This window comes from Nocardia sp. NPDC004860, assembly GCF_040609015.1.
In the GTDB taxonomy this organism is placed as follows: Bacteria; Actinomycetota; Actinomycetes; order Mycobacteriales; family Mycobacteriaceae; genus Nocardia.
The window spans coordinates 57672-102722 of record NZ_JBEXJI010000034.1 but is presented as its reverse complement, the minus strand read 5'-3'; the positions used below and the strand labels follow the sequence as shown (position 1 = coordinate 102722).

Annotated in this window: 52 protein-coding genes (1 of these 52 cut by a window edge); 21 read left to right on the top strand and 31 right to left on the bottom strand. The window is 66.7% G+C overall.

The window, feature by feature from the left end; translation table 11 throughout:
• Nucleotides 1-198, top strand: a 198-nt coding sequence (locus tag ABZV44_RS38835; RefSeq protein ID WP_354848085.1) for an ANTAR domain-containing protein, incomplete at its 5' end; no start/stop codon positions are given.
• 108 nt (nucleotides 199-306) lie between these two features.
• On the opposite strand, the gene ABZV44_RS38830 is transcribed toward ABZV44_RS38835, so the two are convergent.
• From ABZV44_RS38830 to ABZV44_RS38820, 3 genes are all read right to left on the bottom strand, one after another.
• Nucleotides 307-513 (bottom strand): hypothetical protein, encoded by a 207-nt coding sequence (locus ABZV44_RS38830; RefSeq protein WP_354848082.1) that lies wholly within the window; start codon nucleotides 511-513, stop codon nucleotides 307-309.
• Nucleotides 514-807: 294 nt separating this feature from the next.
• A complete protein-coding gene (locus tag ABZV44_RS38825) occupies nucleotides 808-1215 on the bottom strand; it encodes an ANTAR domain-containing protein (protein WP_354848079.1) in 408 nt (135 codons plus the stop codon).
• Nucleotides 1187-1390, bottom strand: coding sequence for a PAS domain-containing protein (locus tag ABZV44_RS38820; protein WP_354848077.1), 204 nt, complete (start codon nucleotides 1388-1390; stop codon nucleotides 1187-1189). Before ABZV44_RS38820 ends, ABZV44_RS38825 begins: the two co-directional genes overlap by 29 nt.
• A gap of 1123 nt (nucleotides 1391-2513) precedes the next feature.
• On the opposite strand from ABZV44_RS38820, the gene ABZV44_RS38815 reads away from it, so the two are divergent.
• Entirely contained in the window at nucleotides 2514-2645 is a 132-nt protein-coding gene (locus ABZV44_RS38815) for a hypothetical protein (RefSeq protein WP_354848074.1), read from the top strand.
• A gap of 140 nt (nucleotides 2646-2785) precedes the next feature.
• Nucleotides 2786-3250 (top strand): hypothetical protein, encoded by a 465-nt coding sequence (locus ABZV44_RS38810; RefSeq protein ID WP_354848071.1) that lies wholly within the window; start codon nucleotides 2786-2788, stop codon nucleotides 3248-3250.
• Nucleotides 3251-3722: 472 nt separating this feature from the next.
• Here ABZV44_RS38810 and ABZV44_RS38805 read toward each other — a convergent pair whose 3' ends face one another.
• Nucleotides 3723-4382 (bottom strand): SDR family NAD(P)-dependent oxidoreductase, encoded by a 660-nt coding sequence (locus ABZV44_RS38805; RefSeq protein ID WP_354848068.1) that lies wholly within the window; start codon nucleotides 4380-4382, stop codon nucleotides 3723-3725.
• A 91-nt stretch (nucleotides 4383-4473) separates the two neighbouring features.
• On the opposite strand from ABZV44_RS38805, the gene ABZV44_RS38800 reads away from it, so the two are divergent.
• Together ABZV44_RS38800 and ABZV44_RS38795 are read left to right on the top strand one after the other, a co-directional pair.
• Complete coding sequence (locus ABZV44_RS38800) at nucleotides 4474-4854, top strand: MerR family transcriptional regulator (protein ID WP_354848065.1); 381 nt, start codon at nucleotides 4474-4476, stop codon at nucleotides 4852-4854.
• Nucleotides 4855-4980: 126 nt separating this feature from the next.
• Nucleotides 4981-5199: a hypothetical protein gene (locus ABZV44_RS38795; RefSeq protein WP_354848062.1), complete on the top strand. Its 219-nt coding sequence runs from the start codon at nucleotides 4981-4983 to the stop codon at nucleotides 5197-5199.
• Between the two features lie 67 nt (nucleotides 5200-5266).
• Here ABZV44_RS38795 and ABZV44_RS38790 read toward each other — a convergent pair whose 3' ends face one another.
• The gene (locus ABZV44_RS38790; RefSeq protein WP_354848059.1) at nucleotides 5267-6160 is read right to left on the bottom strand and encodes an NADP-dependent oxidoreductase; all 894 of its coding nucleotides are present in this window, start codon (nucleotides 6158-6160) and stop codon (nucleotides 5267-5269) included.
• A gap of 130 nt (nucleotides 6161-6290) precedes the next feature.
• On the opposite strand from ABZV44_RS38790, the gene ABZV44_RS38785 reads away from it, so the two are divergent.
• Nucleotides 6291-6869, top strand: a complete 579-nt coding sequence (locus tag ABZV44_RS38785) for a helix-turn-helix domain-containing protein (RefSeq protein WP_354848056.1) — start codon at nucleotides 6291-6293, stop codon at nucleotides 6867-6869.
• Nucleotides 6870-7232: 363 nt separating this feature from the next.
• Here ABZV44_RS38785 and ABZV44_RS38780 read toward each other — a convergent pair whose 3' ends face one another.
• On the bottom strand, nucleotides 7233-7895 hold the full coding sequence (locus ABZV44_RS38780; protein ID WP_354848053.1) for an endonuclease: 663 nt from the start codon (nucleotides 7893-7895) through the stop codon (nucleotides 7233-7235).
• 927 nt (nucleotides 7896-8822) lie between these two features.
• On the opposite strand from ABZV44_RS38780, the gene ABZV44_RS38775 reads away from it, so the two are divergent.
• Nucleotides 8823-9284, top strand: a complete 462-nt coding sequence (locus ABZV44_RS38775; protein WP_354848051.1) for a hypothetical protein — start codon at nucleotides 8823-8825, stop codon at nucleotides 9282-9284.
• A gap of 113 nt (nucleotides 9285-9397) precedes the next feature.
• On the opposite strand, the gene ABZV44_RS38770 is transcribed toward ABZV44_RS38775, so the two are convergent.
• Complete coding sequence (locus ABZV44_RS38770; protein WP_354848048.1) at nucleotides 9398-11164, bottom strand: GNAT family N-acetyltransferase; 1767 nt, start codon at nucleotides 11162-11164, stop codon at nucleotides 9398-9400.
• Between the two features lie 59 nt (nucleotides 11165-11223).
• Here ABZV44_RS38770 and ABZV44_RS38765 point away from each other — a divergent pair, with 59 nt between their 5' ends.
• Nucleotides 11224-12003, top strand: a complete 780-nt coding sequence (locus ABZV44_RS38765) for an alpha/beta hydrolase (protein ID WP_354848046.1) — start codon at nucleotides 11224-11226, stop codon at nucleotides 12001-12003.
• A 398-nt stretch (nucleotides 12004-12401) separates the two neighbouring features.
• Nucleotides 12402-12881 (top strand): SRPBCC family protein, encoded by a 480-nt coding sequence (locus ABZV44_RS38760; protein ID WP_354848043.1) that lies wholly within the window; start codon nucleotides 12402-12404, stop codon nucleotides 12879-12881.
• A gap of 13 nt (nucleotides 12882-12894) precedes the next feature.
• Here the strand turns inward: ABZV44_RS38760 and ABZV44_RS38755 are convergent, their stop codons facing one another.
• From ABZV44_RS38755 to ABZV44_RS38735, 5 genes are all read right to left on the bottom strand, one after another.
• Entirely contained in the window at nucleotides 12895-13893 is a 999-nt protein-coding gene (locus ABZV44_RS38755) for a hypothetical protein (protein WP_354848040.1), read from the bottom strand.
• A 418-nt stretch (nucleotides 13894-14311) separates the two neighbouring features.
• Nucleotides 14312-14728: a hypothetical protein gene (locus ABZV44_RS38750; RefSeq protein ID WP_354848039.1), complete on the bottom strand. Its 417-nt coding sequence runs from the start codon at nucleotides 14726-14728 to the stop codon at nucleotides 14312-14314.
• A 278-nt stretch (nucleotides 14729-15006) separates the two neighbouring features.
• Nucleotides 15007-15189, bottom strand: coding sequence for a hypothetical protein (locus ABZV44_RS38745; RefSeq protein WP_354848036.1), 183 nt, complete (start codon nucleotides 15187-15189; stop codon nucleotides 15007-15009).
• A 337-nt stretch (nucleotides 15190-15526) separates the two neighbouring features.
• Nucleotides 15527-15823, bottom strand: coding sequence for a hypothetical protein (locus tag ABZV44_RS38740; protein ID WP_354848033.1), 297 nt, complete (start codon nucleotides 15821-15823; stop codon nucleotides 15527-15529).
• Nucleotides 15820-16071 carry a hypothetical protein gene (locus ABZV44_RS38735; protein WP_354848031.1) on the bottom strand — a complete coding sequence of 84 codons (252 nt, stop codon included), beginning with the start codon at nucleotides 16069-16071 and terminating at the stop codon, nucleotides 15820-15822. The genes ABZV44_RS38740 and ABZV44_RS38735 overlap by 4 nt, the downstream gene beginning before the upstream one ends.
• An 801-nt stretch (nucleotides 16072-16872) precedes the next feature.
• Between ABZV44_RS38735 and ABZV44_RS38730 the strand changes: the two genes are divergently transcribed.
• Genes ABZV44_RS38730 through ABZV44_RS38720 form a run of 3 tightly spaced genes read left to right on the top strand, consistent with a single transcriptional unit; the run spans nucleotide 16873 to nucleotide 19219 of the window.
• Nucleotides 16873-17628: a GntR family transcriptional regulator gene (locus tag ABZV44_RS38730; protein ID WP_354848028.1), complete on the top strand. Its 756-nt coding sequence runs from the start codon at nucleotides 16873-16875 to the stop codon at nucleotides 17626-17628.
• A gap of 8 nt (nucleotides 17629-17636) precedes the next feature.
• Entirely contained in the window at nucleotides 17637-19046 is a 1410-nt protein-coding gene (locus ABZV44_RS38725; RefSeq protein ID WP_354848026.1) for an amidase, read from the top strand.
• A gap of 20 nt (nucleotides 19047-19066) precedes the next feature.
• A complete protein-coding gene (locus ABZV44_RS38720) occupies nucleotides 19067-19219 on the top strand; it encodes a hypothetical protein (RefSeq protein WP_354848023.1) in 153 nt (50 codons plus the stop codon).
• 50 nt (nucleotides 19220-19269) lie between these two features.
• On the opposite strand, the gene ABZV44_RS38715 is transcribed toward ABZV44_RS38720, so the two are convergent.
• Nucleotides 19270-19899, bottom strand: a complete 630-nt coding sequence (locus ABZV44_RS38715; protein WP_354848020.1) for a TetR/AcrR family transcriptional regulator — start codon at nucleotides 19897-19899, stop codon at nucleotides 19270-19272.
• A gap of 61 nt (nucleotides 19900-19960) precedes the next feature.
• Here ABZV44_RS38715 and ABZV44_RS38710 point away from each other — a divergent pair, with 61 nt between their 5' ends.
• Nucleotides 19961-20473 (top strand): SRPBCC family protein, encoded by a 513-nt coding sequence (locus ABZV44_RS38710; protein WP_354848017.1) that lies wholly within the window; start codon nucleotides 19961-19963, stop codon nucleotides 20471-20473.
• 326 nt (nucleotides 20474-20799) lie between these two features.
• On the opposite strand, the gene ABZV44_RS38705 is transcribed toward ABZV44_RS38710, so the two are convergent.
• The 13 genes from ABZV44_RS38705 to ABZV44_RS38645 form a co-directional block, all read right to left on the bottom strand.
• Nucleotides 20800-20976 (bottom strand): hypothetical protein, encoded by a 177-nt coding sequence (locus ABZV44_RS38705; RefSeq protein ID WP_354848014.1) that lies wholly within the window; start codon nucleotides 20974-20976, stop codon nucleotides 20800-20802.
• Nucleotides 20977-21349: 373 nt separating this feature from the next.
• Entirely contained in the window at nucleotides 21350-21952 is a 603-nt protein-coding gene (locus ABZV44_RS38700) for a TetR/AcrR family transcriptional regulator (RefSeq protein WP_354848011.1), read from the bottom strand.
• A 104-nt stretch (nucleotides 21953-22056) separates the two neighbouring features.
• A complete protein-coding gene (locus tag ABZV44_RS38695) occupies nucleotides 22057-23607 on the bottom strand; it encodes an AMP-binding protein (RefSeq protein WP_354848008.1) in 1551 nt (516 codons plus the stop codon).
• Nucleotides 23608-23667: 60 nt separating this feature from the next.
• Nucleotides 23668-24660, bottom strand: a complete 993-nt coding sequence (locus tag ABZV44_RS38690; RefSeq protein WP_354848006.1) for a nitronate monooxygenase — start codon at nucleotides 24658-24660, stop codon at nucleotides 23668-23670.
• Entirely contained in the window at nucleotides 24657-25814 is a 1158-nt protein-coding gene (locus ABZV44_RS38685; protein WP_354848004.1) for an FAD-dependent oxidoreductase, read from the bottom strand. Before ABZV44_RS38685 ends, ABZV44_RS38690 begins: the two co-directional genes overlap by 4 nt.
• Nucleotides 25811-26629, bottom strand: a complete 819-nt coding sequence (locus ABZV44_RS38680; RefSeq protein ID WP_354848001.1) for an SDR family NAD(P)-dependent oxidoreductase — start codon at nucleotides 26627-26629, stop codon at nucleotides 25811-25813. Before ABZV44_RS38680 ends, ABZV44_RS38685 begins: the two co-directional genes overlap by 4 nt.
• A 13-nt stretch (nucleotides 26630-26642) precedes the next feature.
• The gene (locus tag ABZV44_RS38675; RefSeq protein ID WP_354847998.1) at nucleotides 26643-27182 is read right to left on the bottom strand and encodes a 3-phenylpropionate/cinnamic acid dioxygenase subunit beta; all 540 of its coding nucleotides are present in this window, start codon (nucleotides 27180-27182) and stop codon (nucleotides 26643-26645) included.
• Nucleotides 27179-28492: an SRPBCC family protein gene (locus tag ABZV44_RS38670; RefSeq protein ID WP_354847995.1), complete on the bottom strand. Its 1314-nt coding sequence runs from the start codon at nucleotides 28490-28492 to the stop codon at nucleotides 27179-27181. Before ABZV44_RS38670 ends, ABZV44_RS38675 begins: the two co-directional genes overlap by 4 nt.
• Nucleotides 28489-28830 (bottom strand): non-heme iron oxygenase ferredoxin subunit, encoded by a 342-nt coding sequence (locus tag ABZV44_RS38665; RefSeq protein WP_354847992.1) that lies wholly within the window; start codon nucleotides 28828-28830, stop codon nucleotides 28489-28491. Before ABZV44_RS38665 ends, ABZV44_RS38670 begins: the two co-directional genes overlap by 4 nt.
• Complete coding sequence (locus tag ABZV44_RS38660) at nucleotides 28827-29675, bottom strand: hypothetical protein (RefSeq protein ID WP_354847989.1); 849 nt, start codon at nucleotides 29673-29675, stop codon at nucleotides 28827-28829. Before ABZV44_RS38660 ends, ABZV44_RS38665 begins: the two co-directional genes overlap by 4 nt.
• Entirely contained in the window at nucleotides 29668-29958 is a 291-nt protein-coding gene (locus tag ABZV44_RS38655) for a hypothetical protein (RefSeq protein ID WP_354847987.1), read from the bottom strand. Before ABZV44_RS38655 ends, ABZV44_RS38660 begins: the two co-directional genes overlap by 8 nt.
• The gene (locus ABZV44_RS38650; protein WP_354847985.1) at nucleotides 29958-30794 is read right to left on the bottom strand and encodes an alpha/beta hydrolase; all 837 of its coding nucleotides are present in this window, start codon (nucleotides 30792-30794) and stop codon (nucleotides 29958-29960) included. Before ABZV44_RS38650 ends, ABZV44_RS38655 begins: the two co-directional genes overlap by 1 nt.
• An 89-nt stretch (nucleotides 30795-30883) precedes the next feature.
• Nucleotides 30884-31651, bottom strand: coding sequence for an IclR family transcriptional regulator (locus tag ABZV44_RS38645; RefSeq protein WP_354847983.1), 768 nt, complete (start codon nucleotides 31649-31651; stop codon nucleotides 30884-30886).
• A 115-nt stretch (nucleotides 31652-31766) separates the two neighbouring features.
• Between ABZV44_RS38645 and ABZV44_RS38640 the strand changes: the two genes are divergently transcribed.
• The 3 genes from ABZV44_RS38640 to dmpG are packed head-to-tail and all read left to right on the top strand — an operon-like array spanning nucleotide 31767 to nucleotide 34554.
• Nucleotides 31767-32558 carry a fumarylacetoacetate hydrolase family protein gene (locus ABZV44_RS38640; protein ID WP_354847980.1) on the top strand — a complete coding sequence of 264 codons (792 nt, stop codon included), beginning with the start codon at nucleotides 31767-31769 and terminating at the stop codon, nucleotides 32556-32558.
• 23 nt (nucleotides 32559-32581) lie between these two features.
• Complete coding sequence (locus tag ABZV44_RS38635) at nucleotides 32582-33535, top strand: acetaldehyde dehydrogenase (acetylating) (RefSeq protein ID WP_354848088.1); 954 nt, start codon at nucleotides 32582-32584, stop codon at nucleotides 33533-33535.
• Nucleotides 33532-34554: a 4-hydroxy-2-oxovalerate aldolase gene (gene dmpG / locus ABZV44_RS38630; RefSeq protein ID WP_354847978.1), complete on the top strand. Its 1023-nt coding sequence runs from the start codon at nucleotides 33532-33534 to the stop codon at nucleotides 34552-34554. The genes ABZV44_RS38635 and dmpG overlap by 4 nt, the downstream gene beginning before the upstream one ends.
• A 426-nt stretch (nucleotides 34555-34980) precedes the next feature.
• Here the strand turns inward: dmpG and ABZV44_RS38625 are convergent, their stop codons facing one another.
• On the bottom strand, nucleotides 34981-35496 hold the full coding sequence (locus ABZV44_RS38625) for a hypothetical protein (RefSeq protein ID WP_354847976.1): 516 nt from the start codon (nucleotides 35494-35496) through the stop codon (nucleotides 34981-34983).
• 459 nt (nucleotides 35497-35955) lie between these two features.
• A complete protein-coding gene (locus ABZV44_RS38620; RefSeq protein WP_354847973.1) occupies nucleotides 35956-36471 on the bottom strand; it encodes a TetR/AcrR family transcriptional regulator in 516 nt (171 codons plus the stop codon).
• A gap of 138 nt (nucleotides 36472-36609) precedes the next feature.
• Between ABZV44_RS38620 and ABZV44_RS38615 the strand changes: the two genes are divergently transcribed.
• Together ABZV44_RS38615 and ABZV44_RS38610 are read left to right on the top strand one after the other, a co-directional pair.
• The gene (locus ABZV44_RS38615; protein ID WP_354847971.1) at nucleotides 36610-37572 is read left to right on the top strand and encodes a TauD/TfdA family dioxygenase; all 963 of its coding nucleotides are present in this window, start codon (nucleotides 36610-36612) and stop codon (nucleotides 37570-37572) included.
• Entirely contained in the window at nucleotides 37569-38246 is a 678-nt protein-coding gene (locus ABZV44_RS38610; protein WP_354847968.1) for a DUF3159 domain-containing protein, read from the top strand. The genes ABZV44_RS38615 and ABZV44_RS38610 overlap by 4 nt, the downstream gene beginning before the upstream one ends.
• Before the next feature lie 92 nt (nucleotides 38247-38338).
• Here ABZV44_RS38610 and ABZV44_RS38605 read toward each other — a convergent pair whose 3' ends face one another.
• A complete protein-coding gene (locus tag ABZV44_RS38605) occupies nucleotides 38339-39628 on the bottom strand; it encodes an MBL fold metallo-hydrolase (RefSeq protein ID WP_354847966.1) in 1290 nt (429 codons plus the stop codon).
• A 272-nt stretch (nucleotides 39629-39900) separates the two neighbouring features.
• Between ABZV44_RS38605 and ABZV44_RS38600 the strand changes: the two genes are divergently transcribed.
• Together ABZV44_RS38600 and ABZV44_RS38595 are read left to right on the top strand one after the other, a co-directional pair.
• Entirely contained in the window at nucleotides 39901-40980 is a 1080-nt protein-coding gene (locus ABZV44_RS38600; protein ID WP_354847963.1) for a flavin-dependent monooxygenase, read from the top strand.
• Nucleotides 40977-41810, top strand: a complete 834-nt coding sequence (locus ABZV44_RS38595) for an IclR family transcriptional regulator (RefSeq protein WP_354847960.1) — start codon at nucleotides 40977-40979, stop codon at nucleotides 41808-41810. Before ABZV44_RS38600 ends, ABZV44_RS38595 begins: the two co-directional genes overlap by 4 nt.
• 7 nt (nucleotides 41811-41817) lie before the next feature.
• Here the strand turns inward: ABZV44_RS38595 and ABZV44_RS38590 are convergent, their stop codons facing one another.
• Together ABZV44_RS38590 and ABZV44_RS38585 are read right to left on the bottom strand one after the other, a co-directional pair.
• Nucleotides 41818-42600 carry a hypothetical protein gene (locus ABZV44_RS38590; protein ID WP_354847957.1) on the bottom strand — a complete coding sequence of 261 codons (783 nt, stop codon included), beginning with the start codon at nucleotides 42598-42600 and terminating at the stop codon, nucleotides 41818-41820.
• Nucleotides 42597-43337: a hypothetical protein gene (locus ABZV44_RS38585; protein WP_354847955.1), complete on the bottom strand. Its 741-nt coding sequence runs from the start codon at nucleotides 43335-43337 to the stop codon at nucleotides 42597-42599. The genes ABZV44_RS38590 and ABZV44_RS38585 overlap by 4 nt, the downstream gene beginning before the upstream one ends.
• 253 nt (nucleotides 43338-43590) lie before the next feature.
• Between ABZV44_RS38585 and ABZV44_RS38580 the strand changes: the two genes are divergently transcribed.
• Nucleotides 43591-45051: the 5' portion of an MFS transporter gene (locus ABZV44_RS38580; RefSeq protein WP_354847952.1), read on the top strand. The gene runs 219 nt beyond the window's last position; only the first 1461 of its 1680 coding nucleotides appear in the window; the start codon lies at nucleotides 43591-43593; the stop codon falls past the right edge of the window.

Genomic DNA, 45051 nt, shown 5'->3' with positions numbered 1-45051 from the left:
CTGATGCGCATGTACCGCATCAGCGACGAACAAGCATTCAAACTACTCGTGTGGCGCTCCCAGGAAACCAACACCAAACTCCGCGCCCTGGCCGAGCAACTGCTGCGTGAGCTGTCCGCCGTGCCACCGGCCGAGCCCGCCACGGTGTCGGCCTTCGACCACATCCTGCTCACCCTCCACGAACGCATCCCCCACTGACCACATCGCATGGATGTCAGTTGGCCCTCGTGGCGAAACGTGTCAGTAGCGTCTCTCCCCTCGAATGCCCCGGCATGTTCGGATGGCAATTCACGTCGGGGAGGTGCGTCAGGGGATATGCATCAACTGTCGAGCAGAACCGAACAGACGGTTGGCGAGCTTGATGACAGGAAGTCCCAGCGGGATCAGGAGGATCGTCGCGCACAACACCGCACCGAGAATCCACACCACGGTCGCGAGCAACCCGACTACCGTGCCGAGCACGGCCGTCACGATCCCCAACACCACATTGAGCAGGCCCTGTATCGCTCGCATGATGACCTTTCTGTCGTCCAGTCTGCTCCCTTTCCACGCACTCCGCTCCCCCTCTGCCGCTCCCTTCCCTTCCCAGACCCGGGCCACCGCGGCATCCCCCGATCAGGTCTTGCCCGATGCAGTACCTCTGAAGCAGGTCCAGGAGAACCACCTCTGACCCGGTTCGAGCCCTTTCCACCCGAAACCCCCACTCGCACACGGACGCCGGCGTTGCGATGCGCCTGCACTCATGTCCGGATTGCGGTGTCCGCGTGCAAGTGTCGACGCCTCGTTCGGAAAACGAAGAACGATTGGTCACTGCTCGACGTCACTGCCTTCGGCAGCGATCGGCAGCGTGGGGTCGGCGGGGATGCGTTCGTGCAGGGTCAGTAGCAGGTGATCGAACCTGGCCAGGGCCTCCGCCGGGGGCGGCACGCTCGATAGTTCGGCCAGCAGTTGCTCGGCCAGCGCCCGGAGTTCGACCCCGGTCTCCTGCGAGCGCCACCGCAGCAACTGGAAGGCCTGCTCGCTGTTGACCTGATACATGTGCATGAGCACGCCTTTGGCCTGCTCGATCGTGGCGCGCGCGTCCATCAGGCCCGGCAGTTGCGTGTCGAGGGCATACTGCCCGGCATCGGCGAGCGTGCCCGAGAGATCGATGTAGAACCCCGCAGTGCCGACCGGGCGCCCGTCCTCATCGAGGATGCGGTCGGCGACCACCATCACCTGATGCTCCTGGCCGTGGGTAATCGATGAACCGATGCCGGCTCGAGAACGGCTCGCCATGCGCGATGGAACGAGAGATGATCTCGGCGACCTGCTCACGGTCGCCGGGATGCTTGTGCGCCAGCAGCAGATCGGTCGTCGGCTCGACCTCGCCGGGGGCGTAGCCGTGCATCTTGTACACCTCCGGTGACCACTCCCAGCGCCGCGTGGCGAACCAGAACCGGAAACTACCGGTCCACGGGCCCGGCGAGACAGGTGGCCCAGCTGCCCGCCCTCGCGATACGCGGGATGACTCGGCGCGCGAATCCATGACCTGATTGTCCGCTTCGCCCGAGGACATCGACAGCGATGTCGGCCTGAGGTGCGTCAACACCACCGAGGGCGGACGGCAAGGCGTAGTGCTCTGCGTGTTGCAGCGCACTGCGCCTGGAACAGGCATCCTTTTGTCATTCTGGGGTTTGGCCCGATCGCACGGGCATCACCGGGGCGGGCGGTTGTCGGCGATCGCGTCGTCCCCCGCCATGGCGACGGAGGTGCCCCACCGCTACAGCCACAGCTCTGTGCCGGGAAATGCCGGTCGGCGCGATGCGACAAGCACTGTGCGAAGAGTTGCGTCCATCGCAGCCGCGTCTCTGATGCTTCCTTCGGTAAATCCGGTGCGTGCGGGTAGAACGCGCACACGGATCGGCAGCCACCCGAGCGTTGGAGACCACCGTCCACATTCCTCGAAAGAGCTGTTCAACCAGGAAATACCGGGGCTATTACCCACCGTGACACGAATCGAAACTCGGTTCAAGAAGACGACGACAGCCGATCGGTCGTTGAGCCATATAAATTTCATGCCCACTACCAGCTGATATGCGCAATGCACATCACAGGATGTTGTATCACAGTTTAATAAATTACTATTCGGGCAACTCTAGTGTCATGATCATCAACTCACGTAATCGGACCTCGAATACGACGAGCGCGGATCTCACCGGCACTGCTCTGGCGGCGGTCGCGTGCATAATCTTTTTCGTGGGCTTGACCGCATTGACACGGTCGGTGCCCACCGCCGCGGCTGGCGGCGCCGTCCTGGGCGCGGGCTGGGTGATGACCCTCAAGATGCTGGCCGTCCCACACGACTACCGATGAGCTCAGGGCCACCCGCGATCGCCTGCAGGCCTCGGTCCCAGTCGGCGGCAGCCGGTGGCGCGGCCGCGGGCGGCTCCGAGGCCCTTGACGTACCAGCGTTCGGAAAGCGATGGCCAACCGCCGCGGCGCAAGGTCAGTTGTGCTCGGGAACTGCGACGGTGACACTCGACGTGTTCGAGCTCAACTCCAGCGCCCGAGCCTTCTACGCCCGCTTGGGTTTCCGTGAAATCACCCGCCACCTCGACCCCGACACGGGCTTCACCCTCATCACCCTCGAGCTCACCGCCTGACCCACATCGGACAGGCATCACCGAGGCTGGAGGTTGTCGGCGATCACGCCGGGGCATGAGGAACAGATCTACGAACAGTCTCGGCCACGTGCGATGTCGTACCGCGTCGAGCCCTCCTGGGCTGGTTAGAGTCTTTCGCTATGAATCGGGATCGGCGTGAGCGGGTGGTCATGGACGGTGCCGCGGTGGCCTGGGTCCGGGAGGCCGCGCACCGCGATCCCGACAGTCCGACCGCGCGCAGCGGGTTCGCCGATCGTGCCCTGGCCGCGCCGGCGGTCCCGGCCTGGATCCACTGGCTCTACGACCGCAGCCCCGAGACCGCGCGCTTGGCCTACCACCTGCACTACCCCCTCGACGACGGCTATGACGACCGCGACTACCGCGAGGCGCGGATCATCGCTCGCGCCTACCGGGCAGAGAGCGCGGCACGAGCGGTGCAACGATCCCGCCGCTACCACGGCCCCGGCCCATCATTCGCCTACACACCCGAACTGCCCGACGACGACGACTTCTACGCGGCCTGGGACATCAAACAGGAATGGACCGGGCACTGGTACTCTCGCGACCCACGAGAAGCCTGGCCCGAGGTCCACGGCCTCCGATAGTCCCCCCGGCCCCGACGACCATCGTTTCCGGATGTCGGCGGGCCGGTGCGCTACTGGCGGATGTCGAGTGACCAGGTCTTTTCATAAATCCGCGTACCCCCGCAAACCACCCGCCACGCCCATGCGCGGGGCGAATCTGGACAAGGGTCCCGCCCCAGCGTCGCGGTAGTGCACGTGGGGCGTGACCCTCGTATCGGCTCAGCCGTCGGGGGTCGTGTGCTGCGCCGACATCTCAGCGCATACCAACAGATCGGCCTTCTCAACCGCTCGGTGCCCGATCGTGGCCCCCTGATGATGAGGTCGTTATCGGCTCCCCAGCCAGTCCGCCCATGTCGCTGGCGTGTTCGGAAAACGATGAGGCACTAGAGGGCCTGGGGATCATTCACTGCCAGTGGACGGGCTACAGCTCTATCGTCAGCCGGCGCAAGGCGAAGGCGTGTCAGTTGCCGGCTACGCAGCAACGGCCCGCCGTTCAGACCGGAGTCGAGCCCGTGTGCACGACCTCCTGCTGCCACCGGTCCTTCGGCTGCTGATGCAACGTCCAATAGTGCTCGGCGACGAGATCGGGGTCGGAGTCGGTGCCGGGCACCATGTGGCAGTCGACGATGACGGTGGCGACGTGGACCCCGCCCGGCCGGTACTGCTGGTCGAGCAGCGCGGTGAGCGCCCGGAGTCCAGCCTTGCCGAGGGACAGGCTGGCGTAGCGGGCGTCAGGCAGCGGCATGCCGCCGGTGAGCAGGATCGTGCCGCCGCCGTGCCCGGCCATCGCCGGCGCGAGGTGGCCGGCGGCGTCCATCGCGCCGAGCACGTTCACCTCCCAGGCGCGCAGGTGCTGCTCGCGACTCAGCTCGCCGGGCCGGTCGCGCTGGATGATCGCGGCGTTGTAGACCAGCACGTCCGGCACCCCGTGGGCGTCCACCGCCGCGTCGAGGGCGGCCCGAATGGCCAAACCGTCGGTGGCGTCGGCGCGCAGGGCCACGGCCGTCCCGCCGTCCGTTTCGATCGCCGCCGCCAGATCCGCTACCCCCGCACCTCGCGCGATCAGCGCGACCGGCAGGTCCTCGCGTGTGAACCGGCGCGCCACCGCGGCCCCCAGACCCGGACCCGCACCGATGATGACCGCTCCTGACATGGGAATCTCCTTCCGTCGTCCCGTGTTGGATGCCACGACGTTAGGACCTGACATCCATGTCAGGATCAAGCCGGAGTGACGGAGGCCACACATGCAGATCGGGGAGCTGGCGGCCCGCACGGAGGTCCCGGACCGACTGCTGCGGTACTACGAACAACGGGGGCTGCTGTCGCCTCGGCGCACGTCCGGCGGGCACCGCATGTTCGAGGACGCCGACGTGATCCGGGTCGGGATCATCCGCGCACTGCTGGCCGCGGGCCTGAACACCGCGACCATCGCAATCGTGCTCCCGTGCACCGAGTACCGGGCCGGTCAGCTGCACGCGACCTGCCCGGAGATGGCCGGATACCTCGCGCGCGAACGGTCCCGCATGTCGGAGGCGATCAACCGACTGGAACGATCCCGGCAAGCCCTCGACAGCCTGCTGTCAACCTCTGAAGATCAGCCGGTATCCGGGACGTTTGACCTCTGAGAGGTCCACCCTATTGAAGGGCGATCTTCTCCGGCCACGCGGTCGTACGCGCAGCCGATCAAGTCGATCCGCGGCCAACCCCGGCCTGAAGATCAACACCAATAGGTTGCGTCTCGACGTGAGTTGATGGGTGGCACCACACAGTGCCACCCCATCAACTGCGTTCAGGTTCCCTGGGGTCGTCATGGACGCCACCTGGTCGTCCTGCACGATCTCCCGACCGGCGCGATGCGCCACCTTCCGGCGTTCCTCGACGAGCTCGATGCTCGCAGCGTCGAAGTCGCCACCATGCCGATCTACCGCGGCGTGCAACGCGCGCATCTCACCCACCTCGGCGCAGGCTGACCCCGCCCGATCGCGGCAGGACCGGGCGGTCGCGACGGTCATGGTCCATGGCCCGGGCACGAGCGGTTCAGACGAGCAGGACCCGGCGTCCGCGGGTGTGCCCGGCCTGGCTGTCGGCGTGCGCGGACGCGGCCTCGGTGAGGGGATATGACCGGTCGACCGGGATGTGGAGCTTCCCGCGCGCGATGAGGTCGACGGCCGCGGCGAGAGCTTCGGGCATGTTGCCGCCGACACCGGCGAATCGGATACCGAGCATCGGCGCCTCGAGGTCGGCGATGGTGATCACTTTGTCCGGGTCTCCGGTCAGGTCGAGGAGTCCGCGGATGACACCCGCGCCGTTGAGGTCGAGGGCGGCGTCGACGGTGCCGAGCCGGCGTGCTCGCTCCTCCCAACCTGCGTCGTAGGTGATGGCGACGGCTCCCAGGCTTCGCACGTAGTCCTGGTTCGCGGCACCGGCCGTGCCGATCACCTTGATTCCCCGCTCGCGGGCGATCTGCAACACCGCCGACCCGACTCCGCCCGCTGCGCCGCTGACCAGCAGCGTCTGCCCCGGCTGGACGCCGACCAGACGGATGATCCGTATCGCGGTCTCGACCACCGACGGGTACCCCACCGCCTCGGCGAAGCTCAGCCCCTCGGGTATGCGCGCCCAGGAGGACAGGACGGCGAACTCGGCATAGGTGTTCGAACCCCGGCCGAATACGGGCTCACCGACCTCGATGCCGACTACGCCGTCGCCGATCTCGTCCACCACGCCGGATGCGTCCTGTCCGACGCCGGCAGGCAGCGGGATCGGATGAATCCGCCGGAACTGTCCCTCGCGGACCCGCCAATCATGCGGGTTCACTCCCGCCGCCCGCACGGCGATGCGTATCTGGCCGGGGCCGGCGTGGGGCTCGGCCACCTCTACCGGTTTCAGGACTTCCGGGCCGCCGTACTCGGCGAAGCGCATTGCTTTCATGCCTACACGTTATGACTAACGGTTAGCGTTTTGCAACGGTTGTTATTTCGTATCTGGTGGCGCTACCTTCGCTTGCCTAACCGTTAGGAGTTCGAAACCGATGCATTTTTGCAGCTGATAGCATCAAGCGATGACCGTGCCGACCGGGCGTCGTGAGCGCAAGAAGGCCGCGACCCGCCAGAAGATCGCCGACACCGCGCTCGCACTGTTTTTAGAACGCGGATACGACGCGGTGGGCATCCGCGACGTCGCTGCCGAGGCCGACGTGGCCGTCACCACCGTCTTCTCCCACTTCGACTCGAAAGAGGCCCTCGTCTTCGAGCAGGACGAGAACTTCGAGCAGCGCCTCACCCAGGCGGTCACCGGCAGGTCGGCGGACGAGCCACTGATCCCCGCGCTGCGGCACGAGATCCACGCAATGGTGCGGCACTGCGCGGCCGAGGGCGCCGCGCCGATCTGGCATCTGATCGACCGGACACCCGCCCTGCGCGAGTACGAGGAGTCGATGCGGCTGCGCCATGCGAAGTCGCTGGCGGCGGCTATCGCCGCGGACCTCGGCCAGCCGCCCACCAGCACGGCATGCCAGGCGATCGCGCGGTTCGTGATCGACGCTTACTCACTGGCCCGTGAGGCAGCCGATCCACAGGCCGCGGTGGACGAAATCTTCCGGATGATCGAAGCGGCCTGGGAGACCGCCAGACCCGCCTGAGGTTTGCAATGCCGTTGCTACCGCAGCACTTGCCGCTGGACCCCAACGGGCCCAACGCGGACCGGGCCGCCCCCGCTGCCATCGATCTTCGGCGGTATTGCGGCAAAATAGTGCGCTACCGCTGACTACATGCTCAGTTCGTTGAACGGGAACACATCCGGAAACCGCTGGAGGACATCAGGTCTCATCAGCAATATCCGCTTCGCCTCGGCCGGACTCAGCGGCGGGTCGAACATGTCGGTTGCCGGATTGAACACGCCCTCAACTCGGCATGCGCACTGCCGGCGGCCGTGGGGCGCTCTGCTCGTTGATCTTCCGGCACCTGCGTCATGCGGCATTACTTCGCACTCGAGTCGACTGAAGCTAGCGACGGTTAGGCCGGGACGAGGTTGCGGCGAGGACCTGATCGGCGATCTCGTTGTTCAGGGTGACGCGAACCAGCGCCGCGGCCAGGTCGGCGGTGTGGTTTTCGGGGGCGAGGTCGGCCAGTCGCTCCGGGTCGGCGGGGAGTCGGACGCGTTCGGCGCCGCGCAGCGCGCGTTCGTCGAAATGCGGTCGCGCCCAGGTCCATATGTCTTGGACTTCGCGCAGGAAGATATCGCTGCCGGCGGGGCCGATCCCCTGGAACTGTTGCAGCAATTGGGCGGCGCGGGCCGGGTCGTGCTCCGCTTCGTCGGCCAGTTTGCGCAGGTCGCCGCCGTAGCGGTCCAGGATGCGGGAAGCGATATCCCCCAGGCGGGAAGCCGTACTTTCGTCGTAGCGCTTGTAGTGGGCGCGGCCGAGTGCGTCGACCAGTTCCTGCCAGTCGGCGTCGGCGACCCGCTGTGGGGTGCGATATCCGGTGCTGACCAGCTCCTTGGCGGCAGCGACGGCGATATCGGCGGAGATCCTGGTGCTGAGCAATTCGGCGAGCATGAGCAGTTGGAACAGTGGAGCGGGTTTATCGGCCAGGTTTATTCCGGCCTCGGCCGCGTAGCCCGTGCCCGCCCGATCCATCAATGCGTTCACCACGTCCTGCTGAGTCATTGTTTTCTCCCTGCCTCGGTAATTTCAGGCGTACCCGCAGGTAACAGATCGACACAGGCGACGGGTCACGCGGTTTCCAGCACCGCGTTGAGCCGGGTGGTCACTCGAGCGAGCACCCGCCCGGCCATCGCCAGCTCCTCGGCGGAGTTATCGGCGTAGGCCCGCGCCATCGATCCGCGCGGACGCTACTGGAGCGCGGTGCGTGTTCGCTCCGGGTTCGTGTTCGCTGCCGTGTTCACTCCCTCACGGCAGAGCCGACGTCTCGCACGCGTATCGGCGGCGGTTCGGCCATGATGTCGAGGCTGTCCCGGCCTTTCAGCGGGTGGGCCTGGACCACCGCTCGTGTGCCGAGTCGGGGTGAAAGATTGGGCCGGACCGGGGCGCCCCATTCCCCGCCGACCGTCGGCCTGAGGTTGACTCGCGAGACTGACACGATCGGCCGAGATGTTCGGAGAGATGTGTGGTGCTGGGGCACACTCCAGCGCCACAAGACCCGGCCGGAATACTGCGACTCGCGGCGGTAGATCGCGGTGTTCTCGTACCGTCAGGTCCCGCCGATGAGGCCGAATGTGGGGTCCTGTGGCCTTGGAGTTCGCAGGTGTCTGAACGTCCCGTAATGCCGATTCCAGTGTGTTCGAAAGGCCTTTGTCTCGCGGTGATCTCGGCAGCTTCTAGGCGTGCTGTCTCATGTGATTGGCGTCGGCAGTCGGTTGCGGTAGATCGTCAGGCCCGTGAACCAGCCAGCGCAGGAACTCGATCACACTCGATCACCCGCAGCGCACGCTGCGTCGCGAAGAAGGCTGAGCCCCAACAGATGACCCCCTGAAAGTCGGGGCAAACCCCAAATACTGAAAACGCCACGTTTCAGTCGTTCCTGACGGTAGCGTTCCTCGACCCACAAACCTCGGAAACCCGAAACAGGAATCGATGACCACACATTCCCGCCCCGGCCACCGAATCGGCTGGGGATTGACAGGACTGGCTGCGACGGTAGCCACCGTCGCGGCCGGCGCACCCGCCGCATCCGCCGATATTGTCGCGTTCACGATCAATCCTGCTGGTCAAACCTATTACGTCGGAACCTATTACGTTCTCAGCGCAACAACCTCCTACGGGGCGGAATTCGTGAGCTTCTACGACAACGGCGTGTGCATCGGAAGCAATATCTCGAAAGGCAATCCAGAGATCCCGCTCGCCCCGGTCGCGGGTGTGAGCTGGATCCCGTCGACGGCCGGCCGCCACGTCCTCACCACCAATGACGGCAAGAACACCATGGCGATCACACTGGACGTCCAGCCCGCACCCGCCGGATCCACACCGGACACCCCGCGCCCCCGGCCCATCGGTTGCAGCCAGATCGATCGGATGCTCAACACCGGTAGCTCCTAGTACTGCAACGACAGTCGCATGATTCGGTCGCGGCCGACACCGAAACGGCCCGCGGCCCAGGGCGTCCGCTACTGGCGCCCCTCTCGCGCCCCTGAGCGAGCGCCGGGAATCGGTCAGAGCGCCCGCTTCAGCCCGACGTGACTGTTGTCGTACCCGAGCCGCGCATAAAAGGCGTGAGCCCGCTCGCGCACCCGGTCTGTGGTGACCTGCGCGAGCGTCGCACCTCGGTGCCTGCCGTGGTCGTGTGCCCACTCGAGCATCGCGGTTCCGATGCCGCGAGAGCGTTCCGAGGCAGCGACCCGGACTCCCTCGATCTGGAGGCGGGTGGCGCCGCCGCGGGACAGCCCCGGAATGATGGTGAGCTGCATGGTGCCGACGATCCGGTCGCCCTCGTCCCGGACCACGGCCAGATAGTGCGACGGGTCCCTGGTGACGGCGTCGTATGCCTCCTCGTAGCGGGCAATTTCGAAACCTTCGCGGGTACGGCCGATCTCGTCGTCGGAGAGCAGCGCGACCAGCGCTGGCACGTCGGCACGCCCCGCCCGCTGCACACGATAGATCCGGTCGCCGAGTCGGAGCCGACCACCGACCGAAGCCCGTGCCCGTGACTGCAGTCGGGCGATCAGCGTGTCCAGCCAGGCGCCGACGTGCCGCCGGGCTTCGGGAGTGTCCGGATACCGGCAGCGCAGGTGCAGCCCCGCCTCGTCGAGGATGAACCAGAGCATCACGCCGTCGGTTCGAATCGTCGCGCCGACGTACTGCGCCTCCAATCCGGTCGCGTCGACTCGCACCGGCAGCCGACGCAGGTCCAGCCACGAAATCGCGAACATCCCCGGCGCCTCGGGCATCCCGCCCCACGGACGCAGGATGTCCTCCAGTGGCCAGGACCCCATCCGGACGGCCTCCTTCACCGCCTCCGCGCTGGCACGGGGATCGGGGTCGGCCGACTCGAGTACCGAGTTGGTGATGAACCACCCCACCGAGTCGTGCCAGGTGGTGTCGTACCGACTGTGCACCGGAAACACGGCCCGCAGTGCGGTGCCGGCCAACTCGTGGGTCACCTCGGTCATCGCCCCGACCACCAGCGCCAGGGTCGAGACGCCGTCGTCGCGGGCCTGCGCCGAGAACGCGGCGCTGTCGTCGACGTCGAGGACATCGCGCACCTCCACGCGCTCCTCCTGCAACGTCGCCTCACCCAGCGGCAGCGGGAACCGTGGCATCACATCGCCGCTGCCCGCCAACACCTCGGCCCAGCGGCGGTGCACCTCGTCGGGTGCCGGCGGGCGGTCCCGCAGCGCGCGGGTGTGCTCCGCGAAGGCGGGGGCGGGCGGCAACGACGGTGCACGACCCTTCTGCACCGCGGCCAGCGCGGTGAGCAGGTCGCGCGCGATCACCAGCATCGACCACATGTCGACGTGCGCGTGGTCGGCGGCGATCACCACGGTCGGCCCTACCGCGGTCTCGAGCACGCAGAGCCGGTACGACGGACGACCGTACGGTGAGCAAGCACGGTCGAGCACGGCGCGGAGCGCATCGTTGACCGCCTGCCCCGGAGCGATCACATGCTCGACCCAGCCGCCGGGGAGGATATCGACCTCGTGCAGCCGCGGCTCGCCGTCCGCGCCGGGCACGAAGACCGATCGCAGCGTGCCGTGCCGCTCGATCACCGCCAGCCAGGCGGTCGCGAGCTCGTCGGGCGGTACCGGCGCGGAGAGCCTGAAGGACAACGCCATCCAGGATCCCGCTCGGTCGCCGGCGCCGACGTGGCGTCGCTGGTCGAAGGACACGGGAAGTGACCGGCCCAATCGACCCGCAGTGACGTCGAAGCCCAGCAGGCGGCCGAACGGCAGGCGCAAGTGCGCGACGTTGGTCAGCCGCATGACGGTATCCTAGGCTCCTTCCCGAGCGATCGCCGTCTCACCAGCACCCTGGAGCCGCCGTGCCGACCTTCCGTGTTCCCGGCGCCGACCTCGACGTGGAATTGAGCGACGAGGGCGGCCACCCCGTCGTCCAACTCCACGGCCTCACCTCCAGCCGCCACCGCGACCGTCTGATGGACCTCGATCTCGGCCGCGGACTCAGCGGAACCCGACTGCTGCGGTACGACGCGCGCGGCCACGGCCATTCGACGGGCCGTACCGTCCCCGAGGACTATCGGTGGCCGGTTCTGGCCGATGACCTGCTGAACCTGCTCGACCACTGGTTCCCCGGTGAACAGGTGCACGGTGTCGGACCGTCGATGGGCACCGGGACACTGCTGCATGCCGCTGTCCGCGATCCTGGCCGATTCGCCGGCCTCACCCTGCTGGTGCCCGCGACCGCCTGGCGCACCCGCGCCGCGAAGGCCGACATCTACCGGAAGAATGCCCGCTTGATCGAGGAGCAGGGACTCGACGCCTTCCTCGGTGCCGATCTCACCGTGCCTCGCCCGCCGGCCACCGCCGGAACGCCGGAAACCGTGCCGGATGTCGCCGAGCACCTACTGCCCTCACTGTTCCGCGGGGCAGCGATGAGCGACCTGCCCGCCCCCGAGGCGATCGCCGCGATCGAGGTGCCGACCACGGTGTTGGCCTGGATCGACGACCCCGCCCATCCGGTGTCGACCGCCGAGGCGCTGGTGGACCTGCTGCCGAAGGCCACACTGGAAGTGGCGCACACACCGGCCGATCTCGCACGCTGGCCGCGCATCCTGTGTGAGGACGTAGCACGACACGGGTAGGCACGACGCCCCAGCGATTCGTTCTGGGGCCAACCGCCCGATACGATCGCCGGTGCCCACAGCTCGCCGTCGGCCGGTCCGGCTGGGGCCCGAGCGCCCAAATGTACGCTCTGGCTGCACGGAACTGATCGAATCGGTCCCAGGACGGGTGCATAACAGCTGAGCGCCGGCCGGATCTCGTGTGGCGCAGCGCCAGGCCGCACGCCCCGCGCCCGCCGGTGATGCCACCACTGGCGTCGTGAACAATGTTGCGGCACAGAACTATTCGTTGCCATGCACTTGTGTGGCCGGCTCCGCCGGTGGCGGATCACCGGAACGTCAGCAACACATACCGACGCGATCGGGCCCGCGGTGCACGAGCCCCAGCCTGGTACTGAATCAAGGGCACAATAGGCGGTATGAGCCTCGGATATGTGCCGGTGACCGTCGAATCCCCCTGCCGCACTTCACCGGAGACCGCCTTCGACATCATCGAGCCGATCGACCTGACCACCATCTTCACCGGAATGGGACCCCTGCCCGGCGTCGACGGTGTCCGCGACCAGTCCGGGCCATGGGACACCATTGGCAACACCCGCATTCCGGTCCTGTCCGACGGCTCCACGGCCCGCGAACGCCTCATCGCCTATACCCGGCCCCACAGCTTCGCCTACGAAATTACCGATTTCACCGGCCCGCTGCGTCTTCTGGTCGAAAAGGTGCGTGGAGAGTGGACCTTCACCCCGAACGGTTCGGATTGCCTTGTCCGCTGGACTTATTCGTTCCATCCACGCCCAGGTCGGTACTGGTTCATCCGCCTTGCGGTCGCACCCGTTTGGCGGCGCTACGCCACCGCCACCCTCGTCCGCGCTGTCCGCGCCGCCGAAGCAGCACTGTGACCCCCGATTCAGGCTAGGCCTGGGGTGCGACGCCGGTGTCGACGAGTACGGGTGTGAGGTCGACCCCGGGCGGGGGACGCAGGCGGCGTAGGTTGCCGTCGATGCTGGTGACATACAGCGCCCAGTCCTGTCCGTCGCGGGCGATCCGGACCGAGGTCGGGCCGTTGGGCAGCATCGGGCTCGGGGTCTGCCAGCCGGTTGCGATGGTGCAGGTGGAGCCCGTCGCCGGATCCATGCTGTAGACGCTGCCGGAGGTGTCGCCAGCGAGATAGAGCTGCCCGGCTTGGGTGGCCTCGATGTCGTCGAGGCCCGGGAAGAGGCCGTCGTGAACGCCGGCGACCACAGTGGCGGCCGTCGGCGCATCCAGCGGAATTCTCAGCACCTGCGAGGTGAAGTCGTTCTCGGTGTAGATGGCTGTCTGGTCCGCTGTCAGCGCAATACCGTTGGGGTAGGGCGTATTCGACCAGTGCGGGGTGAGTTCACCGGTGGACGGCCGGTACCGGCTCATGCCCACCGGTATGGGAATCGACAGGTGGGAGATGAGCAGGTCTCCGTCGGGAAGCAGCAGCAACCCGTTGGGTTGAACCAGCCCGGTCAACAGCGTGGTCACCGCGCCGGTGGTCACGTTGTAGCGTCGCAGGGTGCCGGTGCCGGTGAACGCGGTGCCGTCGCCGGTCAGGAAGTACAGATCGTCACCGATCAGCCGCAACCCAGCCGGATTGTCCAGACCCGACAGCAGCGCGGTGACCTCGCCGCTGGAATCGACGTGGTACAGGACGCCTTTGACAATGCCGGACACGTAGAAGCCGCCGCCCCCGTCGGGCTCGAGATTCTCCAGACCACCCAGACCCGACGCGAGAATATCGGCTTGCCAGCCCTGCGCGCACGAAGCGCCATCTGTCTCCGCGTGCGCGACCGGAGCGGTCGCGATCAGTCCGGCCACAGCGGCCGCCGCACATGCGCTCGACAGCAACCTATGAATCCGATGAACTGCTCCCACCCTGATCGACATACGGCAGATCCTATCGATGAGACTCGCATCTGCAGTGCCAACTGACCGCTTGACGTTGCCGCGTCACGGAATGCGTTATGGGTTCGACCTGCGAAAGACACTGTCGCTGAGGATGTCTCGCGAACGAAGGTATCCGGACGAACCGAGTACCGCCGGGTCGCATTGGATGCGAATTTCTCGCGTCCGATGCTGAGCGTCGGAGCGCTGCGAATACTGCCTTGATCAGGGCATCTATCCAACTTCGTTGGATTTCGGCGAGCTCTACCGGGACCCCAAGAAGACGCTGTTCGGAAACGATGGCCGACCGCCCGCGGCGGAAGGTCAGTTGTGCTCGGGAGCCATGTTTTCCGTGGCCTATTGATGATGAGGCCGTTGCGGCCGACGTGGTCCGGTCGATGGAGGCGCGGGCCGCGTTTTGTCAGCTGGCCGAGCCTGTGGGGAACAGGTTCGAGGATCCGGTGTCGGCGACCTTCGTGATGTCAACGGTAATGGTTTTGGTCGATGCGCCCTGGGTTGCGGTGAAGGTGTAGGTGCCCGTGGTGGCGGGCGTCCAGTCATATTTCAGCCAGATGCTGCCGTCGTCGGTCCTCGCGACCAGGCGGCCGTTGAGGGTCAGTGATGCGGGGGTGTGCTGGTCCTCACCTACCAACCAGGCGCCGACCAGGCAATATTTCCCCGCGGTGGTGCAGGGGACGAGGCTGCCTACCTCGGGGTTGCCGTACATGGTCTCGGCGGTGAAATCGCCGATTGCCGCCGATGCCGGGGGCGCAAGGAGTGCGGGGAAGAACAGTGCACCTGTGGCGATCGCGGTCAGGGGTGCCAGTCGGTTGATCAAGGTTTCCTCCCGAGCAGGGCCCGGATTCCGCCGGACCCCATATGAAATGCAGTTGTTTCATACTTGGAGTGGGGTGGAAGGGGTGTCAAGACAAAGGAATTGGGGGTGCTCGAACCGCGCTCGACATAGGTTCTTTGCCCGAGGTGCGGACGCGGCGACCCAAGCCGAGGTGTTCGGAAACGATGGTGGGTTCCCAACACGACGGCACCCGAACATGAATCGGCAGGATTGTGGTTCGGGTCCCGTGTCGAAAAGTGTATTGCGAAGTCGGTGTCTGGTTACACGGTCAGCCGGCCTGCTGCCTGTTCGGCGGTCATGAGGTTGATGAAGGCCGAGCAGCTGATGAGCACGTACCGCGCCAGTGCCTGAGTGATCCGTTCGGCGGGCACCGTCTCCCCGCCATGCCGGACTCCGTCCTCGTCGCTGGTCCATCCGTAGAGCTTCGACCACGCGTCCAGCAATGCTGGATGCGCGAAGTTGTCGGTCTTCTTCAGGTGAGTCAGTGCCGCCCCGAGGGTGTTCTTGCCGGTGATCGGTGCCGAGAACGCCTCGACAGCGCTGATGGACTCCTTGATCGAGTTCGGGCAGTCCGGCTGCTCGCGATCGGCGAGAAGGCTCAGCGACGTTCCGCAGATGGTGTGCAGCGGACTGACTTTCGGTGGTCAGGGCTCGCTGATCAACGCGCTCGGCCGGAGGAGACCTATATGCGTGATCGGCGGGTATTCCGACGATGTCGAAAGCCGGTGCCGGGCGCCGTTGCCGGGCAACAAGTTACAGACCGGACGAAACTCCCACGGGCTACAGGTCCAGCGACGCGCGCAGCGCCTCTTCGACCCGCCCCATGGTTTCAGGGGCGGTGCTGGCGACCCGTTCACCCACCCATGGGCGATACAGGCGATGCGTCGCGGCCGTGTTGACCCACCCGCGCTCAGGGATCGGCACGGTCAGCAGGTCACCGTCACCTTCGTCGAGCAGGTCCAGGCCCATGAACCAGGGTCGTTCACTGTCGAGCACCGCCTGGTTGGAGGCCAGCAGCACGATCTTCGTCAGCGCCGCACCGGGTTGTCCGTAATAATGGATGTCCCCGCGCCTCACGCAGCGCCCTTGTCGCGGCGCGTAGCCTCGGCAGCCTCGGCAGCGGCCTGTTCCGCCTCGTATTCAGCGGCCGCGTCCGCCTCGGCGACCGGCTTCATCACCGGCCGGAAGTCGCGAATCGCCTTGTCCCGGCAGGCTTTCGAGATCCACGCCGACGGTGACATCCCGGCCAGGCCGGCCTCGCGTTCGGCGATCTCCCACGCGCTGGACTCCAGCGACAGCGAAACCTTCGTAGTCCGACGAGTCATACCCCCAATCCTACCCGCGACCCGATAAATCCGCGCCCGACGACGTCGCCGTGCCGTCTGCCGACTTCCGGCTACCTGCTCACCGTCCTACAGGCCGCTCGGTTGTCACTCCCAAGGGAGAAAACTCGGTGACCCCCAGTCGAAGCCCTCGGCCACGGGATCGGAAACCTGCCTACCGCGCGGCCGCCGTGGCAGCGGCCGCAGGCGTGCTCGGCCCGGCCGGCCCGCATACCACCGGCCCCCTCGGGGCCGCGACGTGCAGCTTCACCTACGCCCCGTTGGCCATCGCGATGATGACGCTGCGTCCGACACCCTGCTCACCACACAAGCACCGGACCGCGCGGCCCGAGCGAGATCGCCCCACAGCCGTTGATCTACGGCGAAGTCGCTGCGCGACGGCAGAGTCGGATCGACAGGTTGTCACCTGATCACCCCGCCCCGCGCGGTTCCGCCGAGGCGAACTCTGTTCTCGAAAAATGAAGGAGCGGAATACATTTGCGAGTTATACGGTGGAAAGGTGAGGACAGAAGCCGCCGTCTTCGTTGGCGGTGGAACACACCACAGAGCGACCTGTTGATCAACCCGCGAAACACCGTTGCCGGAAGGACGTTTTCGCAGGTAGATAGTGTCGCGCGTAGCGAAGATTCCGGCGTAACTCAACGTTAACTCCATACTGCGCCGCGTAACGGTGCGAGCACGCAGCCTGGCCTCATGCACGATCATCGACAGCACCGGGCTCCGGTTGCGGACATCGACAACCGGTCCTGCCGTTCGAGGCTCCAGAGTGGAGTCGACCAGGTGATGCCCGGGTCCGCCCAATTGGCGGGGCGGCGGGTGCGCGACCTGTTGCGGGCCGAGATTCGCCGGGGCGCTTTCGTCGACGGCCGACTGCCGTCCGAATTCGAGCTCATGGCGCAACATCAGGCATCGCGGGAGGCGGTGCGCGAGGCGCTCGATCTGCTGCGCCGCGATGGACTCGTAGTACGACGGCGAGGAGTCGGCACCATGACGGTCCGGGAGGAGTACGTGGTGCCGGGTGTCCTACCGGCACAAGGCAACTTGTTCGAGACATATCTCGCAGACGGTCACATCACGCCGCGTGTTCTGCGCTGGACCTGGATTCCCGCTCCGCTTGCGGTCGCCACTCGACTCGACGGCGTCACGGTCGACGAGGACTGCCTGTGCATCGATTACGTCTTGCTCATCGATGACCGACCGATGGCGGTCTTCACCAACTACCTCCGTTCCCCGGAGGCGTCGAGAGTCGACCAGGAAGAGTTTCGCACCGACTTCTATTCGCTGCTGCATTGCAGTGATGTGGCTGTCGCGGGCTTCGACCTGTCCGTGCAGGCCGTCGCGGCCGACGAGTGCACCGCCAGACTGCTGGAGATTGCGCTGGGTGAGCCGATTCTGCTGTGGGAGCAGACGATTCGCGACTCGGACGGCCAGGCGGTCGACTATGCCCTCGGCGCTCTTCGCGGTGACGTCGTCATGAAGTTCGGTGACATACCCCGCATCGATCTGACTCGATCGCTGACCCCGCAACCTTGCCGATGAGGACACCCATGACCACGACCACCCGGATCACCACCGTCACCGATGCCGCAGCGGCACTGCGCCACGGCGAGACCACCGCAAGTGAGCTCCTCGAACAGTGTCTGGCCGCCGCCGACGCCCTCGACGACCGCATTGGCGTGTACCTGGCCCGATTCGACGATCTCGCTCGTGACCGGGCCGCCCGGGTCGATGCCAAGATCGCAGCCGGACAGCCGCTGGCACCGCTGGACGGAATCCCGTTGGGCATCAAGGACATTCTCGCCAGCACGCACGGACCGACCACTGCCCAGAGCCAGGTGCTCGACTCCGCGTGGGGTATGGCCGCCGGTGACTCCGCGGTGGTGGAGCGGCTCGAGCGCGCCGGTGCAATCATCACTGGCAAGACCACCACCATGGAATTCGCCGTCGGCGTACCGGATCCGGACAAGCCCTTCCCGATTCCACGCAACGCCTGGGACACCGAGCGTTGGGCGGGCGGGTCGAGTTCCGGATCCGCCAGTGGCCTCGCGACCGGCATGTTCCTGGCGGCCATCGGTACCGACACGGCCGGAAGCATCCGAATCCCCGCCGCGTTCAAGGGAACCACCGGGCTCAAACCCACCTTCGGCCGCGTACCCAAGTCCGGCGTGGTGCCGTTGGGCTACACCCTCGACCACGTGGGACCGATGGCCCGCAGCGCGGCCGACTGCGCCCTGCTGTTGTCGATCGTCGCCGGGCACGACCCCGCCGATTCCTACAGTGCGACGGCACCGGTCGACGAGTACCCAGGCGCACTCACCGGCGATCTCGGGGGCCTCACCATCGGAGTCGACGACCTCGACCGCTACGCCAATGCCGGCATCGACCTGATCCAGCCGCAGCGGTTCACCGCCGCCCTCGATGTCCTCGCCGCGGCCGGGGCCCGCCTCGTCCCCGTCGAAGTTCCGATGTACCCCGAGGTGGTGGCGATCGATGTCGTCGTCATGCTGGCCGAGGCCCATGCCTACCACCGTTCGCCACTGCGCAGTCGCTGGATGGACTACGGACGGGCCACCCGAATCGTCCTGGCGTCCGGTTCGGAAATCTCCGCCTCGGATTACCTACAGGCACAACGCGTCCGGCGGATCGCCGCGACCCGGATGGCCGAATTGCTCAACGACGTCGATCTCGTTGTCACTCCGACCGGACACCTCGGCGCACCGCGACTCGACGCCATCGATCAGTTTCAGCCGCTGGATGTGCTCGCATCCCTGCACACCCCGTACTGGAACCCGCTCGGCAACCCCACCCTCGCCCTCCCGATCGGACTATCGGCGGACGGGACGCCCCTGTCGATGTCGATCAGCGGCAAACACTTCGACGAGGCGACCGTGCTCCGCGCCGGCGACGCCTACCAGCGCCGCACCACCCACCATCTGGCCATCCCCACCAACCGGTGACACACGACTCGGAGCCGACGATGACCGAACCGACGACCTGGTCCCCCGACCCCGCCGAGAACAACGCGATCGAAAACCTCGGCCGGGCCCTGCACACGATGACCGAACTGCTCCACCGGGTGAACGATGCCCAATACCTCGACCCCGCAGGGGGTTTCGACAGCCTTCGCTGACAGATCGAGCTTGGCCGAAGCACAGCGCCGACCGAGCACCGACGCCGCCGTCAACCCCCGTGCTCGCAATCCGCAGGGGCATCGAAGAGCACATCGACACCTTCACCGAGCACGTCACACACGATCCGGTCGACGGCCTCGGCGGTGTCGGTCAGGTCGGCGTCGGCCTTGCGCGCCCATCGCCGCACGGCCGCATGGGGCAACTCGATGATCAGCAGAGCCAGCCGTTCCCGATCGGCCCGGCTGCGGCAACCCAGCCGATCGCCGAGTTCCCTTACGGCGTCATCGATTCGGGCCTGCTGCGCCGCAGCCACGTCGCGGGATTCGGCACTCCACTGCGCGGACCCGAAGGCTTCCGGACCCGCGAGCAATACCGCGGCCTCCGTCGGATGCCGTCGCGACCAGTCGGTCACGTGATGCGCGGCCCGGATCGCAGCTTGCTGCGGAGGGTCGATACGCAAGGCGTCGAGGAACCCGCTCTGGAATCGATCCACGCTCCGCAGCCACAAACGTGCCAGCAGCGCCGCCCGGTCGGGAAAGCGATAGTAGACCGAGCCGCTCGGCGCGCCCACGGCGGCCGCAACCGCGCTCATGGTGACCGCCGCGGCGCCGTGGGACGCGGCCAGCTCGGCAGCGGCGTCCAGTAGCGAGTCCAGAGTGTGCGTGGGCTTCCTTGACACGCATTAGAGATTACCCTCTAATTGCAATTAGAGAGCACTCGCTAAATGAAAGGCCCGGATCATGGTGAGCAATATCCACAGTCGAGTTATCGCAGCCGATGCTCAGGCGGTGGGCCGGCTGCTCGACACGCTGGCCACCGACGACGACCGGCTGTGGCCGATCCAGCAGTGGCCCGCCATGCGGTTCGATCGCCCGCTGGGAGTCGATGCCATCGGCGGCCACGGGCCGATCCGCTACACCTGCGTCAAATACGTCCCTGGGCGCGAGGTGAAGTTCCGGTTCCATCGCCCGGCCGGTTTCGACGGGACGCACGGATTCGTCGTGGAAGAGCTGGACGCCGCACACACTCGCCTGACGCACGAGTTGATCATGCGAACCCACGGAAAAGATCGGTTCGCCTGGCCTCTCGCGTGGCGCTGGCTGCACGACGCCCTATTGGAAGACTCCCTCGACCTCGCAGAGACCGCACTGGTTCCGGGGACGACGCCGAAGAGCCGCCACAGCCGCTACGTTCGCTTCCTGCGCGCGCGGATCCACAGCGATCAGGTCCGCAAGGACAGAGCCCACCAGTAGTCCCACCGGACGATTCGACATTTCACGCGTACGGCTGGGCGGCCAGCACGGCACGGGCCAGATCGAGGGAGGGTGCGATGGCGGTCATTGAGCGGCTCCGGATTCGTTGGTGTGGTTGGGAACGCATGGCTTCCCGGCCTGCGAGCCGGCGTGGCGTTGCTCGGCGCCTGACCCGTTATGCCCGCCAATCCGGCAATCACCGCGGCACCGGATATCCGCTGCTGCGGTTGCTGACGGTGGTGGCCTGCGGCACCCGCACCGTCGACGCCGTGTTCGGCCCGGCCGGCATCGGCGAAACCAGCTACGCGCCAACGCTTGTCCGCTACCTACGACCGGGCATGCTGTTGCTGGCCGACCGCAACTTCGCCGTCGCCACCCTGATCGGGCAGATCGCGGCCATCGACGCGGACCTGCTCATCCAGTCCCGACCGCGCCAGCTTCACCATCGCCCTGCACACCGCCCGCGACATAGTCATCCAGGCCGCGAACATCGTCGCCGGCACCCGCCTCGACCTGGTCGAAGCGATCGGCCGCGCTGTCCTGACCCAACTCCTACCAGCCCGCCGCACCCGCGTCAGCCCCCGGATCATCGAGCGAGCCAGCTCCAAATACCGAGCCAGGGCAGGTGACGACCGCACCAACTACCAAGCCGACACCACCATCACAGTCCTCGAACCAGCGACTCGACAATTTCGACCCTAACTACCCGGCATCGGAACTGGCCTGGCACAAACCACAACTGACATCGACGGCGGACCGCCGCCGCCGAGCGCGCGGACCCGCCGTCGACCATTCGCGTGATCGCCGATATGGTGCGCCGACAGCGGTTGCGGCACAGTCGGATTCGGCGTTATTCCAGATCGCGTCGGGCTGTCGTTATTCCTGAGGGGGCAGCCCGACGAGTCTGCAATACGCGTCGGCGATCGACGCGGGATCGAGCGAGCCGTCGTGGTGATACCAGCGATGGCTTTCGCTGACCATATTGAGAATCGCGAAGGTAATCACCGATGACGGTGCGTCCGGGAGCTGCCCCAGCGCCTGCACCTTTTCGACGACGCCCCGGACGGTGGCAACGAATTCGCGCTCATCGCGCTGGACTTGTTCGGCCACCGTCGGTTCCAGCCAGCGCTGCTCGCTTCGGTAGACGGCGAAGGTGAGATGGTTCGTGATCACCGCGGAGGTGAACCGGGTGATGATCGCTCGCAACTGGGTGACCGGATCGCTGCCCGCCGCCAAGCCGTCGTGCAACGCTGTCGTCATATCCCGATCGACCTGTAACGCGATCTCGCGCAACAGGTCTGCCTTCGATCCGACGTAGTGATAGATGGATGGCTGGCTGAGGTCGAGCTTGGCCGCGATTTCCCTGGTGGTTCCCTTGCTGTACCCGCGAGCAGAGAAGACAGCGGCGGCGCCGTCGAGAATGCGCCGCCGTTTGTCCTCCCAGGCCGATTCCCCTTCGACCGGCGTTGACGCAGCCACGCGTGGGCCTCCCACCATAGTTCCTCCGAAGTCGAACAAGTCAGCTTAGCCCGCACAACGATCCGGATAGCGCGCCCCACCGCCGGCCGGGTGCCGGAACACCATCACATGTCTGCTGCCATTTTGCGCAGAGCGACCCGATCTATCTTGTTCGCAGCGGTTTTCGGCAATTGCCCGACCACCCGGATATCTCGCGGCTGTTTGTAGTGTGCCAAATTCGCCGCGCAGTAGTCGGCCAGCTCCACCCGGTCGAGGACCACGTCACTGTCGACCACGATGAACGAGACGGGACGCTCGCCACGCCGTTCGTCGGGTGCACCCACGGTGGCGGCGTCGAGGATTCCCGGGAAATGGCACAGGGTCTCATCGATCTCGCGTGGATAGACGTTGAACCCGCCAACGATGAGCATGTCCTTCTTTCGATCGACGATGAACAAATAGCCGTCCTCGTCGAGATGGCCGATATCGCCGGTATTGAGCCAGCCGTCGGCGAAGGCCCCGTCATTGTGCGCCCGATCGTGGTATCCGATCGTCATGTGCGGTGCCCGAACCCGTATCTCGCCGGCTTCCCGAGCATTCGCGAACCGGCTCGGATCGTCTGGATCGGCCACCCGGATCTCGACTCCGGCGGCGGGCAGCCCGACCGAACCCGATCGTGCAGGTGTGTCCGAGCGATTGCAGGTGATCGGCGCGAGTTCGGTCATGCCGTACGCCTCGCGGATCGCCACGCCGGTTCGGCGCAGCCAGCGATCGTGCAGGGCGTCGGAGAACCGCGACCCGCCGCCCGGACAGACACGCACGGTGGACAGGTTCGCGCGATTGGTGTGCTCGCTCGAGAGCAGACCGGCGTAGATCTCGGCCGGACCACCGCCGAACACGGTGACTCGGTGATCGCGGAGGGCGGTGGCCACCGCATCGGGCTTGAATCCCTGGCAGATCACCACGGTGGCCTGTCCGTAGACCGGGTTGAGGACACCCATCAGCAAGCCCCAGATATGAAACGAGGGCGCTACGTTCAGCCACACCTCGGCGCCGGGTCGGGTCGGCCAGCATGCCTCCATGCCGAGGACGGTGAGCATCAACGTGCGGTGGGTGTGATCGACGCCTTTGGGCACGCCGGTGGTGCCGCCGGTGAACATCATGGTCGCCAGCCGATCCGGCGGGGGCAGCTGATCGTCGCTGATGGTGAGTGTCTCGTCGCCGCACCATGATTCGAGGGCCAGCTCGCGGGCACCGACCACGATGAGTTCGATGCCGAGCGTCTCTGCCGCGGCGGAAACCTGATCGGCGGCCTCGGCCGCGGCGAGCACCACCGTCGCCTCGGATCGTTCGAGCAGCAGCCGCAGTTCCCGGCCGGTGAAGCCGGGGTTCATCAGGGCTACCTGCGCACCCGCCAGCCAGGTGGCGAAAATCGCGGCCGACAGCTCGGGGCCGTTCGGCATGATGACCGCGACCGCGCGTCCGGCTACGACCGATCCGGCCAGGCGGTGTGCCAAACCCACCGCCGACCGACCCAGTTCGGCGTACGTCAGTGTCCGGTCACCGCAGACGATCGCGGTTCGATCGGGCGCATCGGTCATTGCCCGGCGCAGGCATTCGACCACGCTCGGGGACGGCGCGCGTTCCGGGCGGGCCGTCATCTGCTCGGTAGTCACAGCGGCCACCACAACCTCCAGTAAAGCGAAGACAGATCTTGTCGAGTTCTTGCAGCGGGATCAATCGAGAATGCTCGCGACGGGATGCGCGAATCGGGGAACCGTCTCCGCTCTGATCTCTGCCAGTGCCGCGTCGTATTCGGCGCTGAGCACGCAGATGACCTCGGCTACCGATTCCGGACCGCGGACCGCGCCGACGCCTTCCCCGGCCGACCACACATCCCGCCACGCCTTGGAATCGGCGATCGCACCGGAGAAGTCGATGCCGGCCATGCCGCCGGACAGCGACCGATGCCGGTCGAGACTCGCGGTGAGCCAGTTCGCGGCGACCCCGGTCACGCTGTCGGAGGTGGTGATGTCCGCGATCGTCGCGTCGATCACCATCCGCCGGTGGCCGTGGGCCGCGCGGCTCTCGGTGGTCGCGAGCAGCCGGGTGCCGATAGTGACGATGTCGGCGCCCAGGACGCGCATGGCGAGAATGCCCGCGCCGGAGGACACCGCCCCGCCCGCGATCAACGGTCCGTCCCAGAATTCGCGAATCGCGGCGATCAGCGAAAAGGGGCTGTATTTGCCGGTATGTCCCCCAGCCCCCGAGCAGACGGCAGCCAGACCATCAGCACCTGCGGCAATGGCTCGCCTGGCCTGTTCGGGTGTGCTGATATCGGCGAAAACCAGTCCGCCCCAGCGATGCACGGCGTCGAGGGCACGCTGAGGAGTCCCGAGCGCGGTGATCACCAGTGCCGGTGCGGCCTGGTGCAGCAGGGCCAGTTCGGCATCGAGCCGATCATAGGTGCGGTGCACGATGAGATTGACCCCCCACATGCCCCCACCGGCTCCGGCAGTGATGCCCTCGAGCATGGCGCCCAGATCATCGATGGTGCGCGCGTTGGCGGCGGGAAATGTTCCGATGACTCCGGAACGCGCTGCGGCGGTGACCATCTCGGTGCCCGACACCAGAAACATCGGGGCTGCCATCACCGGGATCCGCAGCGATTCCACGAGGTCGGCGAATTGCCGATTGCCGGATTCCATGTTCCTCTTCCGATTCGTCATTGCACTACGCCAATTTCCGGTCGATCCGCCGCCTGCAGCGCCGCGCGGGCACGACGCACGAGATGCGGCGCGTCGAGGGCCAGCACGGCCGTCGGCCGCCCGCCGCGAGTCCAGGTCACCGCCCGTCCGGAGCGGGTGTCCGTGCGGATCTCGGCCATGTCCGCCCGGCCGTGACGGCCGATGTAGTGCAGGCTGTGGCCGAGCTGGTGTGACCAGAAGTAGGGCAGCGGATCGTAGGACTCGTCGGCACCAAGGATGTTCCGGGCCGCGATCTGCGCGGAGTCGGCCGCGTGCTGCCAATGTTCGAGATGCATCGCGCATCCGTATCGGGCCGAGGGCCAGGCGATCGCATCGCCGGCCGCGTAGACGCCGGGCAAGCCGGTACGCAAGTGGTCGTCCGCGGTGATGAACCCTGCCGGATCCAGGCCGATCGGTGAACCGTCCAGCCACGTTGTCGCCGGCGTCCCGCCGATCGCGGCGACCACCAGGTCGGCGGCGCGACGGCTGGAATCGCTGAGTAGCACTCCGGTGGGGCTGGTTTCGACGACCTGGAGCCCGGTCGTCAGCCGGATGCCGCAGTCGTCGTACCACCCTCGGATCTCGTCGAGCACCGAATCGGGCACGGCGGCCAGAGCCGGGCCGAAGTCGGGGCCGATGACCGAGACCCGGCAGCCGGCGGCCGCGGCGGCCGTGGCCACCTCGGCCCCGATCAAACCCGCGCCGACTATCAGCACCCTGCGGCCTGCGGTGAGTTCGGTACGCAGCCCAACGGCGTCCTCGAAGCTCCGCAGGACCCGAGCCGCTGGCGCGCCGTCCCCGCTCGGCAGTCGGCGCGCCCGCAGGCCGGGGGCGAGCACGGCGGCGTCGAACGGGAATCCTCCTGCTGTGGTGAGGATTTCACGCGGCCGGATGCCGACCGCGACGGTTGCGGTGCGCAGTTCGATCTCGAGATCGGCGAGGTGGGGGCTCAGTGTGGGCTGCATCGGCTGTCGCGCCAACAGTTGCTTCGACAGCGGCGGACGATCGTAGGGGTCGCTCGACTCCTGTGTGATCACCGTGAGCCGACCTTGGAAGCCGTACGAGCGCAATGTCACTGCCGCGGTGTGCCCGGCCAGACCGCCGCCCACCACGACCACGCTGTCCGGCCGCGTCACTGCTTCGCCTCGCTGGTTGAGCCTGCGGCCCGCCGCCCGCGCACTTCCAGCCCGCCGTCGCTGGGAAAGACCGCACCGGTGACGAATCCGGTGTCGGCCGGGCAGGCCAGCGCGACGTAGAGACCGGTATGGTGTTCGGGCTCACTGACGAATCCGAGCGGGATCGTCCTGGCGATGCTGTCGAGCAGCCGCGTCTCCTCGCGCAGGTGGCGGTCGCCACCCAGACCGGTCACGCCGGTCAGTCCCGTTCGGGTGGCCCCGGGCGCGATGCCGTTGACTCGCACGTCGGGCGCGAATTCGTAAGCGAGTTGCCGGACCAGCCCGACCACCGCGTGCTTGGATGCCACATACAGTGCGCCGCCGCCACCGGCGTAGGTTCCGCTCGAGGAACTGGTGAGGATGATCGAGCCTCGGCCGCGACGCAGTGCGGAGCTCGCCGCCCGGACGCCGAGCAGATAGCCGAGCACGTTGGTGGCGAAGAGTTCGTGAAAATTGCCGGGTAGCTGTGTGAGTTCCAGCTCGTCGAGCTTCGCGCCGTAGTCGTACACTCCAACGTTTCCGACGTAGATATCCAGCCGTCCGAACGTGTCGAGCGCGCGTTCGGTGGCCGCGAGGTGCGTGGCGGGATCGCGGACATCGCCGACGACGGCGGCGACCTGTCCGGAGCAGGCGTCCTCCATCGCCTTCGCGAGTCGTTTATCCCGTTCCAGCACAACAACTTTCGCTTTCTCGCGCACGTACCGTTCGACCACGGCGCGCCCGATGCCGTCACCGCCGCCGGTGACGAGGGCGACCCGCCCTTCCAGTCGGCCCATCAGAAATGTCCCATCAGAAGAAGGTGTTGATGTTCTTTGCGGGTAGCGTCGCGTGGCTCAGCACGACCTTGCGCGCCGCGATGCGCAGCCGCCCGTCCACCCGTCGCAGACGGTCGAGCCGCCTGCCGTAGAGCACCGCCGAGTCGGTGCGGCCCTGACCGCGGTAGTTCACGAAGACCGAGCGCACGGACAATTCCCCAGGGGTATCGCATAATTCGACTTCGATATTGGAGATGACATGCAGATGCCGGGTCGCCGGATCCTCGGCCCATGCCGTCGGCGCTGTGAAGCGGTCCACCCGGTGCCGCAGATCGGCGATAGTGTCGTCGAAATACGCCATGCGGTGCCGGGCGTAGGTGCCGGAACGGTCGTGGCGGCCGCGATTCTCGATGCCGGGCACCCAGTAGGTCGCGTCCTCGGTGAACAGTGCCAGCCACTCGGGATAGCGTTCCTCGTCGAGCAGTCGCGCCTCACGCGCCGCGAAGGCCATGACCTCGAGATACACGGCCGTGTCCACGGTTTCGGCCGGTTGCGGGTCGGTGAACGGTGTCATCGCGAGCCCTCCCGATCCAGGATTTCGTCCCAGCCGGTCGAGTTCATCATCTTCGACCACTGGCGGTAGAACGCTCGTTGATTGGCGTCGTTGATCTGCCCGCGGTAGACATTGCCGGGCAGTTCGGGGTGATCGATTCGGCTTGCCAGGCCGAGTCCGTAGTGCAGCGGCTGCTGCCGGGTCACGAATCCCCTATTGCTGTGCGTCGAGCCCTCCCAGTTCTCGCCGTCGTCCATTTCGAAGACCCCGGAGGGCGAGAAGGTCAGCATCGCGCCCTTGCGCCAGGCGTCCTTGACCTCTTGCGGGGCGTTGCGGTTCACCAGCACCCAGGTGCGCAGCTCGGTCTGGTGCGGGCCCAGCGGCTGCCAGGTGCGGAAGGTGTTCTGGCCGGGCAGGAACGAGAAGTTGGGGAAGACGTTGGCCGAGCTGACCGACCCCACCATCTTCGCCCGGGTCGCGCCGAGCCGGGCCTCGAACGCGGCTCGCTGCTCGCGCAGGTACTTCACGATGTTCTTGTCGCCGAGCGTGGCCGCATTACCGACGCCGTCGAGGTTGAATTCCCAGCAGTGGCCGTTGATATTGACGTGATAGCTCTCGTTGGCCTCGTCGCCAAGGGTCGCGACCGGCCCACCGAGCATTGCCTCAGCTCCGGATGCGTGGGTCCATCCGGCATGCAACGCGTCGCCGGCGAAGTTCTCCGCGGCGGTCTTCCAATTGCAGCCCAGGATCGAGGAGATGCAGCCGCCGGCGAATTCGGTTCCGCCCGGGTCGTTGTCGAGCATGACATCCAGATAGAAGGTGAAATCGCCCAGGAATTCGGTGAGCGGCGGCGCGCTCGGGTCGAAGGTCGCGAACAGCAGGCCCTTGTAGCTGTCGATCTGGGCCACCGGGGTCAATCCGAGCCGGGAGCGATCGAAGCCGGGTTCGCGGTCGTAGGAACCGGATTCGTGCATGCCGCGCAGCGACCCGTCCAGGCCGAACGACCAGCCGTGATAGTTGCAGACGAATCCGCGCGCGACGCCGACCTCGGCCGAACACACGCGGTTGCCGCGGTGCGGGCAGCTGTTCAGGAACGCCCCCACCCGACCGTCGCGGTTGCGGACGACGATCACCTCGTCCTCACCGATGCGGGTGGTGAGGTATGAGCCGGCCTGCGGGAGTTGACTTTCGTGGGCGATGAACACCCAGGCGCGAGCGAAGATGCGCTCGAGCTCGAGCTGGTAGATCTCCTGCGACCAGAAGATGTCGCGCGGCAGCCAGCCCTCGCTCAACAACTGTGGATCCACCGCCGCCGATACCGATTTTCTCATTGTTCGTCACTTCCCTTCCTGCGCACGCAGATCCGCCCGTCATCGACCGAGACCACATAGGTCTCCAGGGACTGGGTGGCCGGGAAGCACAGTGCGCGACCGGTGCGGATATCGAATTCGGCCCAGTGCACCGGGCATACGATCGTGTGGCCTTCCAGCTCGCCCTCCGACAGTGAGGCGGTGGCGTGAGTACAGGTGTCCGCGGTCGCGTAGATCTCGCCGTCGACGCGGTAGATCAGCAGCGGCGGCCATCCGTACGGCGTCACGCGCACCATCTCCCGGCCTTCGAGCAGACCGACCGGCCCGAGGTCGCACACCGCCGATGTTCCGGTGGTCATGAGGGGATCCCTTCCGCGGCCCGGCTCGGGACGAGTTCGGCGAAGCCGAGACCGGTAATCCATTCCGGCACAGCCTCATAGGCGATGACATCGCCAGTGCACGGGCCGAGTGCGGCCATGGCGGCGACGAAGTTGCGGATCTCGAGGCCGCCGTTGCCGCCGTGCTCGAGAATGTAGTCATCGCTGAGCGAGACGAGCGCCTCGACATCTCCGGCGGTCACGAAATCCAGCACCATGCGATCGAATTGCTCGTTCACTCGGCCCATGTCGCCGGTGCCGACCCAGTGGCTGATGCCACCGCTGCCGATGACGACCACCCGCTCGTCGCCGTCCCAGCTCTCCACGGCCGCCTTCAGGTTCTGCCCGATCTGCTCGGCCCGCCGCAACGGCAGCAAGGGTTCGACACCACAGGCCAAATAGATCGGAATCACCGGCAGTTCCGCGTCGACGCCGATGCGGAAGTACGGGATGGCGACCGAATGATCGACGGTCAGCGAATCGGCCACCGCCCAATCGATTCCGGCGCCGTGCCCGTGACTCACCAGATGCCGCGCCAACGCCTGGTTGCCCGGAAATCGCCGCTTGCGCATTCCCGGCAGACGTTCCAGCGGCCCGTCCACATCCCCGCTTCCGATCAGCGCCTGGGGCAGGCAGCCGGGCCCGAAGAGCAGATAGTGGTCGGTGCCGATAATGATCAGTGTGGTGGCGGCGAGATCGGCTACCCGCCTTGCCACTTCGGCGTACGCCCCGGCGATCCGCTCCCGGATCGCCTCCGGCGGCGCCTGCGGATCGGTGAGGACCATCGGGTCGTGCGGCACCAGGAATCCGCCCACCAGCTCAGCCATTCTTGGACTCCTTCCGAATCGAGAGGGTGTGGCCGCCTCGGAGTTCGGCCAGATAGCCGGGCAAGCTGCGATCGCCGAAGGTCATCCACAGCCCCCACAGCAACATGGGGTTCGCACCGCGATCCCGCAGCGCCGGCAGGTCGATACCGCCGACGGCCGCGCGCTCGTCCGCGTCGAGCCGGTAGCGACCGAGGAATCCGCTCGTATCCGAGACGAAGCTGTCGCGCGCCTGTTTGCCCGCGACGATGTCGTAGAGCGCCTTGTCCAATCCCGATCGGCTCATCACAGCCGGCCCAGGAAATCGCGTACCTCGCAGAGGAATTCGCTGCGGCGCTCCAATTGCACCCAGTGGCCGCACCGCGAGAAGATCTTCAGGTCGGCATTCGGGATGTGGTGTGCGGCCCGCCAGGCCAGCTCGACCGGTATGACGCTGTCTTCCCTGCCGTGCAGTACGAGCACCGGCTGGGTGATGGTGCGAAGCGACTCTTCCGGCACGCCCTTGATCGGTGTGCCCGCCGGACCCGGCTCGGGAATCAGCCGCCGGTAGGCGTCCTGCGCGCCGGGACGGGCACTGGCCTCGTACCGCCGGCGAACCATGTCGTCGGTGACGAGGGCCGGGTCGTAGGCGAATATCTCCAGGATTCGGCGCATTTCGGCCTCGTGCGGTTCGTAATGCCAGCCCGACCGCAGCCCCTCGGTCATCTCGAAGGTGCCCACCGGGGTGCCGAGCAGTACGAGCCCGTCGACCCGTTCCGGATGCGCGAGCGTCGCGGCCAGGGCAAGACCACCGCCGAAACTGTTGCCCAGCAATGTCGCCGAAGGCAACTCGAGCGCGTCGAGCAACTCCATGACCTGCCGCACCCAAAGCTTGATGCCGTAAACGGTGCCCGCGGGCCCGATCGAGCCCCCGAAGCCCGCGATATCGGGTGCGATCACCAGGAAGTCCCGGGCGAGCTCCGAGATCAGACCGGACCAGTTCGCCTCCGCCGAGACCCCAGGGCCGGATCCGTGCAACAGCACGACGGGTCGACCGGATCCCGCGGTCAGGACTTTGGTCGGAATTCCTCCGGCCTCGACGACACGCGTTCGCGTCTCGCGATCGGCAACGCTTTGCGGCATGGGCGCAACCCCTTCCGGGCATTCGATTGATCAATTGATTGATCGAACGATAAGACCGGCTGTCGCCAGGAGTCAAGGGGCGGGAAGACTCAGCGAGGGTTCGACACCCGTCGGCGGGCGAGGATGGATTCGACGCCGATCGCGGCGGCGCGCACCGGATCGACATGGTCGGCGGGGCGAAAGCGCGAGGTGGGACCGGTGACCGAGATCGCGGCCAGGGGCCGGCCGTCCGCACCGAGGATGGGGGCGGCGATGCAGGCGACCCCGGCCGAGGATTCCTCGTACTCGAAGGCGACTCCCCCTTCGAGTACGCGGTCCAGTTGAGCGCGCAGCAGGCCCGGTCCGACGATCGTGCGCGCAGTGCGCCGCATCAGACGGCCCGACAGAATGCGGTCGACGGTCGCCGAATCGCAGTGCGCGAGCAGTGCTCGTCCAATTGCCGTGCAGTACAACGGCATTCGCCCACCAACACGGGAAGGTGCGGCCACCTGCCGATGGCCGCCGATCTTGCTGAGATAGACGACCTCGTCGCCGTCGAGCACACCGAGGTGGACGGTCTCGCAGGTGCGGGCATACAGGTCCTGCATGAAGGGAACCGCGATCTCCAACAGCGTGCGCTCGACGGATGCGCGAAGGCCCAGTTCGAACAATCCCCGTCCCAGGCTGTAGCCCGCCGGAGAGAGGTTGAGCAAGCGCGCGGCGACCAAGTCCTGGCATATCCGGTGCACGGTGGCCTTTGGCAGCCCGCTGCGCCGGGCCAGCTCCGACAACCCGACCGCATGGTCGTCGACCTCGAACGCGTCCAGGATCAGCACGATCCGTCCCAATACCGAGCGCGGATCCAGGCTGGAAGTCATGGAATGCCTCATTTCCTGCGACCGGTCCACTCAGCGGACCGGATTTACTGCGCGGGCCTCGAGGGCCGAGGTGGACTGATCGCCGCCCTCACAGTACGACAGAAGGGAGATTGTCATGTCATGTGTCGACGAGGCGACCGTCACCCGCGCGGCGCGCCGCCTGGCAGAGGCCACGGCCACCCGCCGACCGTGCCGGCCGTTGCGCGATCTGATCGACGCGGACGACGTGCACGGCGCCTATCGAATCCAAAAGCAGTTCAACGCCCTCCGGGTTGCCACGGGTACGGCCGTGGTCGGGCGCAAGATCGGCGCGACCTCCGAAGCGGTACAGCGGCAACTCGGCGTGGACCAGCCTGATTTCGGAGTCCTGTTCTCCGACATGGCCTTCGGTCATCGCGCCGAGATTCCGATGGCACGACTGTTGCAGCCGCGCGCGGAGGCCGAGATCGCTTTCCTCCTCGCGGCCGATCTCTGCGACGGGCCGCTCGACGATGCGCAATGCCGCCGGGCCGTCGGCGCGGCCGTCGCCGCGCTGGAGATCGTCGACAGTCGAATCGCCGACTGGGACATCTCGTTTGCCGACACCGTCGCCGACAACGCGTCCAGTGGTGTGTTCGTCCTCGGTGAGCAGCACCGCACCCTCGACGAGCTGGAACCGGCCGAGGTGGCCATGCGCATGGAGATCGACGGCGAAGTGGTGTCGACCGGCACCGGCGCGGCCTGCCTGGGCGACCCGCTGCACGCGTTGTCGTGGCTGGCCCGGACTGCGCGCGACTTCGGCGATCCGTTGCGGGCCGGACAAGTGATCCTCTCAGGCGCGCTGGGGCCGATGCGGCCCGTCCATGCGGGCGCGGTCGTCGATGTGCACATCCACGGGCTCGGCCACGTCTCGGCGTCCTTCTCATGAAAGGTAATCCATTGAGCGACAGCATTGTTCGCACCAAAGTTGCGATTATCGGGTCCGGGAACATCGGCACCGACCTGATGGTCAAGCTGCTGCGGCGCTCCCGGTACCTCGAACCCGCCGCCGTGGTCGGCATCGATCCGCACTCCGACGGACTCAAACGTGCGGCGGCCCTCGATGTTCCGACGACACATGAAGGGGTCGAAGGACTACTGCGCCTGCCCGGCTTCGACGAAATCGACATCGTCTTCGACGCGACGTCGGCGAAGGCGCACGAGCACAACCACGCCCGGCTCGCACCGCTGGGCAAACGCGTGATCGATCTGACTCCAGCCGCGATCGGGCCGTTCGTCGTGCCCGCGGTCAACCTGTGCGATCACCTCGATGCCCCGAACGTGAACATGGTGACCTGTGGTGGCCAGGCCACCATTCCGATTGTCGCCGCCGTCTCGCGGGTGGTGCGCGTGGCCTACGCCGAGATCGTCGCCTCCATCGCGTCCCGGTCCGCGGGGCCCGGCACACGGGCCAATATCGACGAGTTCACCGAAACCACCTCACACGCAATCGAAATGGTGGGCGGTGCCGAGCGCGGCAAGGCGGTGATCATTCTCAATCCTGCAGAGCCGCCGCTGATCATGCGCGACACGGTCTACTGCCTAGTCGAGGCCACCGCACCCGGCAGCCACGAGCGGATCCGGACGTCGATCGCGAAGATGGTCACCGACGTCGCGGCCTATGTGCCCGGCTACCGCCTCAAACAACAGGTCCAGATCGACCCGATTCCCTCCGATCAGCCGGTGCACACCCTGCTGGCCGACGGCGCACACCGCATGCCCACACACCGGATATCGGTATTCCTGGAGGTTGAAGGCGCTGCGGATTACTTGCCCGCCTACGCCGGGAACCTCGACATCATGACCTCGGCGGCCGTCCAGGTCGCAGAGCGAATCGCGCAATCGCAAAGGGAGAATGCCCGATGAGTCCGACCAGCCTCTTCATCCAGGACGTCACTCTGCGCGACGGCATGCACGCGGTTCGCCACCGAATCACACCCGAGGATGTCGGGGCGATCGTGGCCGCTCTCGACGCCGCGGGCGTGGATGCCATCGAGGTCGGCCACGGCGATGGCCTTGCGGGCGGATCGGTCAACTACGGTCCCGGTTCGCACAGCGACTGGACGTGGCTCGAAGCGGCCGCCGCCAATATCCGGCGGGCTCGCCTGACCACGCTGCTGCTACCCGGGGTCGGCACGGTCGACGATCTGCGCCACGCCTACGATCTGGGCGTCCGATCGGTGCGCATCGCCACCCACTGCACCGAAGCCGACGTTGCCGCCCAGCATATTTCGACAGCCCGCGCGATGGGCATGGACGTCGCGGGTTTCCTGATGATGAGCCACATGGCTTCGGCCCAGGATCTGGCCGCGCAGGCGAAATTGATGGAAAGCTATGGTGCGCACTGCGTCTATGTCACCGATTCCGGCGGTCGGCTCACCATGGACGATGTGCACGCACGTATTCGGGCGTACCGCGATGTTCTCGACCACGGAACCGAAATTGGCATTCACGCCCACGAGAACCTCTCACTGTCGGTAGCCAACTCCGTCACCGCTGTCGAACACGGCGCCATCCGTGTCGACGCCTCGCTCGCCGGGCATGGCGCCGGTGCCGGGAACACCCCGATCGAGGTATTCATCGCAGTCGCGAATCTGTTGGAATGGCAACACCGCTGCGACGTCTTCGCCCTGCAAGACGCGGCCGACGATCTCGTTCGCCCGCTACAGGATCGACCGGTCCGCGTCGACCGGGAAACACTGACTCTCGGCTATGCGGGCGTGTACTCCAGCTTCCTGCGGCACGCCGAGGCAGCCGCCGAGCGGTACGACATCGACGCACGGACCCTGCTCATGGAAGCCGGTCGACGAGGACTGGTCGGCGGCCAGGAGGACATGATCGTGGATATCGCCCTGACCATCACTGCGGCGCGACGCCCAGCCTAACGCCGGACCCGGTCGGCATTTGCGCAGCAGCCGGAGCAGGATCGCGATCACCGCGATGCAGCAGGTCAGGATGCCAGCCATTGCGGTGGCCGCGGCGGCCAGATCGCCTCCGGCCCAACCGAGGAACAGGATGCCGACGACCGTGATGCCGAGCGCGGCGGCGAATTGCTGTCCGATGCTGAGCAAACCCGATGCGGCACTGGCTTGTTCGGGCCGTATCGATCCCGCGATCATCTGCGGCCCGGTTGCCGGATGTGGTGACGGTGTGGCGGTAGGGTCGCAGTTGGCGCGTCCGATACGCGGCCGCTATCTCAGCGGACCAGGGCTGAAGCCTCGTCCGGTACGGGACGAGGCTTCACTCCGCAGCACAATCGATCGCCGGTCGAGGCGTGATCACTCCCGTGGTCATCGGTCTCCTCTGCCGCGTCAGCCGTCGGCGGGTAGTGCCCGATGCTTCTTCTCCAGTCGATGAGTCTTCATCGCCGCATACGTTGGGGCGCCACAGCATTTGCGGCTGTCGTCCGGGAACGGCCAGCGGGCCACAGTCGTAGTCGCCTCCCAGCCGCCGTCGTTCTCGGCATTCGAGAGGCGGGATCCGGTCCAGACGAGCTCGAGCATTCTGCGGGACGTGATGGCATAGATGCCCGTCTCGTCTGTGAGGACGTTGTTCTCGAGCGCCTCCTCCGAGAACGGGTACGGGAGGAAGTCGATGGGCTCGAATGCGTCTCCGGTCGCCAGTATCTTCTGAATGCCGTACATGGTCGGCGCGTACACGACGCGGTCGCGGCCGCTGTATTTGATGGTCGGGTTGGAGCAATAGGTGCTGGACACGACCTTCACATCCGAACCCGTCAACTGCTTGCTGACCGTGGGCCCGGCTGCAGGGGTGGAATCCGTTGCTGCGGAATCGAAGTGAGTGATCGGATACTCGGAGTTGGTCAACCATGGATTCTTCGGAACCACTTCGGAAGCGTCCGGCTGGTGTCCCGGGGCTGATTCGGAAGAGCACCCGGCTGACAGGAGCCCTGTCGCTGACAGTGCCGTGGCCCCGGTGATGAATTGCCGGCGGGTCGCGCCTTCCGGGGCAGTCCATCGTGGTGACTCTGAGGAATGCTTCGGTTGCTGATCCTCATGCGTGGGAGTCCTCTCGGAGATGGTGGACGAGTGATGCTTGCCGTCGGGTGACACTCGATCGATCCGGGTGATCTTCGACATGGAGGGGCTTCGCCATCCGCCCGGAGGGGCAGAGGCGTCTGCCGCTCCCACGCCAGGAAACAGCGCAAATGTCGCGTCCTGTGACGCGGAGAAGCCCGGAGATCGACGCCGTGGGCGCGGCGACAGCTGCCGCGGCCAGGAAGGTCAGTCGCCCCAGCATGGCCGAGGGCTGCCGATCAGGGTCGGTCATTCGCGCTCGGCGCGCAGCATCCGGACGGCCTCGCTGTCGATGAACGGTTGCAGTTCCGCCTCGGAGACGTCGCCCGAGCCGGTGGACGCGCGCAGGAACGATCCGAACAGCCGCCAACCGAGTTCGAGCGCGGCGACGTTCGCGACCGCCAGCGCAGCCGATCGCTCATCGGGATGATGCTGTCGTGCCTGGTCGAGCAGCAGCGACATGACAGGGAATTGCTGCTGCAGCGCGCCGACGTCGAAGCCGTCGAGTATGCAGCGCGCCAACACGATCCAGTGACGCTGCCAGCGCGGGTCCGCCGCGGTCAGCGGCTGGTCGGCATCGAGCGACATCAATTCGGACCCCAGGTGGTTCAGCTCCGCGGCCACCAGTTTGTCCTTGCCGCCGAAGTGCCGGAAGACCAGACCGTGGTTGACCCCCGCGCGCACGGCGATGTCGCGGATGCTCGTAGCCGCAGGGCCGCGCTCGGCGAACAGGTCGGCAGCGCTGGTCAACACCGCCGCAATCACCTCGTCACGTCCGACCGGGCCCGCCTCGATCGCGGACTTGCTTGCCGCATTTGTAGTCACATGACTACACTAGCGACCCCAGGTGTAGTCGAGCGACTACAGTCCGGGTTCACGCAGTTCACCCAGGAGGAATCCCTCATGACCGAAACCATCGTGGTTGCCGACAAGGAACCCGCCGCCGCGCTCGACGTCCGCCCGGTGCCGATGCCGGGCTCGCCCTTGATCTCCGGCCCGTTCACCCATCTCGCCGCTGAACGGGACCGGCTGGTCGAGCTCCGGTGGCAGAATTTCGACGCCGTACAGGTGGGATCCACACTGGGCGCGGAGATTTCGGGGGTCGATCTCACCACCGACCTCCCCGACGAAGTAGTCGCCGAGCTGGCGCAGGCGCTGCGCGACTACAAGGTGCTCTTCTTCCGCGAGCAGCCCATGACCTCCACCCAGCACGTGCAATTCGCGAGGCGCTTCGGCGAGCTCGAGATCCACCCTTTCATCCCATCCAACACAGATCATCTCGAACTGGTCCGCTTCCAGAAGAGTGCCCAGGTCAGCGGATTCGAGAACAGCTGGCACCACGACGTCACCTGGCGTGAGCAGCCGTCGGCGGGCGCCATCCTGCACGCCCTCGAAGTTCCCGCCCTCGGCGGCGACACCCTGTTCTCCGATATGCACGCCGCCTACGACTCGCTCGATGAGGAGACCCGCACCCTCGTCGACGGGCGCGATGCCGTCCACGACTTCAGCCGGGCGTTCGGACACTCGTTGCCAGAGGACAAGCGCGACGCCATGCGCGCCGTACATCCACAGGTCGCACACCCGATCGTCGCTTCGCACCCCGAAACCGGCAAGCGTCACCTGTACGTCAACCGGATCTTCGTCGAGCAGATCGACGGCATGGACCGCGAGGAAGGGGCCGCACTGCTCGACCGGCTGTGCCGCCAGGCCGACTACCCCGAGCACCAAGTCCGGCTGCGCTGGGAGCCGCACACCGTGGCGTTCTGGGACAACCGCGCGGTCCAGCACTACGCCTCCAGCGACTACTGGCCCGCCATCCGGGTGATGGAACGCGCGTCCATCGCCGGAACCCGCCCGCACCGATGAGCCCCGCCCGCACCGATGAGCCGACATCGACCGGAAGACCCGATATCGACCATCCCGGTCGAACGAACTCGGCCGCAACGCAAATCCTTGCGCAATTCAAGCAGCTCAACGGATTCCAACGCAGCCTCGACGCCTTCGCCCCAGCGGTGGCGTTTCTCCTCGGATATCAGCTCGCCGGTGCGGACGCCGGGATCGCCGCCGCGATCATCGCGGCGGCCGGACTGGCCCTCGTACGCCTGGTGCGGGGCGACTCGGTCAAGGTCGTCACCGCGTCGGTGATCGCAGTATTCATCCACTCGCTGATCGTCCAGTTCACCGGTGAGGGCCGAGACTTCTTCCTGACCACCGTGATCCGCTGTATTGCGCTCGCCCTCGTTTTCGGGACCAGTCTGCTCAGCCGCCGGCCCGCCAGCTGGTGGATCTGCCTCAAGGCGGGCTTCGAACCGGCCGGAGAGATGACCGTGGAGCGACTGCGGCTGCATCGGCGCATAACCGGCATGTGGTTCGCGAACTGGATCGTGCACGTACTGGTGCTCGTACCGCTCTATCTGGCGAACAACGTCGCCGCTCTGAGCTTGGCGGTGATGGTGCTGGGCAAGCCTGCCGCGGTCGCGCTGGCGGCAGTGTCCTGGTTGCAGATCCAGCGATCGCGATCGCAGCACACGAACGAGTGACAGCCATGACGACGCAAGATATTCCGAACACACGCCCGTGCCGCCACCACCGGCCGAGGTGGTGGCGGCACGGGCGGGCTCTCGGCGCCGGGCTAGTGCCGGCGTGCCTCGACCCGCAGGTGCACCTCGCTGAAGATCACCTTGGCCATCAACGCCGGCTCGATTTCGGCACGGCGAGCGAAGATCTCGACGTAGACGGACTGAATGGCGGGGTCATCGGGATCGGCGTGGAACGCCGTCTCGGCCAGATGGCAGGCCAGCCGGATGTTGGACGCGGAGAGCTCGCGGGCTCGTGCAGCAAGCCGGTCCGCGCCACCCGCCAGCGCGGCGTATTCGAAGGCCTGGTCGCGCTCGGGCGCTGGCAGCAGGTTGGCCAAATGGCCGTCCCACCAGCCACTGTAGCGACGAATCACGTTGCGGCAGATGAATTCCGGCTTGTCGTAGATGGCCGGGAGTCGAGGGTGGGAGGCCAGGTGGTCGGGGATCCGCAGCGTCTCGACGATCTCGTCGTGCAGGGCGCCCGCGTTCAGTCCGGCCAGCGTGTGGTCGACGATGTGGCGCAGATACGCTGTGATCGAGTGCAATTCGTCCTGGATGGCAGCGGCGCCGATAACCAGGGTGCCGTGACCGGGAATGATCACCTCAGGCTGCAAAGCCGCCATTTCGGCGGCGGCATCGGCCCATTCCTCGGCATAACGCTGCACCTTGCGGGGATTGCCCGCGTTGGGCAGATAGCCGGTGACGAGATCACCAGCGGCGATGACGCCGCGCTCGGGCGCCCACACCCACGAGCAGTCGTCGGTTTCCCCCTTGCCGTGCCGGATCACGAATCGTTCCCCGCCCAGGGTGAGTTCCAGTGTGTCGCGGTAGGTCTCGGTCGGCCAGAGGAAATCGGTGCGTTCGGCGGGCCAGGACTTGTCCTCGGTGCCGGACTGTTGTTTGTTGATGACCGCGTTCAGGCCCGGCGTCTTCATATAACGGTCGAAGTGCCCGATCAGGTTCTCGTGCGCGACGATCCGCGGTGTCTCACCGGCCTCGAGGAATGCCCAGTGGCCGAATGCGTGATCGACGTGCCCGTGGGTGTAGACGATGGTGTGCAGCGGCTTGTCGGAGATCGACCGCACTGCCCGAAGCAGTTCCGGCCCGTCGCCCGCGAGCCCGGTATCGACCATGAGAAGACCCTCGTCGGTCTCGAACACCGCGATATTGGCCACCCCGGGCCGAATGTAGTAGGTGCCTGGCGCGGCCTGGATGATCTCCGCTTCGCCGGCGGGACCGTGGCCGCGGGAGAACAGGTGGGTCATCTGTTCCACCGCGAATCCGATGAATGCCGACTCACCGGCGGCTGTCGTGTGCTCCGGAACTGGCTGTGCCTGGGTCATGCGATGAACTCCTCTCTGGGGGATGCGGCATCACCGCCGCGGGACACAGCCGAAGGTAGGGGCGGGAAACCGATGGAAGACAGGCGATTTCGTTGAGCGGAACGACACCGGTGGCGCATCCATCCCACGCGTGGGGCGCCGCCACCGAGTCCCGATCTCGGACGCGCTCGGCGGCGGGTGCGGTCACTGACAGACGCGAGGCGGTATCGGCCACCATCGCGGCGCTCACACCGATGGTGCGCGAGCACGCCAACCACGCCGAACACGATCGCGTGGCGCATCCGGCGGTGATCGCGGCGATGGTCGAGACCGGGCTGTTCACACTGCTGTACTCGTCCGCCGAGCACGGGTCCGCGGACCCGGTCGGGTTCTTCGACGCGGTGCGCACCCTGGCGGCGGCCTGCCCGTCGACCGGCTGGGTGGCCGCGATGCTGGGTGCGGCATCCTGCCATGTCGCGTTGCTGGAACCGCATGCGCGACAGGAGGTGTGGGGATCGGCGCCGAATACACTGGTGACCGCTTCGCACGCGCCCGCCGGGCGGCTGACCTCAACGGTGGGCGGGTACCTACTGGAAGGTCAGTGGCCGAACGTGCCCGCGATCGAGCATTGCGCGTGGGCCGCGCTGACGGCGTTGACAACCGGGCCGGACGGAGCTCCGGTTGGCCTTGCGACCGCTGTCGTGCCGCGTGCGGAGCTCGCCCTCGGCGACCACTGGAACACCATCGGCCTGCGCGGTACGGGCAGCAGGTGGGTAACGGCACATCGGGTGTTCGTCCCGGCGCATCTGGTCCACACCGCTTCGCAACCTGCCGGTGCTGACATGGTCGGCTCGGAGCCTTCCCCAGGCCAGTACCCACTTGCGATCATCTACAGTCTGGCCGCGTGCATGCCGGTGATCGGTGCGGTTCAGGGTGCGTTCGAGCAGTACTTGGACCGCATGGGTCAACGCGCGGCATTCAGTCTGGCGGGTGCGCGCTCGGTCACCGATCCCACGGTGCAGGTGACAGTGGCGCACGGATTGGCCGAAATCGACGCGTCGATCTTGCAATTGGAACGGGACGCGTGTGAAGCGGCTGTCGCGGTCGCCGCCGGCAACGTGCTCACAACGGAACTGAGGCTGCGCACGCGGCGTGACCAGGCACGGGCCATCGAGCGCGCACTGGCCGCGCTCGAATCGCTGCGGCGGGTAGCAGGGGCGGAAGCCATTCGCGAGGGCGCGAGCATCGAGCGCGTCTGGCGGGATGTCAGCACCGCGGCGGCCCACCTGGTCAATCAGCCCGAACCGGCCCTGAGGCTCTACGGCCGATGGGCATTCGGACTCGCCGTCGGCGACGACATGGTGATCGTATGAACCCGAGAACCGAAGGCCCGCCGCAGTCGATGCTCGAACGCATGACCCTCATCCTCGACCTGTTCGACGATCGGTCGATGCGCATGCGGCTCGACGAAGTCGTCGCGCACACCGGACTGCCGCGGTCGAGCTGCTACCGCATCCTCGAGCAGCTGGCCGTGCTGGGCTGGCTGCGCCAGCGTCCCGGCGGGTACGGTCTGGGGCCACGCGCCCTGCGGCTGGGCGGCGGCCACGACTCCAACGCGGATCTGCGCGTCGCGGCTCTTCCGGCGCTCGAGGAACTGCACGCATCCACCGGAGCGACAGCGTATCTCGGCGTTCTCGACTTCGATGAGGTCGTGTTTCTCGACCGGATCACCCGCCTCCCGGCGGCCTCGGTCGTGGGTGTCGGGCACCGCGTGCCCGCCCATGCGACCGCCCTGGGAAAAGCACTGCTCGCGGGTATCGACCCGGAGGAAGCCGAGACAACGCTGGCCGGGCGACTGCGGCCGTGCACGCCCGCCACCATCACAAGTCTGCCGGTGCTGTACGCGGAGCTGCGCCGAATCCGCGCCCGCCGCGGGCTGGCGTTCGACAGCGGTGAGCATCTGCCCGGAATCTACGGCGTCGCAATGGTCATCCGCGGCGCCGACGGCATCTGCGGCGCGCTCGGGGTGAGCACCCCCGGCACTGCCACCACCGTCGAACGGCTCGCCCCGCTAGTCGTCGAAGCGGCCCGGCGGGTGTCGTCGCGGCTGGACCCGGACGGCACCCAGGCGTCGTCATCGGCGCCCGCCGACGCGCTGGTCGTGCGGGTGCTGGCGCTGCTCGATGACGACGTCCTGCTGTGAGAACCGGTCAGCGGTGAGAGGACCCGCCCGAGGATCCGCTGCGCAGCCCACTGGAGGATCCGCTGGGGACCCGGAGGATCGCATCGGGGACCCCCGTGCCGTCCGGGTCGACCAATCCGTTGTGCGCGTAGGGACTTTCGCCGGGCGCAGATTGCAGGGTGATCAGGTACTTGCGCACCCCGTCGATGAGCCCCGCGCCACCGCCCACCAACGTTCCCGCCAGCCCGCCCGCTCCGGAGAAGACCAACACCGCGGCCGGTACTGTCGCCACGCAGGCCGGGCCCACCACCGCGCAGGTGCTCAGCCCCAGCACACCGCCGATCACCGCGCCCACCGCCATCCCGATGGCGGTGCCGATGAGCGGCCCCCGGCTGAGGTTATTGGCCAGATCGGTGAGCGCGAGCTGATTCTCGATCGGTGACCCGATCGGCTGTAGCGCTGCGGCCGGAACACCACTGACGTCGGGAGTCAATGTGAGCGTTCGGTTTTCGCTGTCGATGTGCTGGGTCATGGGCACGCGCTCCTCGCCGAGAAACACCGTCAGCGGGATCGCGTCGATCGCCAGTCCCGCGTTGTCGCGCACCTCGATCGACTCCCCGTCGGCGGCCACAGCAAAGGCACCGCCGTCCAGGAAGGCCCGGACAGAATCGCCGGCGGCGCTGACCGTGTAGTGGACCGGCGGACCGGCGTCGGCGCGCCCGGGCCCTGCCGCGACCACGCCACCGGCACCCATCAGCGCCGCGAGGCCCGCCACGCTGAGCGAAGCGATTCCGTTGTGCCGGGCGGTCATCGGGTCTCCTCGGGTGCGCTCGGGGCGGGTTGGGAGCGGTTGGGAAGGTACGGCGCGTACTTGCTCTCGCCCGGATTGGCCCGCAGCACCGTGAAGTAATCGAACAATGCCGCTGCCGTGGTGGGGCCGCCACCGACCGCCAGCCCGACCAACCCGCCGACACCACCGACGAGGGTGACGACCGGCAGCACGACCAGCGCGCACCCGAGAGTCAAGACCAGGCAAGACGCCCCCGCGACCGCGAATCCGACGCCCACCCCGATCACCGCGCCGATCGCGGTGCCGATCAAGCTGCCGATCGAGGTGCCGATGCTCACCGAATTGATGAGGTCGTTCATCGCGAGCTGATTCTCGAGTGGGGCCGCGACGGGCCGAATGTCCTGATGACGCAGCGCATCCCAGTCCGGCGTGGAGACCAGCGACCGGCCGTCGGCGGAGATCCGCTGATCGATCCCGATCTGCCGCCCGTCCCACCGCAACGCCGATGGCAGCGCGTCCAGGATCTGCCCGGCAACGTCTCGGATGAGCACCGAGGTCCCCTCAGGCGACAGCGCAAAGGTCCCGCCATCGAGGGTGGTGGTGACCGAATCTCCGGTCGGCTGTGCCGAATACGATACCGCCGGTGTCGGAGCGGCGGCCGGGGGCGTCGCCGAGGCACTGACGGAGGTCGCCAGGCCGCCGAAGACGGCGACGGAGGTGAAGGCGGCGAGAGCGGACGTCGTCCTGCGTGAATTCATGGTGTTCCTCTGAAGCCAAATCATTCATTCAGCCAATGGAATGTGAGAGCGGTCACTGCGACCGAACGCAAGTTAGCGGGCTGCGGGCAGGAGTCCCACCTCGATGTCGGTGAGTGGCATCCGAGCGAGCCGCGGCCCGAGCCGGAAGCCAGCGGCGCCACCCGACCGTTCCACTCACCGAAACCAGAGCTGAAGCAGCGGAATTCGCATGCACCCTGGCGGAGGCTCTAACGCCTCTGACGAAGAAGGTGCAATGTCAACAACTTCCACCGTCGGCGCCGCCGACGTACCCGGCTCCGACACCGGCCGGCTCGACGAGTCGTCACGGCTGCGGATCGCCGCGGTGCTGGCGATCATCGTCCTCTACACCGAGGTCGCGCCCATCCAGTTCACCATGGTGTCGGCCGCCCTGCAGAAGATCGCACCGTCGTTTCCGCAGGCGGGGCCCAACATCACCTGGTCTCTGATCGTGTTCGGCTTGATCGGGGCTTCGGCGTCGCCCGTCATCGGCAAACTCAGCGACATCTGGGGCAAGAAGCGGATCTTCCTCATCGCCGGTGTGGTGTTCGCCGCCGGCTGTCTACTGTCCGCGACCACCGACAGCTGGGCAGTATTCCTGGCCGGCCGGTGCCTGCAGGCCACGGCCGCCGGAATGGCGATCGTCGCCTACGGATTGATCCGGGATCTCTTGCCGCACAAGTACGTTCCGATCGGGCTCGGTATCTCGGCCACCGGTCTGGGATTCTCCGCCGCCGTGGCGCCGGTCCTGGCCGGGTACTTGGTAGATCAGCACAGCTGGCGGGCGATGTTCTGGGTGCTGTTCGCATTCGTGGCCGTCATGACGCCACTGGTGGCGTTCGTGGTCCCCGAGTCGAAGCTACGGGCGCGCGGCGGCGTCGATCTCACCGGAGCGGCGCTGCTGTCCGGCGGCACGGCCTCGGCGCTGCTGTATGTGTCCAAGGGCAACGAGTGGGGCTGGAGCGAGCCCACCACCCTCGCGTGGCTGATCGGGGGCCTTGCGGCACTGGCGCTCTTCGTGGTCGTGGAATTGCGGACGCGCACGCCGCTGATGGACATGCGCTTGTTGTTCTCGCCGCGGGTCAGCCTGGTGCTGCTCACCGCGGTGTTCGCCGCCTGCCTGGTCGGCGTGCACAGTTACGCGGTCGCCTACATGGTGCAGACTCCTCCGCAATCCGAGCTCGAGACGACGATCGTGTCGCGCACCCTGGACCGAGTCGCCCAATCGACTGGACGGCTCCTCCCACCTGAACTGGTTCATGTAGTCCTCACCCCGGGCTACCACTACGGCGACGGCCTTTCACTCATGCAGTTCGCGCTACGAATCGGGTTGGGTCAAGGGCTGGTGGCGATGCTGTTCGGAATCGTCGCCGGACTCCTGGCCCGACGGGTAGGCGCTCGCCTGCCGCTCCTGGCGGCACTGACGCTCTTCGCCCTCACCACGGTCGCGTTGGCCGTATTGCCGCACACCTGGCCGGTTTTCGCTCTCTCCAGCTTGGGATTCGGTGCCGCTCTGGGTCTCTACTACGCCTGCATGCCTATCCTCATGGTGGAGGCGGTACCCCCGGAACAGCAGGGCATCAGCGGCGGCATGCTCGGCGCAACCCAGAGCCTGAGCACTGCGATCGGAACTGCAGTCATCACCGCCTTCGTCAGCGCCAACCCCATCTCCGCCAGCGTCAGCATCGCCGGACGG

What these genes read in the sequence shown, in the direction of transcription:
- ABZV44_RS38830 (WP_354848082.1), bottom strand. Translation starts at nt 513, where the DNA reads ATGCGAGCGATACAGGGCCTGCTCAATGTGGTGTTGGGGATCGTGACG.
- ABZV44_RS38825 (WP_354848079.1), bottom strand. Translation starts at nt 1,215, where the DNA reads ATGGTGGTCGCCGACCGCATCCTCGATGAGGACGGGCGCCCGGTCGGC.
- ABZV44_RS38820 (WP_354848077.1), bottom strand. Translation starts at nt 1,390, where the DNA reads ATGCACGGCTACGCCCCCGGCGAGGTCGAGCCGACGACCGATCTGCTG.
- ABZV44_RS38810 (WP_354848071.1), top strand. Translation starts at nt 2,786, where the DNA reads ATGAATCGGGATCGGCGTGAGCGGGTGGTCATGGACGGTGCCGCGGTG.
- ABZV44_RS38805 (WP_354848068.1), bottom strand. Translation starts at nt 4,382, where the DNA reads ATGTCAGGAGCGGTCATCATCGGTGCGGGTCCGGGTCTGGGGGCCGCG.
- ABZV44_RS38800 (WP_354848065.1), top strand. Translation starts at nt 4,474, where the DNA reads ATGCAGATCGGGGAGCTGGCGGCCCGCACGGAGGTCCCGGACCGACTG.
- ABZV44_RS38795 (WP_354848062.1), top strand. Translation starts at nt 4,981, where the DNA reads ATGGGTGGCACCACACAGTGCCACCCCATCAACTGCGTTCAGGTTCCC.
- ABZV44_RS38790 (WP_354848059.1), bottom strand. Translation starts at nt 6,160, where the DNA reads ATGAAAGCAATGCGCTTCGCCGAGTACGGCGGCCCGGAAGTCCTGAAA.
- ABZV44_RS38785 (WP_354848056.1), top strand. Translation starts at nt 6,291, where the DNA reads ATGACCGTGCCGACCGGGCGTCGTGAGCGCAAGAAGGCCGCGACCCGC.
- ABZV44_RS38780 (WP_354848053.1), bottom strand. Translation starts at nt 7,895, where the DNA reads ATGACTCAGCAGGACGTGGTGAACGCATTGATGGATCGGGCGGGCACG.
- ABZV44_RS38775 (WP_354848051.1), top strand. Translation starts at nt 8,823, where the DNA reads ATGACCACACATTCCCGCCCCGGCCACCGAATCGGCTGGGGATTGACA.
- ABZV44_RS38770 (WP_354848048.1), bottom strand. Translation starts at nt 11,164, where the DNA reads ATGCGGCTGACCAACGTCGCGCACTTGCGCCTGCCGTTCGGCCGCCTG.
- ABZV44_RS38760 (WP_354848043.1), top strand. Translation starts at nt 12,402, where the DNA reads ATGAGCCTCGGATATGTGCCGGTGACCGTCGAATCCCCCTGCCGCACT.
- ABZV44_RS38755 (WP_354848040.1), bottom strand. Translation starts at nt 13,893, where the DNA reads ATGTCGATCAGGGTGGGAGCAGTTCATCGGATTCATAGGTTGCTGTCG.
- ABZV44_RS38735 (WP_354848031.1), bottom strand. Translation starts at nt 16,071, where the DNA reads ATGACTCGTCGGACTACGAAGGTTTCGCTGTCGCTGGAGTCCAGCGCG.
- ABZV44_RS38730 (WP_354848028.1), top strand. Translation starts at nt 16,873, where the DNA reads ATGCCCGGGTCCGCCCAATTGGCGGGGCGGCGGGTGCGCGACCTGTTG.
- ABZV44_RS38725 (WP_354848026.1), top strand. Translation starts at nt 17,637, where the DNA reads ATGACCACGACCACCCGGATCACCACCGTCACCGATGCCGCAGCGGCA.
- ABZV44_RS38720 (WP_354848023.1), top strand. Translation starts at nt 19,067, where the DNA reads ATGACCGAACCGACGACCTGGTCCCCCGACCCCGCCGAGAACAACGCG.
- ABZV44_RS38710 (WP_354848017.1), top strand. Translation starts at nt 19,961, where the DNA reads ATGGTGAGCAATATCCACAGTCGAGTTATCGCAGCCGATGCTCAGGCG.
- ABZV44_RS38690 (WP_354848006.1), bottom strand. Translation starts at nt 24,660, where the DNA reads ATGACGAATCGGAAGAGGAACATGGAATCCGGCAATCGGCAATTCGCC.
- ABZV44_RS38680 (WP_354848001.1), bottom strand. Translation starts at nt 26,629, where the DNA reads ATGGGCCGACTGGAAGGGCGGGTCGCCCTCGTCACCGGCGGCGGTGAC.
- ABZV44_RS38675 (WP_354847998.1), bottom strand. Translation starts at nt 27,182, where the DNA reads ATGACACCGTTCACCGACCCGCAACCGGCCGAAACCGTGGACACGGCC.
- ABZV44_RS38670 (WP_354847995.1), bottom strand. Translation starts at nt 28,492, where the DNA reads ATGAGAAAATCGGTATCGGCGGCGGTGGATCCACAGTTGTTGAGCGAG.
- ABZV44_RS38665 (WP_354847992.1), bottom strand. Translation starts at nt 28,830, where the DNA reads ATGACCACCGGAACATCGGCGGTGTGCGACCTCGGGCCGGTCGGTCTG.
- ABZV44_RS38660 (WP_354847989.1), bottom strand. Translation starts at nt 29,675, where the DNA reads ATGGCTGAGCTGGTGGGCGGATTCCTGGTGCCGCACGACCCGATGGTC.
- ABZV44_RS38655 (WP_354847987.1), bottom strand. Translation starts at nt 29,958, where the DNA reads ATGAGCCGATCGGGATTGGACAAGGCGCTCTACGACATCGTCGCGGGC.
- ABZV44_RS38650 (WP_354847985.1), bottom strand. Translation starts at nt 30,794, where the DNA reads ATGCCGCAAAGCGTTGCCGATCGCGAGACGCGAACGCGTGTCGTCGAG.
- ABZV44_RS38645 (WP_354847983.1), bottom strand. Translation starts at nt 31,651, where the DNA reads ATGACTTCCAGCCTGGATCCGCGCTCGGTATTGGGACGGATCGTGCTG.
- ABZV44_RS38640 (WP_354847980.1), top strand. Translation starts at nt 31,767, where the DNA reads ATGTCATGTGTCGACGAGGCGACCGTCACCCGCGCGGCGCGCCGCCTG.
- dmpG (WP_354847978.1), top strand. Translation starts at nt 33,532, where the DNA reads ATGAGTCCGACCAGCCTCTTCATCCAGGACGTCACTCTGCGCGACGGC.
- ABZV44_RS38615 (WP_354847971.1), top strand. Translation starts at nt 36,610, where the DNA reads ATGACCGAAACCATCGTGGTTGCCGACAAGGAACCCGCCGCCGCGCTC.
- ABZV44_RS38610 (WP_354847968.1), top strand. Translation starts at nt 37,569, where the DNA reads ATGAGCCCCGCCCGCACCGATGAGCCGACATCGACCGGAAGACCCGAT.
- ABZV44_RS38605 (WP_354847966.1), bottom strand. Translation starts at nt 39,628, where the DNA reads ATGACCCAGGCACAGCCAGTTCCGGAGCACACGACAGCCGCCGGTGAG.
- ABZV44_RS38595 (WP_354847960.1), top strand. Translation starts at nt 40,977, where the DNA reads ATGAACCCGAGAACCGAAGGCCCGCCGCAGTCGATGCTCGAACGCATG.
- ABZV44_RS38590 (WP_354847957.1), bottom strand. Translation starts at nt 42,600, where the DNA reads ATGACCGCCCGGCACAACGGAATCGCTTCGCTCAGCGTGGCGGGCCTC.
- ABZV44_RS38585 (WP_354847955.1), bottom strand. Translation starts at nt 43,337, where the DNA reads ATGAATTCACGCAGGACGACGTCCGCTCTCGCCGCCTTCACCTCCGTC.